General features: G+C 69.2%; 52 protein-coding genes and 2 tRNA genes (1 of these 54 running past the window's edge). 28 read left to right on the top strand and 26 right to left on the bottom strand.

The features are described 5' to 3' along the window. Both JX005_RS10635 and pknB read left to right on the top strand, forming a co-directional pair. On the top strand, nt 1–988 hold a 988-nt coding region (locus JX005_RS10635), incomplete at its 5' end, for a PASTA domain-containing protein (protein WP_281422058.1). A gap of 80 nt (nt 989–1,068) precedes the next feature. Beyond that, nucleotides 1,069–2,763 (top strand): Stk1 family PASTA domain-containing Ser/Thr kinase, encoded by a 1,695-nt coding sequence (pknB, locus tag JX005_RS10630; protein WP_214467447.1) that lies wholly within the window; start codon nt 1,069–1,071, stop codon nt 2,761–2,763. Nucleotides 2,764–2,774: 11 nt separating this feature from the next. Here pknB and JX005_RS10625 read toward each other — a convergent pair whose 3' ends face one another. From JX005_RS10625 to JX005_RS10615, 3 genes are read right to left on the bottom strand one after another with little or no spacing between them, the layout of a single operon-like run. Continuing rightward, the gene (locus tag JX005_RS10625; RefSeq protein ID WP_214467446.1) at nt 2,775–3,404 is read right to left on the bottom strand and encodes an anthranilate synthase component II; all 630 of its coding nucleotides are present in this window, start codon (nt 3,402–3,404) and stop codon (nt 2,775–2,777) included. A gap of 10 nt (nt 3,405–3,414) precedes the next feature. After that, nucleotides 3,415–3,570: a hypothetical protein gene (locus tag JX005_RS10620; protein ID WP_214467445.1), complete on the bottom strand. Its 156-nt coding sequence runs from the start codon at nt 3,568–3,570 to the stop codon at nt 3,415–3,417. After that, nucleotides 3,570–4,346 carry a class E sortase gene (locus tag JX005_RS10615; protein ID WP_307858558.1) on the bottom strand — a complete coding sequence of 259 codons (777 nt, stop codon included), beginning with the start codon at nt 4,344–4,346 and terminating at the stop codon, nt 3,570–3,572. The genes JX005_RS10620 and JX005_RS10615 overlap by 1 nt, the downstream gene beginning before the upstream one ends. A gap of 54 nt (nt 4,347–4,400) precedes the next feature. Between JX005_RS10615 and JX005_RS10610 the strand changes: the two genes are divergently transcribed. Continuing rightward, nucleotides 4,401–4,640, top strand: a complete 240-nt coding sequence (locus JX005_RS10610) for a cell division protein CrgA (protein ID WP_191764991.1) — start codon at nt 4,401–4,403, stop codon at nt 4,638–4,640. Between the two features lie 141 nt (nt 4,641–4,781). Here the strand turns inward: JX005_RS10610 and JX005_RS10605 are convergent, their stop codons facing one another. Beyond that, nucleotides 4,782–5,672 carry a rhomboid family intramembrane serine protease gene (locus JX005_RS10605; RefSeq protein ID WP_214467444.1) on the bottom strand — a complete coding sequence of 297 codons (891 nt, stop codon included), beginning with the start codon at nt 5,670–5,672 and terminating at the stop codon, nt 4,782–4,784. Between the two features lie 14 nt (nt 5,673–5,686). Continuing rightward, the gene (locus JX005_RS10600) at nt 5,687–6,259 is read right to left on the bottom strand and encodes a peptidylprolyl isomerase (RefSeq protein WP_214467443.1); all 573 of its coding nucleotides are present in this window, start codon (nt 6,257–6,259) and stop codon (nt 5,687–5,689) included. A gap of 98 nt (nt 6,260–6,357) precedes the next feature. Between JX005_RS10600 and JX005_RS10595 the strand changes: the two genes are divergently transcribed. Together JX005_RS10595 and JX005_RS10590 are read left to right on the top strand one after the other, a co-directional pair. Continuing rightward, nucleotides 6,358–6,873, top strand: coding sequence for a DNA helicase (locus tag JX005_RS10595; protein ID WP_214467442.1), 516 nt, complete (start codon nt 6,358–6,360; stop codon nt 6,871–6,873). Further along, entirely contained in the window at nt 6,866–7,339 is a 474-nt protein-coding gene (locus JX005_RS10590) for an aminoacyl-tRNA deacylase (RefSeq protein ID WP_214467441.1), read from the top strand. Before JX005_RS10595 ends, JX005_RS10590 begins: the two co-directional genes overlap by 8 nt. A 14-nt stretch (nt 7,340–7,353) precedes the next feature. Here JX005_RS10590 and JX005_RS10585 read toward each other — a convergent pair whose 3' ends face one another. The 11 genes from JX005_RS10585 to dnaA form a co-directional block, all read right to left on the bottom strand. Beyond that, on the bottom strand, nt 7,354–7,776 hold the full coding sequence (locus JX005_RS10585) for an NUDIX hydrolase (RefSeq protein WP_214467440.1): 423 nt from the start codon (nt 7,774–7,776) through the stop codon (nt 7,354–7,356). A 58-nt stretch (nt 7,777–7,834) separates the two neighbouring features. Further along, the gene (locus tag JX005_RS10580) at nt 7,835–8,572 is read right to left on the bottom strand and encodes a Pr6Pr family membrane protein (RefSeq protein WP_214467439.1); all 738 of its coding nucleotides are present in this window, start codon (nt 8,570–8,572) and stop codon (nt 7,835–7,837) included. 241 nt (nt 8,573–8,813) lie between these two features. Then, a tRNA-Ala gene (locus JX005_RS10575) sits at nt 8,814–8,886 on the bottom strand. Between the two features lie 17 nt (nt 8,887–8,903). After that, nucleotides 8,904–8,977, bottom strand: a tRNA-Ile gene (locus JX005_RS10570). A gap of 126 nt (nt 8,978–9,103) precedes the next feature. Further along, nucleotides 9,104–9,508, bottom strand: coding sequence for a DUF3566 domain-containing protein (locus tag JX005_RS10565; protein WP_214467438.1), 405 nt, complete (start codon nt 9,506–9,508; stop codon nt 9,104–9,106). After that, on the bottom strand, nt 9,505–12,063 hold the full coding sequence (gene gyrA, locus JX005_RS10560) for a DNA gyrase subunit A (protein ID WP_214467437.1): 2,559 nt from the start codon (nt 12,061–12,063) through the stop codon (nt 9,505–9,507). The genes JX005_RS10565 and gyrA overlap by 4 nt, the downstream gene beginning before the upstream one ends. 74 nt (nt 12,064–12,137) lie before the next feature. After that, nucleotides 12,138–14,177: a DNA topoisomerase (ATP-hydrolyzing) subunit B gene (gene gyrB / locus JX005_RS10555; RefSeq protein WP_214467436.1), complete on the bottom strand. Its 2,040-nt coding sequence runs from the start codon at nt 14,175–14,177 to the stop codon at nt 12,138–12,140. Nucleotides 14,178–14,299: 122 nt separating this feature from the next. Beyond that, the gene (locus tag JX005_RS10550) at nt 14,300–14,827 is read right to left on the bottom strand and encodes a DciA family protein (RefSeq protein ID WP_214467435.1); all 528 of its coding nucleotides are present in this window, start codon (nt 14,825–14,827) and stop codon (nt 14,300–14,302) included. Next, a complete protein-coding gene (recF, locus tag JX005_RS10545; RefSeq protein WP_214467434.1) occupies nt 14,820–15,977 on the bottom strand; it encodes a DNA replication/repair protein RecF in 1,158 nt (385 codons plus the stop codon). Before recF ends, JX005_RS10550 begins: the two co-directional genes overlap by 8 nt. 221 nt (nt 15,978–16,198) lie before the next feature. Then, a complete protein-coding gene (dnaN, locus tag JX005_RS10540; RefSeq protein ID WP_214467433.1) occupies nt 16,199–17,350 on the bottom strand; it encodes a DNA polymerase III subunit beta in 1,152 nt (383 codons plus the stop codon). A gap of 427 nt (nt 17,351–17,777) precedes the next feature. Continuing rightward, complete coding sequence (gene dnaA / locus JX005_RS10535) at nt 17,778–19,226, bottom strand: chromosomal replication initiator protein DnaA (RefSeq protein ID WP_214467432.1); 1,449 nt, start codon at nt 19,224–19,226, stop codon at nt 17,778–17,780. A 310-nt stretch (nt 19,227–19,536) separates the two neighbouring features. On the opposite strand from dnaA, the gene rpmH reads away from it, so the two are divergent. From rpmH to JX005_RS10490, 9 genes are all read left to right on the top strand, one after another. After that, complete coding sequence (rpmH, locus tag JX005_RS10530) at nt 19,537–19,674, top strand: 50S ribosomal protein L34 (protein ID WP_036304730.1); 138 nt, start codon at nt 19,537–19,539, stop codon at nt 19,672–19,674. Continuing rightward, nucleotides 19,622–20,020, top strand: a complete 399-nt coding sequence (gene rnpA / locus JX005_RS10525) for a ribonuclease P protein component (RefSeq protein WP_372447336.1) — start codon at nt 19,622–19,624, stop codon at nt 20,018–20,020. Before rpmH ends, rnpA begins: the two co-directional genes overlap by 53 nt. After that, on the top strand, nt 20,017–20,373 hold the full coding sequence (gene yidD / locus JX005_RS10520; protein WP_214467430.1) for a membrane protein insertion efficiency factor YidD: 357 nt from the start codon (nt 20,017–20,019) through the stop codon (nt 20,371–20,373). Before rnpA ends, yidD begins: the two co-directional genes overlap by 4 nt. Nucleotides 20,374–20,381: 8 nt before the next feature. Beyond that, a complete protein-coding gene (yidC, locus tag JX005_RS10515) occupies nt 20,382–21,485 on the top strand; it encodes a membrane protein insertase YidC (protein WP_214467429.1) in 1,104 nt (367 codons plus the stop codon). Nucleotides 21,486–21,531: 46 nt separating this feature from the next. Continuing rightward, nucleotides 21,532–22,050, top strand: coding sequence for a Jag family protein (locus tag JX005_RS10510; RefSeq protein WP_214467428.1), 519 nt, complete (start codon nt 21,532–21,534; stop codon nt 22,048–22,050). A 44-nt stretch (nt 22,051–22,094) separates the two neighbouring features. After that, nucleotides 22,095–22,721, top strand: a complete 627-nt coding sequence (gene rsmG / locus JX005_RS10505) for a 16S rRNA (guanine(527)-N(7))-methyltransferase RsmG (protein WP_214467427.1) — start codon at nt 22,095–22,097, stop codon at nt 22,719–22,721. A gap of 684 nt (nt 22,722–23,405) precedes the next feature. After that, entirely contained in the window at nt 23,406–23,723 is a 318-nt protein-coding gene (locus JX005_RS10500; RefSeq protein WP_214467426.1) for a GIY-YIG nuclease family protein, read from the top strand. 617 nt (nt 23,724–24,340) lie between these two features. Next, entirely contained in the window at nt 24,341–25,297 is a 957-nt protein-coding gene (locus JX005_RS10495) for a ParA family protein (protein WP_214467425.1), read from the top strand. Continuing rightward, nucleotides 25,297–26,283 (top strand): ParB/RepB/Spo0J family partition protein, encoded by a 987-nt coding sequence (locus JX005_RS10490; RefSeq protein WP_214467424.1) that lies wholly within the window; start codon nt 25,297–25,299, stop codon nt 26,281–26,283. The genes JX005_RS10495 and JX005_RS10490 overlap by 1 nt, the downstream gene beginning before the upstream one ends. Here JX005_RS10490 and JX005_RS10485 read toward each other — a convergent pair. Beyond that, entirely contained in the window at nt 26,268–27,548 is a 1,281-nt protein-coding gene (locus tag JX005_RS10485) for an RNA polymerase sigma factor (RefSeq protein WP_214467423.1), read from the bottom strand. The two genes, JX005_RS10490 and JX005_RS10485, sit on opposite strands and share 16 nt — an antisense overlap. Nucleotides 27,549–27,607: 59 nt before the next feature. Between JX005_RS10485 and JX005_RS10480 the strand changes: the two genes are divergently transcribed. Further along, nucleotides 27,608–27,955 carry a tryptophan synthase subunit alpha gene (locus JX005_RS10480; RefSeq protein ID WP_214467422.1) on the top strand — a complete coding sequence of 116 codons (348 nt, stop codon included), beginning with the start codon at nt 27,608–27,610 and terminating at the stop codon, nt 27,953–27,955. Nucleotides 27,956–27,980: 25 nt separating this feature from the next. On the opposite strand, the gene JX005_RS10475 is transcribed toward JX005_RS10480, so the two are convergent. From JX005_RS10475 to JX005_RS10455, 5 genes are all read right to left on the bottom strand, one after another. Continuing rightward, nucleotides 27,981–28,397 carry a YciI family protein gene (locus JX005_RS10475; RefSeq protein WP_214467421.1) on the bottom strand — a complete coding sequence of 139 codons (417 nt, stop codon included), beginning with the start codon at nt 28,395–28,397 and terminating at the stop codon, nt 27,981–27,983. A gap of 203 nt (nt 28,398–28,600) precedes the next feature. After that, a complete protein-coding gene (trxA, locus tag JX005_RS10470) occupies nt 28,601–28,924 on the bottom strand; it encodes a thioredoxin (RefSeq protein ID WP_214467420.1) in 324 nt (107 codons plus the stop codon). Between the two features lie 81 nt (nt 28,925–29,005). After that, nucleotides 29,006–30,004: a thioredoxin-disulfide reductase gene (gene trxB / locus JX005_RS10465; protein ID WP_214467419.1), complete on the bottom strand. Its 999-nt coding sequence runs from the start codon at nt 30,002–30,004 to the stop codon at nt 29,006–29,008. A 108-nt stretch (nt 30,005–30,112) separates the two neighbouring features. Next, nucleotides 30,113–31,723, bottom strand: coding sequence for a murein biosynthesis integral membrane protein MurJ (gene murJ, locus JX005_RS10460; protein WP_214467418.1), 1,611 nt, complete (start codon nt 31,721–31,723; stop codon nt 30,113–30,115). Then, entirely contained in the window at nt 31,720–33,903 is a 2,184-nt protein-coding gene (locus JX005_RS10455) for a DUF6049 family protein (protein WP_214467417.1), read from the bottom strand. The genes murJ and JX005_RS10455 overlap by 4 nt, the downstream gene beginning before the upstream one ends. A gap of 119 nt (nt 33,904–34,022) precedes the next feature. Between JX005_RS10455 and JX005_RS10450 the strand changes: the two genes are divergently transcribed. From JX005_RS10450 to JX005_RS10425, 6 genes are all read left to right on the top strand, one after another. Then, on the top strand, nt 34,023–35,552 hold the full coding sequence (locus JX005_RS10450; RefSeq protein ID WP_307858557.1) for a DUF7059 domain-containing protein: 1,530 nt from the start codon (nt 34,023–34,025) through the stop codon (nt 35,550–35,552). A gap of 44 nt (nt 35,553–35,596) precedes the next feature. After that, complete coding sequence (locus JX005_RS10445; RefSeq protein ID WP_214467415.1) at nt 35,597–37,024, top strand: CCA tRNA nucleotidyltransferase; 1,428 nt, start codon at nt 35,597–35,599, stop codon at nt 37,022–37,024. Between the two features lie 190 nt (nt 37,025–37,214). Beyond that, a complete protein-coding gene (locus JX005_RS10440) occupies nt 37,215–38,852 on the top strand; it encodes an ABC transporter substrate-binding protein (RefSeq protein ID WP_214467414.1) in 1,638 nt (545 codons plus the stop codon). A gap of 83 nt (nt 38,853–38,935) precedes the next feature. Beyond that, nucleotides 38,936–40,030 (top strand): ABC transporter permease, encoded by a 1,095-nt coding sequence (locus JX005_RS10435; RefSeq protein ID WP_214467413.1) that lies wholly within the window; start codon nt 38,936–38,938, stop codon nt 40,028–40,030. 1 nt (nt 40,031) lies between these two features. Continuing rightward, on the top strand, nt 40,032–41,027 hold the full coding sequence (locus JX005_RS10430) for an ABC transporter permease (protein WP_214467412.1): 996 nt from the start codon (nt 40,032–40,034) through the stop codon (nt 41,025–41,027). Beyond that, nucleotides 41,027–42,688 (top strand): dipeptide ABC transporter ATP-binding protein, encoded by a 1,662-nt coding sequence (locus JX005_RS10425; RefSeq protein ID WP_214467411.1) that lies wholly within the window; start codon nt 41,027–41,029, stop codon nt 42,686–42,688. The genes JX005_RS10430 and JX005_RS10425 overlap by 1 nt, the downstream gene beginning before the upstream one ends. A 56-nt stretch (nt 42,689–42,744) precedes the next feature. Here JX005_RS10425 and JX005_RS10420 read toward each other — a convergent pair whose 3' ends face one another. Together JX005_RS10420 and JX005_RS10415 are read right to left on the bottom strand one after the other, a co-directional pair. Further along, the gene (locus tag JX005_RS10420) at nt 42,745–43,233 is read right to left on the bottom strand and encodes an FBP domain-containing protein (RefSeq protein ID WP_214467410.1); all 489 of its coding nucleotides are present in this window, start codon (nt 43,231–43,233) and stop codon (nt 42,745–42,747) included. A gap of 229 nt (nt 43,234–43,462) precedes the next feature. Continuing rightward, entirely contained in the window at nt 43,463–44,671 is a 1,209-nt protein-coding gene (locus tag JX005_RS10415) for a hypothetical protein (protein WP_214467409.1), read from the bottom strand. Nucleotides 44,672–44,789: 118 nt separating this feature from the next. Here JX005_RS10415 and JX005_RS10410 point away from each other — a divergent pair, with 118 nt between their 5' ends. The 6 genes from JX005_RS10410 (at nt 44,790) to rplI (ending at nt 49,032) form a co-directional block, all read left to right on the top strand. Further along, nucleotides 44,790–45,983, top strand: coding sequence for an acyl-CoA dehydrogenase family protein (locus JX005_RS10410; RefSeq protein WP_214467408.1), 1,194 nt, complete (start codon nt 44,790–44,792; stop codon nt 45,981–45,983). A gap of 61 nt (nt 45,984–46,044) precedes the next feature. Further along, the gene (locus JX005_RS10405) at nt 46,045–47,226 is read left to right on the top strand and encodes a CaiB/BaiF CoA transferase family protein (protein ID WP_214467407.1); all 1,182 of its coding nucleotides are present in this window, start codon (nt 46,045–46,047) and stop codon (nt 47,224–47,226) included. Nucleotides 47,227–47,355: 129 nt separating this feature from the next. Then, nucleotides 47,356–47,739, top strand: coding sequence for a 30S ribosomal protein S6 (rpsF, locus tag JX005_RS10400; protein WP_214467406.1), 384 nt, complete (start codon nt 47,356–47,358; stop codon nt 47,737–47,739). Nucleotides 47,740–47,744: 5 nt separating this feature from the next. Beyond that, nucleotides 47,745–48,257, top strand: coding sequence for a single-stranded DNA-binding protein (locus JX005_RS10395; protein ID WP_214467405.1), 513 nt, complete (start codon nt 47,745–47,747; stop codon nt 48,255–48,257). A gap of 56 nt (nt 48,258–48,313) precedes the next feature. Further along, a complete protein-coding gene (rpsR, locus tag JX005_RS10390; RefSeq protein WP_179435687.1) occupies nt 48,314–48,568 on the top strand; it encodes a 30S ribosomal protein S18 in 255 nt (84 codons plus the stop codon). A gap of 11 nt (nt 48,569–48,579) precedes the next feature. After that, nucleotides 48,580–49,032, top strand: coding sequence for a 50S ribosomal protein L9 (gene rplI, locus JX005_RS10385; protein ID WP_214467404.1), 453 nt, complete (start codon nt 48,580–48,582; stop codon nt 49,030–49,032). A 272-nt stretch (nt 49,033–49,304) separates the two neighbouring features. On the opposite strand, the gene JX005_RS10380 is transcribed toward rplI, so the two are convergent. Further along, nucleotides 49,305–50,900 (bottom strand): chaplin family protein, encoded by a 1,596-nt coding sequence (locus JX005_RS10380; RefSeq protein WP_214467403.1) that lies wholly within the window; start codon nt 50,898–50,900, stop codon nt 49,305–49,307. A 90-nt stretch (nt 50,901–50,990) separates the two neighbouring features. After that, entirely contained in the window at nt 50,991–52,010 is a 1,020-nt protein-coding gene (locus JX005_RS10375; protein ID WP_307858556.1) for a hypothetical protein, read from the bottom strand. Nucleotides 52,011–52,568: 558 nt separating this feature from the next. Here JX005_RS10375 and dnaB point away from each other — a divergent pair. After that, a protein-coding gene (gene dnaB / locus JX005_RS10370; RefSeq protein ID WP_214467402.1) for a replicative DNA helicase crosses the window boundary here: on the top strand, nt 52,569–52,847 show its 5' end (the start). 1,098 nt of this gene lie beyond the right edge of the window; 279 of the gene's 1,377 nt are visible here — the first part of the coding sequence; it begins with the start codon at nt 52,569–52,571; the stop codon falls past the right edge of the window.

Genomic DNA, 52,847 nt, shown 5'->3' with positions numbered 1-52,847 from the left:
GGCGGCGGCCGCCGTCGCCCGGGCCGCGACGGCGCTTCGTCGAGGGGATGTCGCGGCAGCCGCCGCAGCCGTGCCCGCGATCGCGACCGGAGCTGCCGTCGGCGACGACATGACGCAGGTGCTCACTGCGGGCGGCGCGACCGGTGCGGCCACGATGCTGCTCCCCGCTCCCGACGCCGACGTCGTCGAGGGCGAGGAAGCGCCCGAGAAGAAGAAGCGCAGCCCGTGGACCTGGCCGCTGATCGCCCTGATCGTGCTGCTGCTGCTCGTCCTGGGCGGGACCCTGTGGGCGATCTTCGCGAACCAGGACGACCCCGGACCCGACCCGACCACGCCGTCTCCCGCGGTCACGACGCCGTCGGTGACCCCCACCGTGCCCTCGCCATCGCCGAGCGCAGAGCGCGTCGATGTGAGCGCGCTCCAGCTCATGGGCAAGACGTGCGACGAGGCCCGCGCGCTCGTGGAAGGGGCCGACCTGGTCGCCAACTGCACCGAGGGCAACGCCGCGCCGACCGAGGGCGACCAGGGCCTCATCTACGAGGTCAACCCGACCGGACGCGTCGAGGTCGGCACGACGATCAACCTCACGGCCTACGGCCAGCAGACGCCGATGCCGGCACCGACCGCCCCGGCGTTCGACGCCGAGACGGTCGCTCCGGGCGGCACCATCAACGTGACCTGGCAGCAGTACGCCTGCCCGGCAGGCGAAGGATCGGTGAGCTCGTACAACCTCACGGCGACGAAGGGCACCTTCCCGAACGGTCAGTCCACGTCGTCGTTCGGCCAGGGCGACCGGAGCGCGCAGGTCACGGTTCCGAGCAACCAGTCGGGCAACGTGCTGGTGACCTACACCGTCACCTGCACGGGCGGACCCTCGGGTGAGCGGACGTCGGACGCATCTCCCGAGGCGCGAGCGGCGATCCAGGCCGACGAGAGCGGCGACAACAGCGGCGAGGGCGGCGAAGGCGGCGAGGGCACCACGCCGTGACGTCGAGCGGAGGCGGCGCCGGGAACGGCGTGCCTCTCCCGCTCGACTAGTCTGGCTGTTGATCCACGCAGGGAGTGACTGTGACAGCTGAGCCGCGCGTGCTTTCGGGGCGCTATCGCATCGACGAGCTGATCGGACGCGGCGGAATGGCCAGCGTCTACCGCGGTTACGACGTGACCCTCGGCCGAGCCGTCGCCATCAAGATCCTCGATCGCGAGCTCGCCGGCGACAACGCCTTCCGCACGCGGTTCCGGCTCGAGGCGCAGGCCGCGTCGCGCATGGCCCACCCGACCATCGTGCGCGTTTACGACGCCGGCGAGGACAGCGAGACCCAGCCCGACGGCACGGTCCGCCCGCTGCCGTTCATCATCATGGAGCTCGTCAAGGGCGCGCTGCTCAAGGACATCATCTCGGCCGGCCCGGTGCCCGTCACCGACGCGGTTCGCTACGTCGACGGCATCCTCGAGGCGCTCGAGTACTCGCACCGCGCGGGCGTCGTGCACCGCGACATCAAGCCGGGCAACGTCATGGTCACCGACGCCGGACAGGTCAAGGTCATGGACTTCGGCATCGCGCGCGCGGTGTCGGACAGCTCGTCGACCGTCGCCGAGACGACCGCCATCCTCGGGACGGCCGCCTACTTCTCGCCGGAGCAGGCCAAGGGCGAACCCGTCGACGCGCGCGCCGACCTGTACTCGGCCGGGGTCGTGCTCTACGAGCTCATCGCCGGGCGCCAGCCGTTCCGCGGCGAGTCGCCGGTCGCGGTGGCATACCAGCACGTGAGCGAAGCGCCGCTGCCGCCGTCCGAGGTGAACGAATCGGTGCCGCGGTCGCTCGACGCCGTCGCCCTCCGCGCACTGGCCAAGGATCCGTACCAGCGGTACCAGGACGCCGGGAGCTTCCGCGAGGCCCTCGACGCCACCATCGACGGCCGGTCGCCCAGCAAGCGCCAGCTCGGGGCGCTCACCAGCGAGCTCTACGGACCGAACCCGAAGCAGGCCGCCGAGACAGCGCGCTCTCTCCGGCAGCTCAGCACCGACACGACCATGAAGCGCACGCAGGCGGGGCCGCCCGTCGCGTGGATCTGGGCGGGCGTCGGCGTCCTCGCCGTGCTGCTCATCTCGGTGCTCTTCTGGGTGCTGACCATCGATCCGACCGAGAACGTGCCGGCGAACGCGCGTCTGGTGCCCGACGTGTCCGGCATGACCTACGACCGTGCGAATCAGGAGCTCCTCGACGCGGAGCTGCTCTCCATCCGCGAAGACGAGGAGAACGGGGAGGTCGCCGAGGGGATCGTCATCCGCACCGACCCGGAGTCCGGTGCGTCGGTGAACCCCGGCCAGGAGATCACCGTCTACGTCTCTCTCGGGCAGGAGATGTCGACCGTTCCCACCGTGACCGGACTGGGACGGGATGCCGCGACCGCCGCGCTCACCGACGCCGGGCTGACCCTCGGGTCGGTCACGCAGCGCAACGACGCGGCGCTCGCTGACGGCACGGTGATCTCGGCCGACCCGGCCGAGGGGGCGAGCGTCGCCGAGGGCACCGTCGTGAACCTCGTCGTGGCCTCGGGGAAGATCACGATCAACGACGTCACCGGCTACACCGTCGAGGCGGCGCAGCGCGAGCTCGAGGCGCTCGAGCTCACGGTGACGACCAAGGAGGACCCGTCCTGCACCGCGTCGGCGCCTCCGACGGTGTCCACGCAGTCCCTGGCGCCGGGTGACGTGCCCGTCCACTCCACCATCGAACTCGGCTTCTGCTCGGGCGAGTAGGCGTCGAGCCCTCAGCGCCGCGGACCGAGCGCGGCACCGCGGGACGCGGCATCCGCGAAGCCGACTGTTTCGAGCCAATTGCCCAGCAGCCGGTGTCCGCCCTCGGTGAGCACGCTCTCGGGGTGGAACTGCACGCCCACGATCGGGGCGGTGCGGTGCGCCACGCCCATGATCACGCCGCCCGGAGTGCGACTCGTCACGACGAGTTCGCGGGGGAGGGTGTCGGGCACGATGGCGAGCGAGTGGTACCGCGTGGCGGTGAAGGGGTCGGAGAGCCCTCGGTAGAGCAGGCTGCCGTCGTGGTGCACCGGCGACGTCATGCCGTGCATGAGCTCGGGCGCGTGGTCGACGGTCGCGCCGAACGCCTCGCCGATCGCCTGATGGCCGAGACAGACACCGAGAAGTGGGATGCCGCGCCCCGCCGCCGCCCGCACCACGGCGATCGACGCGCCGGCGTCGGCGGGAGTGCCTGGGCCGGGGGAGACCAGCACCCCGCGATATGGGGCGATCAGCTCGGCCGGGTCGCCGACGGCATCGGCTTCGACGAGGTCGGTCGCGGCACCCAGCTCGTGCAGGTACCCGACGAGCGTGTGCACGAAGCTGTCGTGGTTGTCGACGACGAGGATCGGCGACGCGCTCATCGGCGACCGGTCACTCGACCGTGACTTCCTGCGGGTTCACGAACTGGCTCACCCAGGGGAACGCGTAGAACACGAGGCCGTACAGCACTGCCGCCGCGAGGATCAGCAGGATGAGCACCCGCACCCACCACGGCCCCGGCAGGATCCGCCACAGCGCTCCGTACATCAGGCGACCACCCCCAGCGAGGCCGGCGCTCCGGCGGCGCGCGGCGTGAACGATTCGAAGACACCGTACGCGACGATGCGCTCGGCCAGCGAGTACATCGGACTGCAGCTGGTCATGGTGATGTAGCTGGTGCCGGGCGGGGCGTCGAGCTGCTGCGGAACAGGGAGCAGCACCTCCACCTCGTCGGGCGTCACGTATTCGAGGGTACGGAAGCGGTAGGTGTACCAGCCGTCCTCGGTCTCGACGACGATGGCGTCGCCGACGCGCAGGTCGGCGATGCGGTTGAACGGCTTCCCCCACGTGGTGCGGTGGGCGGCCACGGCGAAGTTCCCGGCTTCGCCCGGCATGCTCGTCCCGGGGTAGTGGCCGATGCCGATCGGGTCGAGCGTCGTGGCGCGCGACACTCCGCCGGCCATGGGGACGGCATAGTCCGCGCCGAAGCGGGGGATGCGCATGACGGCGAACTCCTCGCCGTCGGCGGGTTCGTCGAGGATGATCGGCTCGACCGTCTCATCGGGCGCAGCGGCGCCGGGCTCGTTGGTGCCGGGATAGGCCTGGGCCCACTGCTCCGAGATCTCCTGGCCGGTCGCGTTGCGCTCGGCGCCGTAGATCATGTCGCCGACCCAGAGCTGCCAGACGACGTAGAGGAGGATGATCACCCCGGCGGTGAGGAGCAGCTCGCCGATGACCCCGACCACGGAGGTTCGGCGTCTCGCAGGCACGCGGGAGCGACGGGGTCCAGCATCCCCCAGGCCGCCGGCGACAGCTTCCTCCACAGGTGGATTCTAGCCAGCGCACGCTGAGGGCCGGCTGGCAGTTAGACTTCTGGCATGGCACGACCCGGCAAAGAGGACGATTCGCTCGTCGAACGCGCAGAAGGCGAAGCTGCACCCAACCCGGTGTGGTTCAAGCCCATCATGATCGGCCTCATGCTGGTAGGCCTCGTATGGGTGCTCGTCTTCTATCTGAGCGGCATGCGGTACCCGATCCCCGGCATCGACGCCTGGAACCTCGTGATCGGATTCGGCATCGCCTTCCTGGGCTTCCTCATGACCACCCGCTGGCGCTAGCCGGCCCCACGACCACCCGAAGAGCCCCGGCCCGTCCGGGGCTTTTCGCCGTCCAGAGGTTGTTAACAGGCTTGTTAACAGGTGTGAATTACACGGGTGTGATTCATCCCCATGTGTGGATGAACCTGTGGATAACTCCGGTCAGCGCAGGACGAGCGCGGGAACGAGAACCGGCACGAACAGCAGTGCGACGAGCGCGGCGAACACCGCGACGAGCAGGCCGACCTGCAGCGCCCGCTGCTGCCGCGACCGCGTGCGCGTGAAGATGAACGCCACGAGCAGGCCGGTCAGCAGGCCGCCGACGTGCGCCTGCCACGACACGTTGAACCCGGGAATGAAGCCGATGGCGAGGTTGACCCCGAGGATGATCGCGATTCCGCCGATGTTGGCGCCGATGTGCCGGCCGATCACGAACAGGGCACCGAAGAGTCCGAAGATGGCCCCGGATGCCCCGACCACGGGCGTCAGGAACGACAGCAGCGTGACGGCGACCGATCCGCCGAGCGCGCTCAGGACATAGAGCGTGAGGAACCGCCAGCGCCCGAGGAGCGGCTCGAGGCTGCGCCCGATCATCCACAGCGCCAGCATGTTGAGCCCCACGTGGAAGAAGCTGCCGTGCACGAGCGCCGCGGTCAGCAGCCGCCAGGGTTCGAAGCGGCCGGTGAGCTCGGGATACAGCGCCGGAGCGAAGTAGAGCAGGCTCTGCTGCAGACTCGAACCGATGCCGGGAATCAGCGTCAGCAGGTAAACGAACAGCGTGATCCCGATGATCGAGTAGGTGACGATGGGGCGGGTGTCGCTCACCGTCACCGCGCGCGAACGTGACCACCGACGCTCCGCCTTCCGCTGCGCGGGTGAGGCGGACTTCTGCTGGTCGCGCAGGCACTCCGGGCAGATGACGCCCACAGCGGCGGGCGTCTGGCACTCGGGGCAGATCGTGCGCAGGCACCGCTGGCAGAGCACGAAGCTCTGCCGGTCAGGATGCCGGTAGCAGAAGTTGTCGCTGTTGCGACGGAGATCGTCGGCGGTCACGAAGCGGCGGATGCCTAGACCGCGACGACGTCGACGGACTGCAGCACGACGGGCTCGATGGGGCGGTCGCCCGCAGCCGTCGGAACCTCGCTGATGGTGTCGACGATGCCCTTGGACGCGTCGTCGGCCACCTCGCCGAAGATGGTGTGCTTGCCCTGCAGCCACTCCGGCCCACGCCCGCCCTGACCGGGGACCGTGATGAAGAACTGCGAGCCGTTGGTGCCCTCGGCCTTTCCGGTGATGGCGTTGCGACGCAGACCCGCGTTGGCCATCGCGAGCTTGTAGGGCTCGGTGAAGGTGAGCTCGGGGCTGATCTCGTCGTTGAAGTTGTAGCCCGGACCGCCGACGCCCTGTCCGAGCGGGTCGCCGCCCTGGATCATGAAGCCCGAGATGATGCGGTGGAAGACGACGTCCTTGTAGAGCGGGCCCTCACCTGGCTTGCCGGTGGCGGGGTGCGTCCACGAGCCCGTTCCGTCGGCGAGGCCGATGAAGTTCTGGACCGTGCGAGGAGCGTGGTCACCGAAGAGGTTGACGACGATGTCGCCGTAGTTGGTGTGAAGGGTGGCGACAGCGGTGTGAATCGGCATTGCTACATTCTTCCAGAGTTCTGTGCAACCCCTCCCGCCTCTGCGCAGGTCTGGCAAGATGGGTCGAACCAGATCCAAGGTTCGATCAGGAGGGCATCGTGAGCCTCAGCCGCAAGCGCAAGAAGGAACTCCGCAAGCTCCAGACCCAGGCGACCAGCCTGTGGGAGACGCAGCAGGTCCTGGTCGGTGAGGCCGCATCGGTCGCCCGAGAGGCGGGTCGTCAGCTCGGCCACCTCAATCGTGAGCAGGTCAAGCCCCGCGTCACGGCCGGCTACGAGACCTACGCCGCCCCGTACGTCGAGAAGGGCAAGCGTGTCGTCAACGGCACGATCGTGCCCGCCGCCGGTGCCGTGGTCGGCTCCGCACTCTCGGTGTGGGACGCCGCGAACAACACGCGGTCGCGCCTCGCCGAAGGACGCGGCATCAGCCTTCCCGGAAGCTGGGGCAAGCCCGCTCCCGCGCCGGTGAAGAAGGGGATGGGCGCCGGCGGCGTCATCGCCATCATCCTCGGTGTCGCAGCCGCACTGGGTGTGCTTTACGCGGCCTGGCAGACGCTCCGCGCCGACGACGAGCTGTGGGTGGCGGACGACCCGCTGCGCGCACCGGATGCCTGATCCCCTCGACCGGGTGAAAGACGCGGCCGCCGCTCGCGGGCTCGACATCGAGATCCGCGAGCGGCCCGTCGCGAACAGCCTCGCCGAGGCGGCCGAGATCCTCGGGATCGCGCCTGCCGGCATCGTCAAGACCCTCGTCGTGAAGCGCAGCGACGACACCTACCTGTTCGCGCTGGTCCCCGGCGATCGCGCGATCTCGTGGCCGAAGCTCCGTGCCGTCGTGGGAGTCAACAAACTCCAGCTCCCCGACCCCCAGCGCGCGCTCGAGGCGACGGGGTACGAGCGGGGCACGATCGTCCCGATCGGGAGTGCGCACGACTGGCCCGTGTACGCGGATGAGCAGATGGTCGGCCAGCGGGTGGCGATGGGGGCCGGCGCCCACGGCTACAGCCTGTTCGTCGACGCCGACGATCTCATCGCGGCGTACGGCGCGACGGTGGCCGACATCTCACAGCCCGCCGGGTAGCGGCATCCGCTCAGTCAGATCTTCGCCATCTCGAGGGCGATGTCGACGAGCTTGACGCGCTGGAGCGTCTGCACCTCCGCGAGGGGGAACCACGCCGCGCGGTCGGTGGACCCGTCCTTCTCGTTGCGGAGCTTTCCGCCCACCACATGCGCGCGGTAGACGATGCGCAGGGTGTGCAGCGGCTCGGTCACGCCGGGCGTGAGCCGGCGTCCGGGCGGGATGACGCGGGAGTGGATGCCGAGGAGCTCGTCCACGATCACCTTGTAGCCCGTCTCCTCGCGCACCTCACGGCGAGCCGCTCGCTCGGGATCCTCGCCGGGTTCGAGCCCTCCGCCGGGCATCGTCCACGCGGCGCGGCGGCCCTCGTTCCAGTGGGCCAGGAGCAGGCGCCCGTCGTCGTCCATGACCACGGCGTAGGCCGCGACGCGCAGATCCATGCTTCACCCTAACCGGCGATCCCCGCCCTGCCGAGGGAGGGGATCGCCGGCCGCGAGGTCACACCCGGACTGCGCCGATCGGCGGAGCCGAGGAGGCACGACGCGAGCGGCGCCGGTCGCGATGACGGTCGAGCGCGACGATGCCCGCGCCGATCACGACGAAGGCGATGAAGATGCCGACGATATAGATCAGTGCCGATCCCCACCCGCCGGCACCGTGCGGATCGAGGAAGGGGTAGGGGTACCAGTACGGCGCCGCACCGGACGGGTCGGCGACGAACTCCCCGCGGATCATCGTGTGCATCAGCCAGAGGACCGGATACGCGAGGATCACCGCCAGGCCCCACCACGGCAGGCCGCGCCGCTTGCTCGCGAACAGCAGATCCGCGAGGAAGTACAGCGGCAGCACCACGTGGAGCACCTCGATCGCGAAGGTGTCGAGCATGGCGATGCCCGCCGAGTCCCCGAGGGCAGCTCCGCTCGGGCCGCCCCGGAGCAGCACGTTGTACACCACGCCGAGCAGCAGCATCGGTGCCGTGACGATCCCCATCACGAGCGCGATGCCGAGAGGTTCACGCTCCGCGTCCGGATGCAGCCGCGCCCACGCCGCGGCCGATGCGAGAGCGGCGACGGCCATCATCGTCGAGACGATGGTGAACATGCTGAAGTAGTTCGCGAGGACGACCGCGAGGTCCTGGCCCTGCCGGGTGGCGCGGTCGACGTTGACGATGTAGCCGGCGGCCACGCCGGACAGCGCCACAGCAGCCGCCGCGAGTCTCATCCATGACCAATACATGTGATTCCCCTTCCCAGTCGAACAATCGGTTGCCCCCAAGTTCGTGAGGAAGGTCTATCGCCGGTCGGAGGGCGGGCGCGCGGATGCTGTCGTCGTGGCCGGAGATCCGCGTGCACGTCGAGGATCGAACTTGTATAAGTCCTACACAATGTCCACCGATTGGGGGACGTTCTCGACAAACGCTTTCCGAGGGCGCTGGAGATGGAGAAAGGACCGGCCCTTCGGGCCGGTCCTTGGACTGTGGAGCCTAGGAGATTCGAACTCCTGACATCCTGCTTGCAAAGCAGGCGCTCTACCAACTGAGCTAAGGCCCCGGGGCTGTGTGTTTCGGTGGGGCTACCAGGACTTGAACCTGGGACCTCTTCATTATCAGTGAAGCGCTCTAACCGCCTGAGCTATAGCCCCGTCTGCTGCGACGCTTTCACGTCGATCAACCTCAGAGACTTTACCCGACGTGGGCGGTTTTCACGAATCGGGTCGGGACGCAGAAGCGGGCCCGATCGGTGATCGAGCCCGTTCCGTGAAGCGACGTCAGTTGGAGGTGAAGCCGACGAGCAGGCCGCCGGTCACCTTGACCGCCAGGTTGTAGATGCCGGCCAGGACCGCGCCGAGCACCGTCACCACGACGAGGTTCAGGATCGCCACGATCGCCGAGAAGGCGAGCACCTGAGGCAGGCTGACGAAGTTCGAGAGCAGGATGGTGCCGTCGGTGAAGTTGCCGAAGAACTCGTCCGCTCGCGTGATGAGGCCGGTCGTCTGCACGACGAGGAAGACGAGCACGAACGAGACCACCGTCACGACCGCGATCGCGATGGCGGCAAGGAACGACAGCTTCACAGCCGACCAGAAGTCGATGTACACCAGGCGCAGGCGGACCTGCTTGGCAGAGGTGCGGTGGGTGGACTTCTTGGCGAGCTTGTCGGCTACGGTGCTCATGCGTCAGTACTCTCTTCGGGGATCTCGGGCGAGGCCTCGGGGGATGTGCCGGACTCCTGGTCGGCGGCCTCGGCGTTCTCGGCCAAGCCCCGCTCTCCGTTCCGTGCGATCGCGATGATGCGATCCTCGTCGGCGGCGCGGGCGAACACGACACCCATGGTGTCGCGGCCCTTCGCTGGGACCTCGGCCACGGCAGAGCGTACCACCTTGCCGCTGGCAAGAACCACAAGGACCTCGTCGTCATCCGTGACGATCAGACCGCCCGCCAGATCGCCCCGATCCTCGTTCAGACGAGCCACCTTGATGCCCAGACCGCCGCGGCTCTGGCCCCGGTATTGGTCGACCGCGGTGCGCTTCGCGTAGCCGCCCTCGGTGACGACGAACACGTAGCCGTCGTCCTTCACGAGCGAGGCGGACAGGAGGCTGTCGTCGCCCCGGAAGGACATTCCCTTGACGCCCTCGGTGGAGCGGCCCATCGGCCGCAGGGCCTCGTCGGTCGCGGTGAACCGCAGCGACATGCCGTGCCGGCTGATGAGGAGGATGTCGTCGCCCGAGTCGACGAGGAGCGCACTCACGACCTCGTCGCCTTCGCGGAGCTTGATCGCGATGACCCCGCCCTGGCGGTTGGTGTCGTACTCGGTGAGACGGGTCTTCTTCACCAGACCGCTGCGCGTCGTGAGCACCAGATGCTCGGCGACGCTGTAGTCGCGGATGTCGAGGATCTGAGCGATCTCCTCGTCGGGCTGGAGCGCGAGCAGGTTGGCGACGTGCTGACCCTTCGCATCGCGCCCGGCCTCGGGAACCTCGTAGGCCTTCGAGCGGTAGACGCGACCCTTGGTCGTGAAGAACAGCAGCCAGTGATGGGTCGTGGTGACGAAGAAGTGCTCGACGACGTCATCCGCGCGCAGCTGCGCGCCCTTCACTCCCTTGCCGCCGCGGTGCTGCGAGCGGTAGTTGTCGCTGCGCGTGCGCTTGATGTAGCCGTCGCGCGTGACGGTGAGCACCATCTCCTCTTCGGGGATGAGGTCCTCGATGGACATGTCGCCGTCGTAGCCGTGGAGGATCTGTGTGCGACGGTCGTCGCCGAAGCGCTCGACGACGCCGGTGAGCTCATCGCGGATGATCGTCCGCTGCCGCGCCGGGGTGGCGAGGATGTCGTTGAGGTCGGTGATCTTCGCCTCGAGGTCGGCCGCCTCGTCGATGATCTTCTGACGCTCGAGCGCGGCGAGCCGGCGCAACTGCATCTGCAGGATCGCGTCGGCCTGGAGGTCGTCGATCTCGAGGAGGACCTTGAGGCCCTCGCGGGCTTCGTCCACGGTGGGCGAACGGCGGATGAGCGCGATGACCTCGTCGAGCGCGTCGAGCGCCTTCAGGTAGCCGCGCAGGATGTGCATGCGCTTCTCGGCCTCGCGCAGCCGGTACGTGGTGCGGCGGACGATCACCTCGATCTGGTGGTCGATCCAGTGCGTGATGAATCCGTCGAGCGGCAGCGTGCGGGGAACGCCGTCGACGATCGCGAGCATGTTCGCGCCGAAGTTCTCCTGCAGCTGGGTGTGCTTGTACAGGTTGTTGAGCACGACCTTGGCGACGGCATCCCGCTTCAGCACGATCACCAGACGCTGTCCGGTACGGCCGGACGTCTCGTCGCGGATGTCGGCGATGCCCGTGATCTTGCCCTCGCGCGCGAGGTCGCTGATCTTCACCGCGACGTTGTCGGGGTTCACCTGGTAGGGCAGCTCGGTGATCACGAGGCACGTGCGGCCCTGGATCTCCTCGACGTTGACGACCGCGCGCATCGTGATCGAGCCGCGCCCGGTGCGGTACGCGTCCTTGATGCCCCGGGTGCCGAGGATCTGCGCGTGCGTCGGGAAGTCGGGCCCGGGGATGCGCGCCATGAGCGCCTCGAGCAGCTCCTCGCGCGTGGCATCCGGGTTCTCGAGCGCCCAGAGAGCGCCGGCCGAGACCTCGCGAAGGTTGTGCGGCGGGATGTTCGTCGCCATGCCGACGGCGATGCCGACCGAGCCGTTGACGAGCAGGTTCGGGAAGCGCGCCGGGAGGACCGTGGGCTCCTGCGTCTGGCCGTCGTAGTTGTCTTGGAAGTCGACCGTCTCTTCCTCGATGTCGCGCACCATCTCGAGCGCGAGCGGGGCCATCTTGGTCTCGGTGTACCGCGGCGCGGCGGCGCCCTGGTTGCCGGGAGAGCCGAAGTTGCCCTGACCGAGCGCGAGCGGGTAGCGCAGCGACCACGGCTGGACGAGGCGCACCAGGGCGTCGTAGATCGGGGCGTCACCGTGCGGGTGGTAGTGGCCCATGACCTCGCCGACCACACGCGCGCACTTCGAGAACGACTTGTCGGGACGGAATCCGCCGTCGTACATGCCGTAGATGACGCGGCGGTGCACCGGCTTGAGCCCGTCGCGCACGTCGGGCAGCGCGCGCCCGACGATGACGCTCATGGCGTAGTCGAGGTAACTGCGCTGCATCTCCAGCTGCAGGTCGACCTGGTCGATCTTGCCGTGATCGTGGAAGGGGGCGGGGCGTTCTTCGTCAGCCATTCGCGTGTCTCTCTTCGTGTCGTTTCGTCTCGCTGCGCTCGCTCAACGACCGGGGGGTCGCCGAGACGAAACGTCTAGATGTCGAGGAAGCGCACATCCTTGGCGTTGCGCTGGATGAAGCCGCGGCGGGATTCCACGTCCTCCCCCATCAGGACCGTGAAGATCTCGTCGGCCGCGGCGGCGTCGTCGATCGTCACCTGCTTGAGGGTGCGGGTCTGGGGATCCATCGTCGTCTCCCACAGCTCGTGGTCGTTCATCTCGCCGAGACCCTTGTAGCGCTGGATCGCGTTGTCCTTTGGGATGCGGCGGCCGGCCGCAGCCCCCTCGGCGAGGAGCGCGTCGCGCTCGCGGTCGCTGTAGGCGTACTCGTGCGCGTGGTTCGACCACTTGAGCCGGTACAGCGGCGGCTGCGCGAGGTAGACGAAGCCCGCCTCGATGAGCCCGCGCATGTAGCGGAACAGCAGCGTCAGCAGGAGCGTCGTGATGTGCTGGCCGTCGACGTCGGCATCGGCCATCAGGACGATCTTGTGGTACCTCGCCTTTTCGATGTCGAAGTCCTCGCCGATGCCCGTGCCGAAGGCCTGGATCATCGCCTGGACTTCCTTGTTGCCGAGCGCGCGGTCGAGCCGGGCGCGCTCGACGTTCAGGATCTTGCCGCGCAGAGCGAGGATCGCCTGCGTGTGCGGGTCGCGGCCCTGCACGGCGGAGCCGCCGGCCGAGTCGCCCTCGACGAGGAAGATCTCGCTGATCGAGGGGTCTTTGCTCGTGCAGTCCTTGAGCTTGTCGGGCATCGCCGCCGACTCGAAGACGCTCTTGCGTCGAGCGGTCTCGCGCGCCTTGCGCGCGGCGAGCCGTGCGGTCGCCGCGTCGATCGCCTTGCGGACGACGTTCTTGGCCTGGACCGGGGTGCGGTCGAACCAGTCGCCGAGCTGCTCGCCGACGACGCGCTGCACGAACGCCTTCGCCTCGGTGTTGCCGAGCTTCGTCTTGGTCTGGCCTTCGAACTGCGGCTCGGACAGCTTGACCGAGAGCACCGCGGTGAGACCCTCGCGGATGTCCTCGCCGGTGAGGTTGTCGTCCTTCTCCTTGAGCATGCCCTGGGCGCGCGCGTACTTGTTGACGAGCGTCGTCAGCGCCGCGCGGAAGCCCTCTTCGTGGGTGCCGCCCTCGTGCGTGTTGATCGTGTTCGCGTACGTGAAGACGTTCTCGGTGTAGCTCGTCGTCCACTGCATCGCGAGCTCGAGCGCGATGTTGCGGCCGGTGTCCTCGCTCTCGAAGTCGATGATCTCGTCGTTGACGACCTCGGCGTGGCGCACCTTGTTGAGGTGTTCGACGTAGTCGACGAGTCCGCGCTCGTAGAGGAAGCTGTCGTGGCGCGGCTGCAGTTCGTCGCCTTCGCCTTCCTCCGCGACCTCGACGAGACCCTCGGGGCGCTCGTCACGCAGGGTGATGCGGAGTCCCTTGTTGAGGAACGCCATCTGCTGGAACCGGGTGCGCAGCGTGTCGTAGTCGAAGTCGACGTTCTCGAAGATCGTCGCATCCGGCCAGAAGGTGATCGTGGTGCCGGTCTCCTCACTCGCCTCGCCCTTCTCGAGCGGGGCGAGCGGCTGGCCGCCATCGCGGTACGACTGACGCCAGACGTGACCCTGGCGGCGGACCTCGACCTCGAGCCGCGTCGACAGCGCGTTCACGACGGACGAGCCGACGCCGTGCAGACCGCCCGAGACCGCGTAGCCGCCGCCGCCGAACTTTCCACCGGCGTGCAGCACGGTGAGGACGACCTCGACGGTCGACTTGCCCTCGGTGCGGTGCATGTCGACCGGGATCCCGCGGCCGTTGTCCACGCAGCGGACACCTCCGTCTTCGAGGATCGTCACCTCGATGGAGTCGCAGTAGCCGGCGAGCGCCTCATCCACCGAGTTGTCGACGATCTCCTGCACGAGGTGGTGCAGGCCACGGGCTCCGGTCGAGCCGATGTACATGCCGGGGCGCTTGCGCACGGCCTCGAGGCCCTCGAGCACCTGGATGTCATCAGCCCCGTACTCGTTCCGAACCGTCTCGGCGGGTCGTGCTTCGGGTTCTTCAGGAACGCTGTCGGGGTTCACGGACGTCATAAGTCAGGGCGCTCCAGATCAATCGGCGGGGGCCCTGACAGTCTATCAAGCCAGACCCGCCGCGCGGAGGTTCTGCGCCCCTGTGGCGCGATGAAATCCTTCCGGACGATATCTGACGTGGCTCAGCCGTAGGTATCGCGCGGGCCACGCCCTGGAATCGTTCTGGGACCCCATTTCCAGGAGGGGACGTCCGGCCCTATGAAACGGATTGCATCGACCCCCGCATCCGGGAAGCGGCGGACGATCTCCGACAGGATGTGCGCACGCATGAGCTGAAGCTGCTTGGCCCACGCCGTGGAGTCCGCCTGAACGGTGAGCGTGCCCTCCGAGAACGCGACCGGCCGGGTGTGCCCCGCGGTGTCCTCACCCGCCACGTCCGACCACGCGCGCACGACGTCCTCGCGCGCGAGTTCCTTGTCCCATCCGGCCTCGCGGGTGAGTGCGGAGAGCACGTCGCCGACGCCGCGGGGGTCGCGACCCGGGGTGAACGGGGCGTTCTCGTCGTCGGCCACGCGGCGCCGGCGCTTGCGGAACGACCGCGCCGACGGCTCCAGACCGCGCAGGCGCAGGTAGGTCGCGACGGTCTCGGGAACCGTGCCTCCGGCGGGAGCGGATGCCTCGCCCTCGGCGCGCGCGTCGGGATCAAGCATCCGCTTCCTCCAGGATCGTGCCCGCCTCGACGCGCACGATCCGCGCGCGCAGTGCTGTGGGGACGTCCTCCTCGACGGCGGCGGTCACGACGACCTGCTCGTAGCCGCCGGCGAGCTGCGCCAGCCGCGCACGGCGATCGGCGTCGAGTTCGGCGAAGACGTCGTCGAGGATGAGGACAGGATCGCCGAGCCGCGACTCGGCGCGCAGCAGCTCGGCCGAGGCCAGCCGCAGGGAGAGTGCCACGGACCACGACTCACCGTGCGATGCGTAGCCCTTGACCGGCAGCTCGCGGACTCGAAGCACGAGGTCGTCGCGGTGGGGCCCCACCAGCGTGAGCCCGCGATCCAGCTCGGCGCTGCGGCGTGCGGCCAGAGCCTGGCGGAAGAGGTCCCCGATGCGGGAGCCGGATGCCTCGGCCACGGGCGCGTCCGCCCCTTCCTCCGGATCGCCCCCGGTCACCGACAGCGCCCACGTCGCCTCGGGACGGTGGTCGGCGCCGGCGATGGCCGCATAGGCCGCCGCAAGGGGCTGGGCGAGATCGGCCGCCAGGCCCAGGCGTGCCTCGATGACCTCCGTGCCGAGCGAGACGAGCTTGTCGTCCCACACGTCGAGCGTGGTCAGCGCGTCGCCGCGCACTCCTCGCGCCTTCGCCGACTTGAGGAGAGCGGTGCGCTGCTTCAGGACGCGCTCGTAGTCGGCCAGCACACCCGCCATCCGCGGCGCCCGCTGGATCAGCAGCTGGTCGGCGAACCGACGCCGCGACGACGGATCCCCGCGGACGATCTGCAGGTCTTCCGGGGCGAAGAGCACGACCTGGGCGTAGCGTGGCAGTTCCGCCGGCTTGACCGGCGCGCCGTTGACCCGCGCCTTGTTCGAACCCTGGCGGTTCAGCTGCACCTCGAGCATGACCCGCCGGTCGCCGTGGGACAGACGCGCACGGATGATCGCGGCATCCGCTCCGTCGCGCACCATCGGCGCGTCATTGGAGACCCGGTGCGAGCCGAGCGTGGCAAAGAATCCGATCGCCTCGGCGAGATTGGTCTTGCCCTGACCGTTGCGGCCGACGAAGACGTTCGGACCGGGAGCCAGGGTGACGTCGGCGACCGCGTAGTTGCGGAAGTCGACGAGACTCAGCTGCTCCACGATCACCGGTCAAGCCTAGTGAGCGGGGGCGACGTCCTGGTCGTCGAGGACCGCTGCGCGAGATCGTCCTCCGGCGCGCTTACCCGCGGCGTCGCCTTCGGCGTCGGCGCCCGCCAGTCCCGAGCCCGCGCGCTCTCCGGACGATCCCGCTCCGCTCAGCTCCTCACACCCGGGTCGTTGAGCGAGCGAAGCGAGACGAAACGCGTCGCCCGTCGGGGATGGGTGAATCAGCGCAGGAGCAGGTTGGGCTGCAGCAGGTAGCGGAACGAGTCGGCGCCGGCCTTGTCGACCGACGTCTGCGGCGTGATGAGCACCGGGCTGAGCTTGTTCGCGTTGTCGCTCGACGTGAACGTGATGCGGACGAACTCGCTCTTCACCGCGCTCAGCGACTCGAGGAGATACTGCGGGTTGAGACCGAGCGTCACGTCCTCGCCGACGAGGTTGGCATCGACCGACTCCGTCGCACGCGCCTGCTCCGTGCCCGAGGCATCCATCGACACACTGTCGGTCGTGAACGTGAACCGCAGCGGCGCGGACCGGTCGAGCACGAGCGACACACGGCGCACGGCCTCGGCGAGCTCAGCGGTGTTCACCACGGCGTGGTGCTCGGTCGCCTCGGGGAACAGCCGGCGGACCGGCGGGAAGTTGCCCTTGATGAGCAGCGAGGTGACGGTCTTGTTGCCCGCGGTGAACGCGATGATCTCGCGGTCGCCCGAGCCGGAGAATGCGATCGAGATGTCGCCGCCGTGCGCGAAGGTCTTGCCGACCTCGGTCAGCGTGCGGGCCGGAACCAGCGCCGTCGTCGACTCCTCGGATGCCGTGCCGCCGCCGTCCCACGGGATCTCGCGGAGCGCGACGCGGTAACGGTCGGTCGCGACGAGGCTGAGCCCCGTGCCCGAGACCTCGAGCTGCACGCCCGTGAGGACCGGGGTCACATCGTCGCGCGACGCGGCGAAGGCCACCTGCGCGATCGCAGTCGCGAAGTCCTCCGACGGCACGAGCCCGGAGTCGCCGGTGACCTCGGGGATCGCCGGGTACTCCTGCACCGGCATGGACGAGAGCGTGAAGCGCGCCGACCCGCAGCTGAGCAGGATGCCGCCGTCGTCATCCACTTCGATCTGGATGGGGGCGTTGGGCAGCCGGCTCGCGATCTCGGAGAGCAGACGGCCGTGGACGAGGATCGTGCCCGGCTCATCGACGGTGGCTTCGATGGTCGTGCGAGCGGATGCCTCGTAGTCGAAGGCTGCCAGCGACAGACCCGCGTCGGATGCCTCGATCAGCACGCCCGCGAGAATCGGCTGCGGGTTTCGCTGCGGCAGGAGCTTGACGACGAATGACACGGCTTCGCTGAACACATCGCGATTGACGTGGAACTTCACGGATGCTCCCTCGACTGCGGTTGGGCCTCCAATGCTAGTGGCAGGGCGTGCCGATGCCAGTCCTTCACGGGACGAGCATCCGTCCACCGCTCTTTCCACCGTCAAGGTGATCGAACGGGAGATCTATAAATACTTCTTGTCATGGTGTTAACGGCTGTGGAAACTGTGGACAACTCAGCCGATCCCAGTCGGCAGATGGGAATCACATCTTTGTGAGATGTGGAACGGCTGCGGAGGGCGGAGCGGAGAGGTCGAGCGCGGCGCGAGGTGTTTCGACATTCATCCACAGGCACGTGCCCGTCGCCCACAGCGTTTCCGCAGGGCTGTGGAGTTATCCACAGGTTTTCCACACTGTGAAGAACGCGAATAATGGCCCTGCCTCCGGCGGGTGTCAAGCACTTCTTGCGGCATATGACCGCACGCCGGATCAGCGGCCGTTGCGACCCAGCTGAGCGGTGATCTCGGAGACCTGGTTGTAGATCGACCGGCGCTCTTTCATGAGATCGCTGATCTTCTTGTAGGCGTACATCACGGTCGTGTGATCGCGGTTGCCGAACAGCTGGCCGATCTTCGGGAGGGAGAGGCTGGTGCGCTCACGGCAGAGGTACATGGCGATCTGGCGAGCCGTCGCCACCGACTGGGAGCGGCTCGAACCGTACAGGTCGTCGACGGTGAGCTTGAAGTAGGCGGCCGTGGCCGTGATGATGTCGGTCGGCGAGATGACGTTCGCGTCATCCTGGTCGACGATGTCGCGCAGCACCGTCTGGGCGAGCGACATATCGAGTGTCGAGCGGTTCAGGCTGGCGAATGCCGACACGCGGATGAGTGCGCCCTCGAGCTCGCGGATGTTCGACGACACCACGGTGGCGATGTACTCGAGCACCTCGTCCGGAATATGCAGCCGCTCGCTCTGCGCCTTCTTGCGGAGGATGGCGATGCGGGTCTCGAGGTCGGGCGCCTGCACGTCGGTGATGAGGCCCCATTCGAAGCGGCTGCGCATGCGGTCCTCGAAGCCCGTCAGGTGCTTCGGCGGGACATCGCTGGTGATCACGACCTGCTTGTCGTGGTCGTGCAGCGTGTTGAACGTGTGGAAGAAGGCTTCCTGCGTTTCGGCGCGTCCCTGCAGGAACTGGATGTCGTCGATCAGGAGGATGTCGACATCGCGGTAGCGCGCCTGGAAGGCCGAACCGCGGTTGTTGGCGATCGAGTTGATGAAGTCGTTCGTGAACTCCTCGCTCGACACGTACCGTACGCGGATGCCGGAGTACAGGCTCATCGCGTAGTCGCCGATGGCGTGGAGCAGGTGGGTCTTGCCGAGGCCCGAGTCGCCGTAGATGAACAGCGGGTTGTACGCCTTGGCCGGCGCCTCCGCCACTGCGACCGCGGCGGCATGCGCGAACCGGTTCGACTGCCCGATGACGAAGTTGTCGAAGGTGTACTTCGGGTTGAGTCGCGTGTCGCTGCGGGAGGCGGCGGATGCGGCATCCGGAGCGTCCTCACGCTGCGCGTGCAGAACCGCGGTCGGCGCGGGGGCCGGCTGCGACATCGGCTGCGCCGATGACTGGACGGGGATCGGGGCCGTGAGGTGCGCGTCGACGAGCTCGGGGTTGACCACCACGCGGAACGTGCCGGCGCGCTGGGTGTCGTCCTGGTCGACCTTGGCGAGCGCTTCCATGATCGGAGTGCGCATGCGCTTGGTGAACTGGGCGGCGGTGAGGTCGTTGGGGACGTCGAGGTAGAGGGTTCCGCCCATTACGCCCTGCGGCACGGCGAGACTCAGGAAGCCATGGAGCTGCGGGGTGATCCGCTCGTCCTGGATGAGCTCGTCGAGCACGGCTGACCAGACTGGGACATCTGGAACTTCGTGCGGTGACATGGCCCCCCCGGGTTGTTGATGATTCCACCGGAGGCCGCGTTTCGAGTGCGCCAGGCCTGTGGATAACTGCCGGAGCCACGCTAGTTCGCAGGCGTCTCCGGAGCAAACTCCACTGTAGATCGGGCGGGTGTGTCGTTGCCAGGACCGAAGTGCCCGCCCAGGGATAATGTCCGGTCGGTCGCGCTCGGTTTGAGTTCTCAGTCAGTCCGGCGTACCCTAAATCGGTTGACTTATGCCCTCGCGGCAGTCCCTTTGTACGTAGCGTCTCCGGTCTCATTCTCCCGGTGACACCCGATCCGGAAGCGATCCCATGAGCAAGCGCACCTTCCAGCCCAACAACCGCCGTCGCGCCAAGAAGCACGGCTTCCGTGCCCGCATGCGCACCCGCGCCGGCCGTGCCATCCTCTCGGCTCGTCGCGGCAAGGGCCGCACCGAGCTCTCGGCCTGACCCCCGAGCGGTGCTGGCGAGGCCGAACCGACTCACCCGCGGAGCGGAGTACAAGGCCGTCGTCCGTCGGGGCCGTCGGTGTGCCGGAACGCACACCGTGACCTATGTGAACAGCGCCGTGGCCGATGGCCCGGCGCGGTTCGGTTTCATCGTCAGCCGGCAGGTGGGCGGCGCCGTGGTACGCAACACGGTCCGCCGCAGGCTCAAGGCGTTGTGCGCGGAAGCGCTGCCGTCCGTGCGCGACGGCAGCGACATCGTGATCCGGGCTCTGCCGAGCGCCGCGAACGCCCCGTTCAGCGAGCTGCGCGACGAGGTCGCTCGATGCCTCGCTCGGAGGGCGGCATGAGCGTGCTGCCGGCGTACGCTCTCGGCGACGCCCACTTCGAGGCATCCGACTCACTCCGTGCTGTGCCGCTCCTCCCCCGCAACGCCGCGCTGGCGCTGCTGCACGGCTACCGCGCCACCATCTCGCACACGTACGGCGACGTGTGCAAGTACTACCCGTCGTGCTCGGCGTACGCGGTCGGTGCTGTGCAGCAGTACGGCGCGCTGAAGGGCGTGGCTCTCACCGCGGCCCGACTCGCCCGCTGTCATCCCTGGGCGGTGGGCGGCGTCGATGACGTCCCGCCGCACGCGAACTTCCGGCATGCATTGACCCCTCGCGGGTTCGTGGTGCCTGTCCCCTCTGGAAAGGACTGATCCTCCGCATGGATCTTCTACTGGCCTCCGCCCCCGCACCCGACGCCGGAGGGTTCGATCTGATCGGGACCATCCTGTGGCCCCTGAAGTGGGCCGTCGAGGCTGTCCTTGTCGCGTGGCACTGGTTCTTCACCGCCATCGGCCTTCCGGCGGCCGACGGCATCACGTGGGTGCTGTCCATCGTCGGCCTGGTCATCGTCGTCCGCTCTGCCCTGATCCCGCTCTTCGTCAAGCAGATCAAGAGCCAGCGCAAGATGATGGAAATCGCCCCTGAACTGCGAAAAGTTCAGGAGAAGTACAAGGGCAAGCGCGATCAGCTCTCGCGTGAGGCGATGAGCCGCGAGACGATGGCCCTGTACAAGAAGCACGGCACCACCCCCGTTTCGAGCTGTCTGCCGCTCCTCGTGCAGATGCCGATTTTCTTCGCCCTGTTCAGCGTGCTCAACGACGTCAGCAAGCACGCCAGGCTCGAGGTCGGCGGCGTCGGACTCCTCAACGCCGAGCTCACCGCGGAGTTCTACAACGCGAAGCTGTTCGGCGTCGCGTCGCTCCACGAGACGCTGATCGACGCGGTGAACACCGGCAACACCGCGGCGATCGCGATCCTCGCGACGCTCGTCGTGCTGATGATCGCTTCGCAGTTCTTCACCCAGCTGCAGATCATCTCGAAGAACCTCTCCCCCGAGGCCAAGACCGGCCAGGCCTACCAGATGCAGAAGATCATGCTCTGGGTGCTTCCCTTCGCCTTCGTCTTCTCGGGAGTCTTCTTCCCCCTCGGCGTCGTCATCTACTGGTTCGTCTCGAACCTGTGGACGATGGGTCAGCAGTTCCTCGTCATCCGCGAGATGCCGACCCCCGGGTCGGAGGCTGCCAAGGAGCGCGAGGAGCGCCTCGCACGCAAGGGCAAGGCGCTCGACGCGACGGGCAAGGTCGTCCCGATGGAGAAGTACCTGGCCGAGCAGAAGCGACTGTACGAAGAGGCCGAGCGTGCTCGCGCCGCAGCCCCCAAGCGTCAGCAGCCCGTCAGCAAGCAGCGCGCCAAGAAGCAGGGGCAGAAGCCGAAGCCGACGGGCACCGACTCGTCCGGCGGCGCCGCGGGCGCGGCATCCTGAGCCCGCTCTGTCTTGATCAACGACGACCGACGTATCTGAGGACACCATGACCAGCACGCCCGACTTCGCTCCCACCGAGGTGGCCACCGAGCGCGAGCCCGCGACTGTGGAGCAGCTCGAGCAGGAAGGTGACATCGCCGCTGACTTCCTCGAGGGTCTGCTCGACATCGCCGACATCGACGGAGACCTCGATCTCGACGTCCGCGCCGGACGCGCCTACGTCTCGGTCGAGGCGCCGGAAGGCGGGTCGGTGTCGCTGATCGCCGATCCGGACACGGTGCAGGCGCTGCAGGAGCTCACGCGGATCGCGGTGCAGAACCGCACCGGGCGCTTCTCGCGGTTGATCCTCGACGTCGGCGGGTCGCGCAGCACCCGGCAGGCGCAGCTTGCGACCCTGGTGGACCGCGCGATCGAGCGTCTCGAAGAGGGTGCGTCGCAGGCATCTCTGCCGGCGATGTCGAGCTACGAGCGCAAGCTGGTGCACGACATCGTCTCGGAGCGCGGCTTCGTCTCGGAGTCGTACGGCGAAGGCGCCGAGCGCCACACGGTGATCCGCCGCGCCTGACGCGGTGTTTCACGTGAAACGTTGCGTTGAAGGTTCGGCAGTTGATGAGTGAGATCGAGTCAGAGCCGGCGGTCGCCGAACGGATCTTCGGTGAGCGGATCGAGCTGGCACGCCAGTTCACCGCTGCACTGGGCGAGCATGGCGAAGAGCGAGGGCTGGTCGGTCCCCTCGAGCCGCCTCGACTGTGGAGCCGGCACATTCTGAACAGCGCCGTGATCGCTCCCCTGTTCTCCCCCGGTCGTGTCGGCGACGTCGGCTCGGGCGCGGGGCTCCCGGGTCTCGTGCTGGCCATCGCGCGCCCGGATGTGCAATGGGTGCTGATCGAGCCGATGGAGCGCCGCGTCGCGTGGCTGACCGAGCAGGTCGACGCACTCGGACTGGACAACGTCGAAGTCGTCCGCGCGCGAGCTGAGGACTGGCGGTTCGGGCCCGTGCTCGACTCGGTGACGGCACGAGCCGTGAGCGCACTGCGCACGCTGGTGCCGATCACTGCTCCGCTGGTCCGTGACGGCGGTGAGCTGATCCTCCTGAAGGGCGCAAGCGCCGTGAACGAGATCGAGGCCGCTGAAAAGCAGCTGCGCAAGTTCCGGGTGACGAACGCGCGTGTCGAGGTCGTGGGCGAGGGCCTTCTGCCCGAGCCGTCCCGCGTGGTGCGTGCGACCGTCCGCTGACCGCCGCGTTTCACGTGAAACATCGCTTTGGGCGCAGTAGGCAGCACCCGCTGGTGGAGTAGGGCGAAGCGCGTTATGGGATCCGGCCGGGTGCGCACAGGCCAGTCGCCGTGTACACGTTCCCGCTGATCGAGTAGCGCGAAGCGCGTATCGAGAGCTCCCCGCGCGGTAGCTCTCCGGCGTTTCACGTGAACATCCCCGGCGCGAGCCCACGGTGGTCCGGGGTCTCACGTCACTCACCTCGATAGTCGTATCGGCACCCGCTGATCGAGTAGTGCGAAGCGTGTACCAAGCTCCTTCTCGAGCGCGCGCACTAGGCAAGTCGCCGCACAGGCGTTCCCGCTGATCGAGTAGCGCGAAGCGCGTATCGAGATCCCGTCTACGTGCCGTACCTCCGCTCGATTGCAGGCGTTCCCGCCGATCGAGTAGCGCGAAGCGCGTATCGAGATCCCGCTGGGGGCGCACATGGCCAGTCGCGCGGTGCACACGTTCCCGCTGATCGAGTAGCGCGCAGCGCGTATCGAGATCCCCGCCCCGGAGCGACGTTTCACGTGAAACATCGCTCCCAGCCGTTATGAGCGCAGGCGCGCACCGCTTCCTCCCCGGCTCGCGCAGCATCTGGACACTCCACGGGATCGCCTACGCACGCGGCACGCAACCCGACCCAACAGCAGGCTCTTCCTCATGGCCTATATGTACATCCTTGAGTGCTCCGATCGGTCGCTCTACGTCGGAAGCACCCGCAACCTCGAATACCGACTTGCTCAGCACGGCGAGGGTGAGGGATCCCAATACACGCGCACTCGTCTCCCGGTGAGGCTGCTGTACTTCGAGCAGTTCGACCGCGTGAGCGATGCGTATCGGCGCGAGAAGCAGGTCCAGGGCTGGGGTCGGGCAAAGCGGCTCGCGCTTGTGAAGGAGCAGGCCGAGAAGCTCCCGGGGCTGAGCAAGAAGGACTTCACCGGGGCGGGAGTAGACCGTCTTCGGGCATGTTTCACGTGAAACGTGTTGGGGGTGGGTCTCGATACGGCGCTGGCGCGCCTACTCGACCGGCGGGGTGGTGGCGGGGGCCGCTGATCGAGTAGCCCGCGAAGCGCGCGCATCGAGATCGTCCGCACGGGTGGGTCTCGATACGGCGCTGGCGCGCCTACTCGACCGGCGGGGTGCGGGTGCGGGCACCGCGGTCGATGTTTCACGTGAAACGCGGCCTCCCTGATGGCTGGTCTCGATACGGCGCTGGCGTAGCCCGCGAAGCGCGCGTATCGAAATCGGTGCAGCGACTGGGTCTCGATACGGCGCTGGCGCGCCTACTCGACCGGCGGGGTGCGGGTGCGGGCACCGCGGTCGATGTTTCACGTGAAACGCGGCCGCCCTGATGGATGGTCTCGATACGGCGCTGGCGCGCCTACTCGACCGGCGAGGTTGTGGCGGGAACCGCTGATCGAGTAGCCCGCGAAGCGCGTATCGAGGTCACTCTTGGCTGCCGGTCTCGATACGGCGCTGGGGCGCCTACTCGACCGGTGGGTGCGACGCCGGCCGCGCGCGGGGCGGGGGATGGGGTGGGGGCGGGATAGAGTGGGAGACGTTGTTGATCGCTCGCGAAAGGGAGAGTGTTTCACGTGAAACAGCCCGACGAGGCGGGGGCCGCAGCATCCTTCTCGTTCGACGACACCCCTCTCGCTCGTGAACTCGCCGATCTTTCCGCGCGACGCCGCGCGCTCGAGAGCACCGACGTCCGACTCAGCGGCCGTACCCGCGTCCTGACGGTCTCGAACCAGAAGGGCGGCGTCGGCAAGACGACGACCACGGTGAACATCGCGGCCGCGATGGCCTCCGTGGGCGCCCGGGTCCTGGTCATCGACCTCGACCCGCAGGGAAACGCGTCAACCGCGCTGGGCGTGCCGCACACGGCCGACATCCCCAGCGTCTACGACGTGCTGATCGACGAATTCCCGCTCGCCGACATCGTCCAGGTCAGCCCGGAGTCGCCCAACCTGCTGTGCGCACCGAGCACCATCCACCTCGCCGGGGCCGAGATCGAGCTCGTCTCGCAGGTCGCGCGCGAGCATCGGCTCAAGACCGCGCTGGACGAGTACCTCGCCACGCTCGAGGACCACATCGACTTCGTCATCATCGACTGCCCGCCGTCGCTGGGCCTCCTGACGATCAACGCCTTCACGGCCGCCAGGGAGCTGCTCATCCCGATCCAGTGCGAGTACTACGCACTCGAGGGCCTGAGCCAGCTGCTCGGCACCGTGCGCATGATCCAGAAGCACCTCAATCCGGTCCTGAAGCTCAGCACGATCCTGCTGACCATGTACGACGGCCGTACGCGTCTGGCGCAGCAGGTCGCCGAAGAGGTCCGCGAGCACTTCGCCAAGGAAGTGCTCCACACGGTGATCCCGCGGTCGGTGCGCGTCTCCGAAGCCCCGAGCTTCGGCCAGACCGTCATCGCCTACGATGGGCAGTCGGCCGGCGCGATCGCGTACCGCGAGGCGGCCGTTGAGATCATCCGCCGTGACGGAGAGCCCGTCGCGGAGAAGAACGTCGAATCGCAGATCGAAGGGGGTGCCTGATGGCCAAACGCACAGGCCTCGGACGGGGGATCGGCGCGCTGATCCCGACGACAGAACCGGCAGAGGATCGCCCCGCGGACGTGTTCTTCCCGCGCGCGGTGCCCAGCGACGACGACGCTCCCAGCGCGCAGGCGGGCACGCAGCCCGACGACGCCCCGGCCGACGACCTCGTCCAGGTCCCGGGCGCACGCCTCGCGCACATCGACCCCCACTCGATCGTGCCGAACCCGCGCCAGCCGCGCACGCACTTCGACGTCGAGGACCTCGCCGAACTCGTCCACAGCGTGCGCGAGTTCGGGGTTCTGCAACCGGTCGTCGTCCGCGCCAACGAGGACGGCGAGTACGAGCTCATCATGGGGGAGCGCCGCACCCGCGCGGCACGCGAGGCCGGGCTCACGTCCATCCCCGCGATCATCCGCGAGACGGCCGACGAGCATCTGCTCCGCGACGCGCTTCTCGAGAACCTCCACCGCTCCGAGCTGAACCCGCTCGAAGAGGCCTCGGCGTACCAGCAGCTCCTCGAAGACTTCGGCATCACCCAGGAGGAGCTCGCCAGCCGCATCGGCCGGTCGCGTCCGCAGATCAGCAACACGATCCGCCTCCTCAAGCTCCCGGTTCCGGTGCAGCAGCGCGTCGCCGCCGGCGTGCTGACGGCGGGACATGCACGCGCGATCCTCTCGCTCGACACGCCCGAGGCGATGCAGCGCCTGTCCGACAAGATCGTCAACGAGGATCTCTCGGTGCGCTCCGCGGAAGCTGCCGCGAAGATGACGGATGCCGGATCCCGCCCCTCCGCCAAGCCCACCGCCGGCTCGCGCCGTGCACACCTCGACGAGGTCGCCGAACGCCTCGGCGATCGCCTCAACACACGTGTCCGAATCTCACTGACCGCGCGTAAAGGCCAGGTCAGCATCGATTTCGCGAGCATCCAAGACCTCAACCGCATTCTCGAGGAGCTCGGCGAGACGGGCTACGGCGCGGCCTGACCCACACCGGCGCCGAGCGCCGCGGCCCGGCGTCGGAGGACGGTAGCCTCGGCCTCGTTGCCCGGCAGTGATGCGGCGGCGAGGAACTCCGCGGCCGCGGCATCCGGTCTCCCCATCCGCTCGAGCAGCTCGGCACGCACGGCGTGCAGGGGACGGAAGCCACCCAGCTCCGCGTCCAGCTCGTCGATGATCGGCAGGGCGGACTCGGGTCCCTCGGCCATCGACACCGCGACAGCCCGGTTGAGGCGCACGACGGCCGACGGCGCGAGCCGCTCGAGTGCGTCGTACAGCCGCAGGATCCGCTCCCAGTCGGTCTCGTCGAAGGACGGCGCGATCGCGTGGCACTCGGCGATCGCCGCCTGCAGCCCGTAGTAGCCCAGCCCGCGGGGCGAGGCATCCGCTCGCTCCATCGCCTCGCGACCCCGACCGATCGCGGAACGGTCCCAGCGGTGCCGATCCTGCTCGGCCAGAGTCAGGGGCAGCCCGTCGGCGTCGGTGCGGGCGGCGAACCGCGACGACTGGAACTCCATGAGCGCGATGAGCCCGTCGACCTCCGACTCGCCGGGCGCCAGCGCGTGAAGCTGCCGAGCCAGGCGCACAGCCTCGCGCGCGACGTCGGCCCGCACCGGGCGGTCCCCGGACGCCGCCGCATACCCCTCGGTGAATAGCAGATAGATCACCTGCAGCACGCTGGCCAGTCGTGCTGGACGCTCGGCCCGATCGGGCACCTCGAACGGCACCCCGGCATCGGCGAGCGTGCGCTTCGCCCGCACGATCCGCTGCTGGACGGTCGGCACGGTCATCAGCAGCACACGGGCGATCTGCTCGGTCGTGAGGCCCGCCACCGTGCGCAGGGTGAGCGCCAGGCGTGCCTGCGCGGGAAGCACCGGGTGGCAGGCCACGAACACCAGCCGCAGCACGTCGTCGTCGATGCGATCGGGATCGCCGAGGTCAGGGACCGAGTCGTGTCGCTCGGCGTCCTGCACGTCGACCGCCAGCAGCGGCTCGCGCTGACTAAGGCGCTCGCGGCGCCGCCAACCGTCGATCGCACGCCGCTTGGCGACGGCGAGCAACCAGGCGCCCGGATTGTCCGGGATGCCGCTTCCCGGCCATTTCGCGACGGCTTCGACAAGCGCATCCTGCGCCAGATCCTCGGCCCAGCCGAAGTCACCGGTGTGCCGGGTCAGGGCCGCCACGATCCGGGCGGACTCGGCCCGCCAGACCGCCTCGACCGCCCGGCGGGTGCGTGCGTCGTCCTCGGTCATGATGCCAGCGTAGGCGTGGAACGCGGCCCGAGGTCGGCAGGGCGTCGTACCCTGGATGGGTGCCGAACGCAGATCAGAGCCCGCGCCGCCGAGCGAGTCTCGAGCTGCTGCGTGCCGAGGCATCCGATGAACTTGCGGTCGTGATCGCCGAGCGTCTGCGCGCCGGCGAAGACCCGTGGGACTTCATGGACGACCTGCCGACCGTCGATGAACTGGTCGTCTTCACCCTGCGGGCCGAGACCATCGAGGCGAACGGCGGAAACCGGCCCAACGCCGCGCGGCACTATCGCGTGCTCCGGCAGATCGCGCTCGACTACCCGCCGCTCACCCGCGCCGTGTGGCGTCTGCTCGGCGACGCGAACACGCACCGCCGCTGGGATGCGACGGCGCGTGCAGACGCGTCCTGACGGGCAGTGACGCCAGGCCGGTCGATCAGGCGTTGGCAGCCCGCCACTCCTGCTCCTTCGAGATCCACTCGTTGTCGGGCATGTCGAAGTCGCTCAGCTCGTTCACGCGCCGCACCTCGAGGGCGACACCCGGACCGAGCGGGCATTTGCGGGCCCAGTGCTCGGCCTCCTCGCGGTTCGCGACCTCGAGGATCCAGAAGCCGGTGAAGACCTCGCGCGCCTCGGCATAGGGTCCGTCCGTCACCACCGGCGGCGCGGACGAGAAGTCGACGCGGAATCCCTCGCTCGCGTCCGAGAGTCCCTCGGCCGAGAGGAAGACGCCGGCCTTCTGCAGCTCCTCGTTGTACGCCCCCATGGCGGCGATGACCTGCTCCATGTCGAGCTCTTCGGAAGCCGTGGCTGCGGCCTCGGGCTGCACCTGCATGATCAGCATGTAACGCATGTCTCTGCTCCTTGTCGTTGCGGGCCGCTCGGCCCGGAGAGCCGCTCCGGCCCCGTCATCCTGTACGTCGAACGACGAAGGTCGGGATCGACATCCTCTCGCGAATTTCTCCGGAAATGAATGGATGCCTCAACCGGCATGCAACGAAAAACCCCGCTGACCTGCGGTTCGACGCAGACAGCGGGGTTTCGGCGAGGGGCGGCTCAGGCGATGTACGCCTCGAGGTCCTTCTCGAGAGCGAACTTCGGCTTGGCGCCGATGATCGTGGTCTCGACCTGGCCCTTGTTGAACACCTTCATCGCCGGGATCGACGTGATCTGGTACTTCATGGCGAGGTCGGGGTTCTCGTCGACGTTGAGCTTCAGGATCGTGAGCTTGTCGGGGTGCTCCGACTGGATCTGGTCGAGGATGGGCGAGACCATGCGGCAGGGACCGCACCATTCAGCCCAGAAGTCCACGAGCACGGGTCCTTCGGCCTGGAGCACGTCCTGGTCGAACGTGGCAGACGTCGTCGCCTTGGCGGTCATGTTGTCTCCTTCAGGTGGAAGTCGTTCATGGTGTCGAACGCACCGCGCGCCGGTATTGTTCCGCCGCGAGGTGCGGCGCGGTCAGGCTGCGGTCTGCTCGGGATCGGCCTCGGGGAGGCCCTCGATCTGGTCGCCCACCACGTCGGGCGCGCCGGCCTCGCCGAGCGAGGCGAGGTAGTGCTCCACGTCCAGCGCCGCGACGGTGCCGCTGCCGGCTGCGGTCACGGCCTGCCGGTAGGTGGGGTCGATGACGTCTCCGGCGGCGAACACACCCGAGACCGACGTGCGGGACGACCGGCCGTCGACCCAGATGGTGCCTTCCGGGGTGAGCTCGAGCTTGTCGTGCACGAGGTGCGTGCGAGGGTCGTTGCCGATGGCGACGAACAGCCCGTCGAGCGCGAGGTCGCTGCGCGTGCCGTCGACCGTGTTCTCGAGGACAACGCCGGTGACGGCGTCATCGCCGAGGACGTCGACGACCTCGCTGTTCCAGACGAACTCGATCTTCTCGTTGGCGAACGCGCGCTCCTGCATGATCTTCGAGGCGCGCAGCTCGTCACGGCGGTGGATGACGTACACCTTCGAGGCGAACTTGGTCAGGAAGGTCGCCTCCTCCATCGCGGAGTCGCCACCGCCGACGACGGCGATGACCCGCTCCCGGAAGAAGAAGCCGTCGCACGTCGCGCAGTAGGACACGCCGCGACCCGACAGCCGCTCTTCGCCCTCGATGCCGATCTTGCGGTGCGCGGAGCCGGTCGCGTACACGACCGAGCGCGCCTCGTGCACCGTGCCGCTGCCCAGGGTGACCTTCTTGACGGGGCCGTCCAGCTCGAGGGAGACGACGTCGTCGAACAGCACCTCGGTGCCGAACCGCTCCGCCTGCTCCTGCATACGGGTCATGAGGTCGGGACCCTGGATGCCCTCCGGGAATCCGGGGAAGTTCTCCACATCGGTGGTGGTCATCAGGTCGCCGCCGGCCTCGACCGAACTGGCGATCAGCAGGGGCTCCAGGTTCGCCCGCGCCGCGTAGATCGCTGCCGTATAGCCCGCAGGACCTGAACCGATGATGATGACGTGACGCACTGCGACCCCTTCTGTCGAGGGCACTTCGGCCCCGTACACCTCAACACATGGTAACCGCGCGGCATTCCGCCGCGACGGTCGTCGGCGGCCTGGCGCCGAGCCGGGCGGTCAGCGCCTGCCGGGCAGGACCCGCTTGGCGAGGGCGGTCGCCGCCGACAGCTCCGGTGCGCGCAGGAGGGCGAGGAACGCGACGTAGACGAGGAGCACCACCGCGCCGATCACGGCCGATCCGAGCACGCCGAGGATCTTGTCCGAGACCGTCCATCCGTCCGCGCCGCCCAGCAGCTGGAAGGTGAGCCAGCCGGCGCCGGCGGCGGGCACCGCGGCCAGGGCGAAGCGGCCGAGTGACAGCATCCACGACCCGATCCGCAGCCCGCCGAGGCGCCGTTGCAGCAGCCACGTGGCGACGATGACCTGGCACACGCTCGCGAAGGACTGGCCGAGTGCCACGGCCGCGGCGAGCTGTCCCATGCCGATGACGTCAGCGTCGGCGGCCCACGAGGCGAGCAGCGCCGTCAGCACCACGATGACGCACTGCCCGAGCGTGAAGAAGAACGGCGTGCGGGTGTCGTCGTAGGCGTAGAACGTGCGCTGGATCACGAAGAGCACGGCCAGCGGGATGAGGCTGACGAGGTAGCAGAGCAGCACGCCGGCGGCGCCGACGGCCTCTTCGCGCGAGTTGGTGAAGATGCGCGACATCGGGATCGCCGCGACCGCCAGGGCGGCTGTCGCGGCCACGATGAAGAGACCGAGGGTGCGGATGCTGCGCCCTATGTCCGCGCGGACCTCGTCATCGCGGCCGGCACCGGCGTGCTCGCTCAACTGCGTGAAGTAGGGCGTCCCGATCGACAGCACGATGATCGAGTACGGGAGCATGAAGATCAGCCAGGCGTTGCCGGCGACGAAGAATCCGGGATCGCCCTCGGGGATCTGCGACATCACGCGCGACTGGACGATGCCGGCGAGCTGCCCCGCGACGACCATGAGGAAGGTCCAGCCCGCGAGCCTCCCGATCTGGCCGAGTCCCACGCCGCGCCAGCGGAAGTCGGGACGCACGTGCAGGCCGGTACGGCGCCAGAACAGGAACAGGATGCCGGTCTGGACGACGATTCCCAGGGTCGCCGTCCCCGCCAGGACGGCGATCATCTCGGGCGTCCACTGGGTCGACGTCGCACCGGCGCCGAAGAGCCAGATGAAGACGAGGAAGCCGGCGATCGAGACGACGTTGTTGACGATCGGCGCCCACGTGTAGGGGCCGTAGACCCGGCGAGCGTTCAACGACTCGCCCACGAGCGCGAAGAGGCCGTAGAAGAGGATCTGGGGCAGGCACCAGTACGCGAACGCCGTTGCGAGGGCCTGCTGAGCGGGCTCGTAGTCCGGCGCGTAGAGCGCGACCAGCCACGGCGCCGCGAGGGTCGCGAGTGCGGCCGTGCCCAGCAGCACCACCGTGCCGAGGGTGAACAGCTTGGAAACGAACGCTCTGCCGCCGTCATCGTGGGCGGCGGCCTTGACGATCTGCGGCACGACGACGGCGCTGAGCAGGCCCGTCGAGATGATCGCGTAGATGTTGTTGGGCAGCTGGTTGGCGACGGCGAAGGCGTTTCCGCCGGCTGTCGTGGCGCCGACGGCCCACACGAGAACGATCGTGCGCAGAAGTCCCGTGACCCGGGAGACGATCGTGCCCGCCCCGATCAGCGCGCTGGCCCGTGCGACGCTCACGAGGTCTCCTCCGAGGGAGGCTGTTCAGCCGCGGGCTCCTCGGCCGTGGCATCCGCTCCTCGCCGACGGGCGCGCAGCTTCAGCACCGTGCGGACGACGCCGAGCAGCAGGAGCCCGCCGACGACCACTCCGAGGGCGGCGAGTCCGAAGCTCTCCCATTCGGCACGCACGTTCACCTCGACCGACTCGGGATCGCCGATCGCGACGCTCGCCCGGCTGCGCAGCTGCAGGTCGAGGGTGACCTCGCCGTTGCCGACGCGCGCCTGCACGGGGACCTCCACGCGACTGTTGCTGCCGGCCGGGGCCACCAGCGGATTGGCTCGCTGCACGTTGAGCCGCAGGTTGTCGGGCGTGACGTAGAGCACGAGGTTCACGGGGTAGGGCAGGTCGTTGCGCACCCAGAACCGCAGTCCCACGTTGGAGCCGAAGAGGTTGATGGCGCTCGTCGGCACGAGTCCGACCGAGTCGAGCGTGGTGACGGTCGCGGCACGGTGCTCGTCAATCGCCTCCGTCCAGGCGGCGTCGTCGGCGAGCCAGCCGATCCCGAGCAGCTGGAGGATCTCCGCCCGCTGCGGCCCGGTGATGAGGCTCGTGTCGTCGAGGATCGTCGCGAACCGTGCGAGCTCGCCCTCCTCCTCGAGGAGAGCGGATGCCGCGGCCGCCCGCTCCGGCTCTTCGGGGGCGTCCTCGATCTCGACCTCGCGCACGGCCGAGTTGGCCAGCCCGCCGAGGGTGAACGGGGTGACGTCGGGCGCGGTGGTGGCGGCGCCGATCGTCGCGCCGATGGCCACCCGGGAGCGGTCGAGGTCGCGGCCCAGGCTCACCAGGAGCGGCGCTCCGTCGGTCTCGGCCGCCGCGAAGGCGAGGTAGGCCGTCGCCTCCGCCAGCGCGGCGCCGCGCAACGGGGGCTCCTCGAGGCCGGACGCCGTCGCGAGCGCGTCACTGACGTCGGCGTCGTAGACGAGCACCTCCGCCTCGCCGGCGCGGCCGTGTGCGGGGACGGTCTGGCCTGCGCGACCCGCGGTGGTCGAGTCGGACGAGATCAGCGTCAGGGACGCCTGGTCGTCGATGCGGATCTCGCCGAGCCCTTCCACAACGGCGGGTCCTGCGGTGCCGGCGACGGGCCAGTAGACCGCGGCGCGGGAGCCCGTGCCGATGTCGAGCAGCTCGCCAAGCGTCGGGTAGACCGGGGCCGCGGGGTCGACCACCTCGGTCGGAGTCGGCGTCGGGGTCGGCTCGGGCGTGGGGTCCGCCTCGGGCACGAAGTCCGCCGGATCCATGTAGGCGCGGAGCGAGGTCGGTGCGAGCGGGCGGGCCAGGCCGGACTCGATCTGCGGAACGACGTCCGCGTCGCCGAACTGCAGGGCGAACCGGGAGTTGGGAAGCGCGTCCAGGCGCTCGAGCCATTCGGTGGCGGTGACGGGCGCGGCGGTGCCGAGCACTCGGATGGCCGCGGGGATGGCGGGGTCGACCGCGAGGATCGCCGTCGTTCCCTCGACCCCGTCGAGCTGCGCGGTGAGGGCGCCGCCGGGCTCGGTCAGGGTGCCGAGCTCCTCGGCGCTGAGAAGCCCCGCGCCGAGCGGGCCGACGGTGATGGGCACGAGCACCCCGATGCCCACCTCGTCGCCGTCGGTCGGGGGAACGATGATCGCGCTCGTCGACGTCACGGTCCCCGACGGGGCGGCATAGGTCGCACGCAGCGGGTACACGCCGGGCGCGAGCCCACGGAGGGCGGCGTCCGTCGCCTCGACACGTGCCGCGGCGACCCGCGACGAGCCGGCGGGGACGGATTCCAGCGGCGCGGTGGCGACGGGCTCCGTCGTCACACCCGCTTCCTCCCCGTCGAGCCAGGCGGTGAGCGCGGTGCGGTCGGCCAGCGCCCGGCGCCCGAGCGACAGCGTCGCGGTGGCGGGCGCGGTCGGCGAAAGCGTCTCGTTCTGCAGGGTGAGCGACACGACCAGCGGTTCGCCGGACCGGACGATGCCGTTCGAGATCGGGGTCAGGGTGAACGCGGTCGTGCCGGCCGGGATCGGCGGGGTGGGCGTCGGCGACGGTGTGGGCGTGTCGGCGAACGCACCTCCCGGCGCGAGCACGGCCAGGGCCGTCAGGATCGCCACGACGACCGCGGCGGCGCGCGGGGCGCGGCGACGGGCGGGCCTTCCCGGGGGGATCACGGTCATCCTGTGTGGTTCGCTCCTGTGCGATGTCCGGACCGCACGATCGAGTCAGATTCTACGGTCGCACCCTCCGAGGTTCCGGTACCCGGGCGCCGCGCGGCGACGCACGGTTGAATGGACGCGTGCTTCCCGAACCGGATCCCGCCCTCTGCCGCGAGCTGGCCGACGACCTGCGCGACGCGGGCTACACCGCCGAAGCGCTGCGCGAGGCGTGGGGCGACGCGGCCGACGACGCCATTGCGCGAGGACTGCGCGCCCCGGCCGACCGCGCGCTCGGCGCGCGCGACGACGCCATCGCGGTGCTCGGACGACTCTTCATGCTCGGGATGCCGCAGGCCGAGGCATCCGTCTCCCTCGCCCTTCCTCGCACCGGCGTCGACGGACTCGCGCGGCTCGGACTCGTCGAGGCCGCGGACGGCGACGTCGGGCCCCTGGCCGTGGTGCGCCCGCAGTCCTATGCCGACGCATCGGCGTCGGACGGCGGGAGCCAGTGGTGGATCGCCAGCGACCTCGACGAGGCCGCGCTGGGCGGGCCGCTGCCGGAGGACCACGTGCTCGGCGTCGGCGGGGCGTCGCTGACCCTTGCGGCGCTGCAGCTGCCCACGCCCGCCCGGCGGGGACTCGACATCGGCGCCGGCTGCGGCATCCAGGCGCTGCGGGCCCGTCGCAGCGTCGATCACGTCGTCGCGACCGACATCTCCCCGCGGGCGCTGGCCTTCACACGGCTGAACGCGCTGCTGAACCGCGTCGACGGGATCGAGGTGCGACTCGGCAGCCTGTTCGAGCCCGTCGCCGGCGAGCGTTTCGACCGGGTCGTGTCGAATCCGCCGTTCGTCATCACGCCGCGGGTCGCGGACGTTCCGGCGTACGAGTACCGCGACGGCGGCATGGAGGGCGACGACGTCGTCGGGGCGTTCGTGCGCGGCGTCGGCGATCACCTCGAGCCCGGCGGGATCGCGCAGCTGCTCGGCAACTGGGAGACGCGGGCCGGAGAGCCGGGACTCCAGCGCGTGCGCGCCTGGGTCGAGGCATCCGCTGTGCCGCTCGATGCGTGGGTGGTCGAGCGCGAGAGCCTCGACCCGCTGTCCTACGCGGAGCTCTGGGTGCGCGATGGCGGCACCCTGCCGGGGACCGCCGGATTCTCGCGGCTGATCGACGCCTGGCTCGATGACTTCATCGCGCGCGAGGTCACCGAGGTCGGCTTCGGCTACCTGCTGCTGCGCCGCCCGGCGGCGGGCGAGCCGACTCTGCGGCGCTTCGAGTCGCTCCACCAGGCGCTGCCCGGCGAGGGCCTCGGCGCCCACCTCGCGGAGGCGCTCGCCGCCCACGACCGTCTCGCCGTGCTCGACGACCACGCGCTCGCGGCCTCCGTCCTGGCCGTCGCGCCCGATGTCACCGAAGCCCGCCATCACATTCCCGGCCAGGAGGATCCGACCGTCATCGAACTGCGTCAGGGCGGCGGTTTCGGCCGTGCCCTCGGCGTGGATCCCGGGCTCGCTGCCCTGGTCGGGGCGTGCGACGGCGACTTGCCGGTGGGGGTGCTGATCGACGCGATCGCCGAACTGCTCGAAGCGGATGCCGCGGCCCTGCGCGCGGATCTCCTTCCGAGGGTGCGCGAGCTGACGTTCACCGGGTTCCTGCGCTTCGCGTAGCCCGCCGCGAAACCGGGGGTATCACCGTCGGTAGGCTGAATCCCATGCTCAACATGGCCGAGGGCATCGCGCGCCTCGGCGCGCTCGCCGAGTCTCCCGTCGTCTCGACGCTCGCCGACGCCTTCGCCGCCGCCGGGCACGACCTGGCCATCGTCGGCGGTCCGGTGCGCGACGCGCTGCTCGGACGCACGACCAACGATCTCGACTTCACGACCGACGCGCTCCCCGACCAGATCCTGCGCATCGTCAAGCCGATCAGCACCGCGCAGTGGGACATCGGGCGCGCCTTCGGCACCATCGGCGCCAAGGTCGCCGGCGAGCAGGTCGAGATCACGACGTACCGCGCCGACAGCTACGACGGCGTGACGCGCAAGCCCACCGTGGAGTTCGGCGACACGCTCGAGGGCGACCTCGCGCGCCGCGACTTCACCGTCAACTCGATGGCGCTGCGAGTGCCTGCCCGCACACTGGTCGACCCCACCGGCGGGGTCGAAGACCTCGTCGCGCAGCGCCTGCGCACGCCCGCCGATCCGTCGGTGAGCTTCGGCGACGATCCGCTCCGGATGCTGCGTGCCGCACGCTTCGCGTCGCAGCTCGGCTTCGAGGTCGACCCGGCGACGGCCGACGCGATGGCGGAGCTGCGCGAGACGCTCTCGATCGTCAGCCCCGAGCGGATCCAGAGCGAGCTCGTCCGCCTGCTCCAGACCGATGACCCGGTGCGCGGCATCCGTCTCCTCGTCGAGACGGGGCTCATGGATCAGTTCCTCCCCGAGATCCCTGCCCTGCAGCTCGAGGTCGACGAGCACCACCACCACAAGGACGTCTACGAGCACTCGCTGACGGTGCTGCGTCAGGCCATCGACCTCGAGAAGACCAGGAATCCGGATACCGCACCCGACGTGCCGCTGCGGCTCGCCGCCCTGCTGCACGACATCGGCAAGCCCGCGACCCGGCGGCTCGAGCCTGGCGGCGGCGTCACGTTCTATCACCACGACATCAAGGGCGGGCGGCTCGCGCGCAAGCGGCTGCAGGCGCTGCGGTTCGACACCGACACCATCGGCGTCGTCACGCGGCTCATCGAGCTGCACCTGCGGTTCTTCGGCTATGCCGAGGGCACGTGGACCGACTCCGCCGTGCGGCGGTACGTGCGCGACGCGGGAGCCGAGCTCGAACGTCTGCACATCATCACGCGGGCCGACGTGACGACGCGCAATGTCAAGAAGGCGGGCCGTCTCTCCCGCGCGTACGACGACATCGAGCGGCGCATCGCCGAGCTGTCGGCGCAGGAGGAGCTCGCCTCGATGCGCCCCGAGCTCGACGGAAATCGCATCCAGGAGGTGCTGGGCATCGCGCCCGGGCGCGAAGTGGGCGAGGCGTACCGGTACCTGCTCGACCTGCGCCTCGACGAGGGTGTCGTCGGCCAGGAAGAAGCCGAGCGCCGGCTGCTCGAGTGGTGGGCCGCCCGCGGCTGACTTCGTGCACTTCGGCCCGGCGAAGGGGGCCCTTTCGGGGCATTCTGCGCACTCGGCAGCCCAGTTCGTTGAGTTTCAGTCTCGTTACGAATCATTCACCGGATTGCCCTTTGGCTAGTGCGGGGTGAGGATATCCCGAGGGCCGCGCCACCTGGGTGCGGCCGACCCGTTACACAGCAGAGGTAGCACTATGTCACTGCACCACAGCAAGCGCGGCCGTCTCGGCCTCGCGATCGGGGCCTTCGGAGCCTCGGCAATCCTCCTCGCCGGCTGCGCCAGCACCGGCGGCGGCGGCGACGACGACAACGGCGACGCCTCGGGCGAGCCCATCATCGTCGGCACCACCGACAAGGTCACCACGCTCGACCCCGCTGGTTCGTACGACAACGGGTCGCTCGCCGTCCAGACGCAGGTCTTCCCGTACCTCGTCAACACCGACTACAACAGCAACGAGGTCGTTCCCGACCTCGCGGAGTCGGCCGAGTTCACCTCGCCCACCCAGTACACGGTCACGCTGCCCGAGGGCCTCACCTGGGCCAATGGCAACGAGCTCACGTCGTCCGACGTGAAGTTCTCGTTCGACCGCAACATCGCGATCGCCGATCCGAACGGCGCCTCGAGCCTGCTGTACAACCTCGAGAGCATCGACACCCCCGACGAGACCACTGTGGTCTTCAACCTGAAGACCGCGAACGACCAGGTCTTCCCGTTCATCCTCACGAGCTTCCCCGGCGCCATCGTCGATGACGAGGTCTTCGCCGCGGACGCACTGACGCCCGACGACGAGATCGTCGACGCGAACGCGTTCGGCGGGCCCTACGCGATCACCGCGTGGGACTTCAACAAGACCGTCGAGTTCACCCCGAACGAGAACTACCAGGGTCTGCTCGACGCACCGGTCAACGAGGGCGTCATCCTCTCGTACTTCGCCGAGTCGTCGAACCTCAAGCTCGCCGTCCAGGAGGGCGAGGTCGACGTCGCATACCGCAGCCTGTCCGCCACCGACGTGGACGACCTGAGTGGCAACGACAACGTCCAGGTCATCGACGGCCCCGGCGGCGAGATCCGCTACATCGTGTTCAACTTCAACACGCAGCCGTACGGTGCCACCACGCCCGAGGCCGACGAGGCCAAGGCACTCGCCGTCCGTCAGGCCGTGGCTGACCTGGTCGACCGCGAGGCCATCTCGGAGCAGGTCTACAAGGGCACGTACACCCCGCTCTACTCGTTCGTCCCCGAGGGCTTCGCCGGTGCGACCGAGGCGCTCAAGGGCCTCTACGGCGACGGCGAGGGTGGTCCCGACGTGGACGCCGCCGCGGCACGCCTCGAGGCTGCCGGCGTCGAGACTCCGGTCGCGCTGAGCCTGCAGTACAGCCCCGACCACTACGGCCCCTCGTCGGGTGACGAGTACGCCATGGTGAAGTCTCAGCTCGAGGAGAGCGGCCTGTTCACCGTCGACCTCCAGTCGACCGAGTGGGTGCAGTACTCCGAGGACCGCACGTCGGACGTCTACCCGGCCTACCAGCTCGGCTGGTTCCCGGACTACTCCGACGCCGACAACTACCTCACGCCGTTCTTCCTCACGGAGAACTTCCTGGGCAACCACTTCAGCGACGCCGAGACCGAGGAGCTCATCCTCGGCCAGGCCGTCGAGCCCGACGCAGACACGCGCACGCAGATGATCGAGGACATCCAGGGCCGTGTGGCCGAGCTGCTCTCGACCGTGCCGCTGCTGCAGGGCGCGCAGGTGGCCGTCGCCGGAGCCGACGTCGACGGGGTCATCCTCGACGCGTCGTTCAAGTTCCGCTTCGCGCCGCTCACGAAGTAGCCGATCGACGGTCGATGGGGCGGTCCGCTCGACGGGCCGCCCCATCGCCGCGATCCGCCCGATTCCACAGTTAGGCTCACCCCATGACGACGAGTGACGTCGCCGCGTCCGTCGAAGAACCGCCGCCGTTCCTGGCGAAGCGCCGCCCCAAGTCGGGCGGAACGCTGGGCCGGTTCATCCTGATCCGGTTCCTCCTCATCATCCCGACCGTGTTCATTCTGGTGACGGTCGTGTTCTTCCTGATCCGGCTCACGGGCGATCCCATCACCGCCGCCCTCGGCGGGCGTCTGCCAGCGGACCAGCTGCAGGAGCGCATCCACGAAGCCGGCTTCGACCGGCCGGTCCTGGTGCAGTACCTCGAGTACCTCGGTCAGATCGCCACCGGCAACTTCGGCACCACGATCACCGACAATCAGCTCATCACCCAGGTGCTGGTGAACTACGGCGTCGCGACCTTCGAGCTGGTCGTCTACGCCATGATCGTCGCCTTCGTCATCGGCATCCCGCTGGGCATGGTCGCGGCGGCGATGCGCGACCGCGCCCCGGACGCCGTGCTCCGTGTGAGCGCCATCCTCTTCTACGCGACGCCGGTGTTCTTCGCCGGTCTTGTCGCGAAGCTCATTTTCTCGGTATGGCTGGGCTGGTTCCCCGTGAGCGGGCGCGCGAGCGTTCGCACAGAACTCGCCCTGACGCGCGAAGACGACAGCACGGGCATCTATCTCATCGACGCCATCCGGTCCGGCAATCCCGCCTACGTGCAGGACGTCCTCCAGCACGCCTTCCTGCCGGCGATGGTGCTCGGGCTCGTGACCGCCGGCGTGTTCCTCCGCCTCGTGCGCACGAATGTCATCGCGACCCACAACATGCCGTACGTGGACGCGGCCCGCTCGCGCGGAGTCAGCGAGTTCCGGCTTGTACGCAAGCATGCGTACAAGCCGGCCCTCATCCCGATCGTCACGGTCGTCGGCCTGCAGATCGCGCTCGCGCTCGGCGGTGCCGTTCTGACCGAGACGACGTTCGAGTGGCAAGGACTGGGCTTCCAGCTCGTGAAGTACCTGCTCGCCCGCGACTTCGTCGCCATCCAGGGCATCGTCGCGATGATCGCGATCATCGTCGCGCTGACCAACTTCGTCGTCGACATCGTCGCGGCGTTCCTCGACCCGAGGGTGAGGTACTGACATGGCCAAGCGCCGTCTCTTCGACCGCCTGCCCGTCGTCCACCAGCTGCGCCAGAGCGTCGGCCTCCAGCGCGGCATGCTCGTCGGGGGCCTGGTGCTCTCGGCGATCTTCCTGCTGATCGCGATCCTCGCGCCGTGGATCGCCCCGTACGGCTTCAGTCAGCTGCGCGGGCCCGACGGACTGTTCGGGTCGCAGGTGCCCCCGAACCCGCTCAACCTCCTCGGTACGACCGTCGGCGGCTACGACGTCCTGTCCCGGACGCTGTGGGGCGCCCAGACCGCCCTCATGGTGATCGTCATCGCGATCCTGCTGTCGGTGTTCCTCGGCATCTTCATCGGTCTTGTCTCGGGCTACCTGGGCGGGTGGGTGGACCGCGTGCTGGTGGTCATCGCCGACGCGATCTACGCCTTCCCGTCGCTCCTGCTCGCGATCATCGCGGCGATCGCGATCAGCGGCGGCCAGTCCGGCCTCGTGCCCGGCATCCTGGCGGCCGCCATCTCGATCACCGTCGTGTTCATCCCGCAGTACTTCCGCGTCGTGCGCTCGGAGGTCGTGCGGGTGAAGTCTGAGGCGTTCATCGAATCGGCGAAGGTGATCGGCGCGTCGACGCCGCGCATCATGTTCCGTCATGTGCTGCGCAACGCCACCCGCTCGCTGCCGCTCATCGTCACCCTCAACGCGTCGGAGGCCATCGCCACCCTCGCGGCGCTCGGCTTCCTCGGCTTCGGCATCCAGCCGACCGCGGCGGCGGAGTGGGGTTACGACCTCCAGCAGTCGATCGGCGACGTGTCGGCCGGCATCTGGTGGACGGCGATCCCGCCCGGTGTGGCGATCGTGCTCACCATTCTGGGTGTGACGCTGATCGGCGAGAGCCTCAACGACCTCGCCGACCCGCGACTGCGCGCACGGCGACGCGCCGGAAAAACGCAGACGCCCGCCGACGCGGTCGCCGCGAGCCAGCCGGTGTCGCGCGAGTTCATGGGAGAGGTGGAGTGATGGCGGCATCGACCGATCAGCTCGCCGTCGAGATCGACGATCTCAACGTCTCGTTCGCGACCGACGGCGGTGACGTGCACGCGGTGCGGGGCGTCACCCTCGACGTCCGCCGGGCCGAAGTGCTCGCGATCGTCGGCGAGTCGGGCAGTGGGAAGACAGTGACGGCGCGAACCATCCTGGGGCTGCTGCCCGAGTCGGCGCGCACCGAGGGCACGGTGGTCCTCGACGGCACCGACGTCGTGGGGCTCGACAAGAAGGGTCTTCGCTCGATCCGCGGCACGAAGGCCGCCATGATCTTCCAGGAGCCGTCGACCGCACTGAACCCGGTGTTCACCGTCGGCTGGCAGCTCGCCGAGGGACTCCGCGCCCACGGCAAGTACTCCAAGGCGGAGGCCCGGCAGAAGGCGATCCAGATGCTGGGACGCGTCGGCATCCCCGAGCCGGAGCGCCGCGTCGACGACTACCCGCACCAGTTCTCCGGCGGCCAGAAGCAGCGCGTCGTGATCGCCATGGCGCTCGCGCTCGAGCCGACGGTCATCGTCGCGGACGAGCCGACGACGGCGCTCGACGTCACCGTGCAGGCCGAGATCCTCGAGCTGCTCCGGCGCCTCCGCGACGAGGACGGCACGGCCATCGTGCTGATCACGCACAACATGGGCGTGGTCGCCGACCTCGCCGATCGCGTCGCGGTCATGTACAACGGCGAGATCGTGGAGACGGCGACGGCCACCGACCTGTTCGCCGCGCCCCAGCACGAGTACACGCGCAAGCTCCTCGCCGCCGTCCCCCGCCTCGAGATCGCCGACCGGCAGCTCGCCGTGCCCGCGACACCCGTCGAGCCGGTGGTCGCCGCCGACGAGCTCGTCATCGAGTACGCCGGCCGGTTCGGCCGATCCGCGTTCCGCGCGGTGGATCGCGTCAGCTTCTCGATCGCGCCGGGCGAGGTGCTCGGCCTCGTCGGCGAGAGCGGTTCGGGCAAGACCACGATCGGCCGGGCCATCGCCGGGCTCACGCCCGTAGCCGGCGGCTCGCTGAAGGTGCTCGGCACCGAGATGCTCGGGGTCAAGGAGCGCGAGTTCCGGCGCCGTCGCCACGAGCTCGGCTTCGTCTTCCAGGACCCGGCGACGAGCTTCAACCCGCTCCTCACGATCGCCGACAACGTCGCCGAACCGCTCATCGTCCACGGCGGGATGCGCAATCCCGCCGAGGCGCGGCCCAAGGTCGACGAGCTTCTCGAAGCCGTTCAGCTCCCGAAGGACTTCGGCGACCGGTTCCCGCACGAGCTGTCCGGCGGTCAGCGCCAGCGCGCCTCGCTCGCGCGGGCGATCGCACTCGACCCGAAGCTGCTGATCGCCGATGAGCCCACGAGCGCGCTCGACGTGTCGGTGCAGGCTCGCGTGCTCGAGCTGTTCGCCGAGCTGCAGGAGCGCTTCGGGTTCGCGACGCTGTTCATCACGCACGACCTCGCCGTCGTCGACCTGCTCGCCCACCGGGTGGTCGTGCTGCACAAGGGCGAGGTCGCCGAGGCCGGCCCGACGGCGCAGGTGCTCGGTCAGCCGACCGATCCCTACACCCGGCGGCTGATCGCATCGCTTCCGGTGCCCGACCCGGTGGAGCAGGCCGCGCGCCGCGCCGCGTGGGAGGCCGAGACCGGCGCCTGAGGCGTTTCGTCTCGCTTCGCTCGCTCAACGACCCGGGGGCTGGGTCCCCGGACCGGTCAGGCGCTGTCGCGGATGTCGCGCGCGAAGCCGGCGGCGTGGGCGCGCAAGGAGTCGATGCGACGCTGCCTGGCAGCCTCGACGTCGAAGCCGAGGTACGCGGGAGGCACCGGCCGGCGCACGTTCGCCGAGCATTCGAACCGGTCGCACAGCAGCGTGCCGACGGTGTCGCCGTTGCGGCCGGCCTTGCCGGCGCGCTTCGCGCTGAACATCACGACATCGCTCGGCAGGGTGACGTCTTCACACCATGAGCACTGCGAGCGGGTGCGGGTGCGCTGCTCCGTCTGACGCAACAGGATCCCGACGAGCTCGTCGTCGACGGGCACCACGATGAAGCCGGCGAGCGGCTGCTTCGGGTCGCGCCAGCCGAAGTAGTCCAGCACCGTCCAGTCGACGGCAGCGAGGTCGGGCACGACGAGGGCATTCCGTTCGCGCAGCGAGGCGTTGACGAAGGACGCGCGGATGTCCTTCTCGGTCAGTGCGTGCATGATTCCTTGATTCACGACGGGTCGTCACGGAGCGCGACGACAGGGGAAGGATGCCGCAGGCCGGCGGCCCGCGGTACGGTGACGGCGTCGCGCGTCAGAAGGCGCGACGCGCGCGGCTACCTCCGCTCGGCGCGTGACGCGCCGAGTACCCCCTCACGCCCACCGGGCGTCGTGTTCGTCGAATGCACGCCCGCCAGCCTACGCCCGCCGCAACAGGGAGGGCCGAGCCTCAGCGGAAGAACATCCCGAGCACGCCGGTCTGCGTGATGACCCAGAACAGCACCACCACGCCCACCACGACGAACGACACCCACGGCACGCCGCGCTGCAGCCGGCGTCCCTGGGGCGCGACTCCCGGCGGCGGTCGCAGCGCCTCGAGCGGAGCGACGAAGGGCACAGCCGATGCCGCGTCCCCCGCGCCGACCGACGGGACCGGCGTGGCCGCGGCATCCGTCATCGCCTTCGCCTGCGCCTGCAGCCGGTCGTCGCGCCAGCGCGCCCACTGCGCGAGCTTGTCGAGCAGCGCGCCGACGACGGAGAACAGCCACGCCCAGGTCGCCGGGTCGAGCGTGGAGAAGTCGCGCTTGGCGTAGAGGAACAGCCAGTCGTCGACGATCTCGACGTCGAGCGCCGCGGCGTTGTCGATGAACCGCGCCATGATGTCGGGCGTGAACAGGTACAGCGCATCGGGCTCGTAGCCGCGCGGGCAGGAGAGCGAGAAGTACCGGTCGAAGTCGCCCTCGAGGCTCAGGCGCTGCTCCTTGTCGAAGGTCGCCGGCAGGTTCGATCCGAAGATGCCGTTGTTGCCCTTCGCGTCGAGGACGATGTGCGGCAGCGGCACGTCGAGCTTCACCGCCACGTAGCCCCACGTGTGCGTGGTCTTGTTCTTGCCCGAGCCCGTCGTGTACCGGTAGTTCGCGAACTCGACGAAGCGCGGGCGCTCGCCGCGGACGATGTCGGTCGCGTGGCGCCCGCTGCCCAGGCCGAAGATCATGCCCGGGAGGCCGGGACTGTCGAACCGGGGCTGGTAGGTCATGCCGTTCGCGCGGGCGAAGCGGTCGAGCCGGAACATCTTCACCGCCGCGGTGCGGCCGGCAGTGACGAACCCGATCACCACCAGGGTGATCGCCACGCCGACGACGAGGAACGGGACCACGGTGAAGAGCGCCCCGGTGAAGCCCGCGCCCTCGCCGACGGCCCCCGCGAGCGAGGCGAAGATCGAGACGAACATGGTGAGGAACACCGACCCGAACGCCACGATGAAGACGCCGACGATCACCGCGAACACGGCGGTCGAGCCCGTGAACATGCCCTGGACGCGTCCGGTCTCGCGCAGTTGCTTCGCGAACGCGCGGGCCTGGGCCGGGTCGACGGGCTCCACCAGGGGGCGGGCGTCGAACGGGAACGACGTCGCCGCCGCTGCGCTGGGGAGGGTCATGCATTCACGCTACCGGGGGTGTGCACGGTGGCCGGGGCGTTTCGTCTCGCTCCGCTCGCTCAACGAGCGGCGCAGCCGACCGGCAGAATGGGCGGGACGGATGACTGAGGAGGCGGCTATGGAGCCCAGGAACCCCGATGACCTCGAAGCGCTGCGCGAGGCATCCGACGTCCTCGGACTCGATGCACTGCTAACCGACGACGAGCGCGCGACCCGCGACCGCGTGCGGGCCTTCGTCGACGAAGAGATCCGGCCGCACATCGGCGACTGGTTCGATCGCGCGCACTTCCCGGTCGAGTTGGTGCGCGCGTTCGGCGAGCTGGGGGTGCTCGGCATGACCCTCGAGGGGTACGGATGCCCCGGCCGCAGCGCCGTGGAGTACGGCCTCGCGGCGCTCGAGCTCGAGGCGGGCGACTCGGGGCTGCGCACCTTCGTGTCGGTGCAGGGATCGCTCGCAATGGGCTCGATCCACCGGTGGGGATCCGAGGAGCAGAAGGAGGAATGGCTGCCGCGCATGGCGATCGGCGAGGCGATCGGCGCCTTCGGACTCACCGAGCCGGCGGCCGGATCCGACCCGTCGAGCATGACGACGTTCGCGCGACGTGACGGCGGCGACTGGGTGCTCACGGGCGCGAAGCGCTGGATCGGACTCGCGTCGATCGCGCAGCTCGTCGTGGTCTGGGCGCAGACCGACGACGGCGTCCGCGGGTTCATCGTGCCGACCGACGCCCCGGGATTCCACGCGTCGGTGCTGGAGCCGAAGGGGTCGATGCGGGCGTCGATCCAGACGGAGCTGCACTTCGAGGACGTCCGGCTTCCGGCATCCGCTCTCCTTCCGGGGGCGAGCGGACTGCGCGGTCCGTTCTCGGCGCTGAACGAGGCGCGCTACGGCATCGTCTGGGGTGCGCTCGGCGCGGCCCGCGACAGCTACGAAGCGGCGCTGCGCCACGCCCTGCGCCGGCAGCAGTTCGGGGTGCCGATCGCGTCGTTCCAGCTGACGCAGCAGAAGCTCGTGAACATGGTCGTCGAGCTGCAGAAGGGAGCGCTGCTGGCCCTGCAGATCGGGCGGGCGAAGGATGCCGGAACCCTCACGCCGACGCAGGTCTCGCTGGGCAAGCTCAACAACGTGCGGGAGGCGATCGCGATCGCACGGGAAGCGCGGACGATTCTGGGCGGCGACGGCGTGCTGCTCGAGAACTCGCCCATCCGTCATGCCGCGAACCTCGAGTCCGTGCGGACCTACGAGGGCACCGACGAGGTGCACACGCTGATCCTCGGGCAGCACCTCACGGGCATCGGGGCGTTCCGTTGAGGGCGTTTCGTCTCGCTTCGCTCGCTCAACGACCCGGGTGCGGGCGGGAGAGGACGGGGCGTTGAGCGAGGAGCGAAGCGACGAGACGAAACGCGGACCGCTCGCGGGGCTGCTGGTCGCCGACTTCTCGCGCGTACTCGCCGGGCCGTACTGCACGATGCTGCTCGCGGACCTCGGCGCGACCGTCGTCAAGGTCGAGGGGCCGGCGGGCGACGAGACGCGCCACTGGACACCGCCGGAGCGCGACGGCGAGGCGACGTACTTCCTGTCGGTGAACCGCGGCAAGCGGTCGATCACCCTCGACTTCGACGAGTCTGCCGACCTCGCCGTCGCGCGAGAGCTCGCGCGACGGGCCGACGTCGTCATCGAGAACTTCCGGCCGGGCGGCCTCGCCCGGTTCGGCCTCGACTACGACGCCGTGCGCGCGACCAACCCGGCGGTCGTCTACGCCTCCATCACCGGGTTCGGGCCCGACTCGAATCTGCCCGGCTACGACGTGCTGGCCCAGGCGCTGTCGGGCATCATGAGCGTCACGGGTGAGGCGGACGCATCGCCGGCCAAGGCCGGCGTCGCGATCGTCGACGTCGTGACCGGACTCCACGCGGGCATGGGCGTGCTCGCCGCCCTCCGCCACCGCGACGTCACCGGCGAGGGTCAGCGCGTCGAGGTGAACCTGCTCTCGTCGGCGCTGTCGGCGCTCGTCAATCAGTCGGGCGCGTACGCCCTGGCGGGCGTCGTGCCGCAGCGGCTCGGCAACGACCACCCGAGCATCTTCCCCTACGGCCCGTTCCCGACCGCCGACGGCGACCTCGTCCTCGCGGTCGGCAACGACCGCCAGTTCGCGCGGCTCTGCGAGGTGCTCGGCGTGCCGGACGTTGCGGCCGACCCCCGATTCGTTCGTGCACCCGACCGCAGCGTCGCCCGGGATGTCCTCCGCCCCCTCCTCGACCGGGCCCTTGCAACTCGACCCGCGGCCGAGTGGGACGCGATGCTCGGGGAAGCCGGCGTGCCGTGCGCGCGCGTCCTCGCCATGGACGGCGCGTTCGCCCGGGCGCGCGAGCTGGGCCTCGATCCGATCGTGCACGCCGGAGGGTCGCAGACGCCGGGGGTGCGGCATCCGATCTCCCTCTCGTCGACGCCTGCGAAGTACCCCCTGGCCCCGCCGTCGCGCGATGCCGACCGGGCGTGGGTCCTCGACCTTCTCCGCGGTGAGCGGGACGATCCGGGCGGATTGGGCGGCTGACCAGGCTTCCGGTACGATAGGACGGTTGTCCGCACGCGCCCCTGTGCGCGAACGCCGGATGACGTGCACCACACCCTCCTGCTGCCGGGAAATGCCCGACAGCCGTTCAAGTCCGAAGGAGGTGGGTTAGTGACGCACCAGTACGAACTCATGGTCATTCTGAACCCTGAGATCGATGAGCGCCAGGTCGCCCCGAACCTCGATAAGTTCCTCAAGGTCATCACCAACGATGGTGGCTCGATTGAGAACATCGACATCTGGGGTCGCCGCCGTCTCGCCTATGAGATCCAGAAGAAGACCGAGGGCATCTACGCCGTCGTCAACTTCACCGCTACGAGCGAGACCACTCAGGAGCTCGACCGTCAGCTGAATCTCAACGAGCAGATCATGCGCACCAAGGTCCTCCGTGCCGAAGAGGCGATCGCCATGATCGCGTCCGAGAAGCAGCGCGCCGACGAGAAGGCTGCCCGCAAGGCCGCCCGTCCCGCGAAGCCCGTCAAGCAGGACGCGTAACGACGATGGCCGGCGAGACGATCATCACCGTCGTGGGCAACCTCACGGCTGATCCCGAGCTGCGCTACACGCAGAACGGTCTCCCCGTCGCGAACTTCACCATCGCGTCGACGCCGCGCAACTTCGACCGCCAGGCGAACGAGTGGAAGGACGGCGAAGCGCTGTTCCTCCGCGCGAGCGTGTGGCGCGAGTTCGCCGAGCACGTTGCGGGCTCGCTGACCAAGGGCATGCGGGTCATCGCGACCGGCCGCCTGAAGCAGCGCAGCTACGAGACGCGCGAGGGCGAGAAGCGCACCGCGATCGAGCTCGAGGTCGACGAGATCGGCCCCTCGCTCCGCTACGCGACCGCTCAGGTCACGCGCGCGGCGGGCGGCGGCGGTCAGTCGCGCGGCGGTCAGGCGCAGGTCGCCGACGAGCCGTGGTCGACCCCCGGTTCGGCGAACGCCACTGCCGGCAACGCCGGTGGCGGCGACGCGTGGGCCGCCCCGGGCGCCTACGGCGACGACACCCCGTTTTGACGATATCCGGGTGCCGAGGCATCCGTTGACTCACATCACTCAGTAAGGAAACACCCATGGCTGGAAAGTCAAGCGGCGATCGCCGCAAGCCGCGGAAGGGCGCGAAGAACGCCGCACCGGCGAAGCCCACTCGTGTCGGCGTCATCGACTACAAGGACGTCGCCACCCTCCGCAAGTTCATCTCGGAGCGCGGCAAGATCCGCGCCCGTCGTATCACCGGTGTCTCGGTGCAGGAGCAGCGTCTGATCGCCAAGGCGATCAAGAACGCGCGCGAAATGGCGCTCCTGCCCTACGCCGGCGCTGGCCGCTAAGGAGCACCGGAATGGCAAAGCTGATTCTCACGAACGAGGTCGCCGGGCTCGGTAGCGCCGGTGACGTGGTCGAGGTCAAGAACGGGTTCGCCCGCAACTACCTCATCCCCCAGGGCTTCGCTGTGGCGTGGACCCGCGGTGGCGAGAAGCAGGTCGCGTCGATTCGCGCTGCTCGCGAGTCGCGCGCGATCCACGTCCACGAAGAGGCCGTCGCACTCAAGGACGCCCTCGAGTCGAACAAGGTCAAGCTGACCGTCAAGGCCGGAGCCGAAGGCCGTCTGTTCGGCTCGGTGAAGACCGAGGCCGTCGCCGACGCCGTCAAGGCCGCCGGCCTCGGCGAGCTCGACAAGCGCAAGATCCACATCACCTCGCCGATCAAGTCGGTGGGCGAGCACGAGGCGACGGTCCGTCTGCGTGACGACCTCACCGCCGTGATCACCCTGCAGGTGGTCGCCGCCAAATAAGGCAGCGAAAGAGAGAACGGATGCCGCGGACCTTCGGGTCCGCGGCATCCGCCTTTTGTTCCCCCAAGAGACGGATGCCGCGCGCCCCCCGCCGCGGCACCCGCCCCGTCTCAGCGCCGTCCGATGACGGGGTGACCGGGTCCAGGCAGGTCGGCCTCCCCGTCATCGAAGGGCGAGGTGTGCGGGAGCGGGAGGGCCGGTGGGGAACGGCCCTCCCGCCACGCCCGCGTGCTCCGCGTCAGAGGCCCCCTAGGCAGCCTCCGACATGCGGGTCACGCCGAGCGCCGCCGAGACACGAGCGCCGACGCGCCCGCTGCGAGCAGCACCATTGCCAGCAGCAGCACGGGGAGCGCGCTCATCCCTCCAGTCTCGGCGAGTGCGACGGCGGTCGCGCCGGCCGGCGAGCCGGTCACGATCGCGTTGCCGCCGTCAGCCGAGGAGCCCGGTCCGCCGGGGCCGGCCGGGCCGGACGGGTTCGACGGGTCCGTCGGGTCCGTGGGATCGGTCGGGTCCGTGGGATCGGTCGGGTCCGTCGGGTCCGTGGGATCCGTCGGGTCCGTGGGATCGGTCGGGTCCGTGGGATCGGTCGGGTCGGTCGGGTCCGTCGGGTCGGTCGGGTCCGTCGGGTCGGTCGGGTCCGTCGGGTCGGTCGGGTCGACGGGCACGGCCGGGACGACGGTCGTGCTGTCGCCGATGACCGAGATGGCGTTGCCGCCGAGCGTGATCGGGACGGCGATCGGAGCGAGGATCTGCGTCCCGCCGAGGATCGAGTCCAGACCCGAGGTCAGCGCCGTGCCGCCCGTGCCGGCCGGAGCAGTGACGCTGCTTCCGGCCGACGTGCTGTCGCCGATGACCGAGATCGCGTTGCCGCCGGCGGTGACCGGTGCGGTGATGGGTGCGAGCACCTGGGTGCCGCCGAGGATGCTGTCGGCTCCGTCGGTCTGTCCGGCGGTGGTGCCCGTGCTGCCGGTTCCGCCGGTGGTGCCGGTGGTGGAGCCGGTGCTCGTGCTGTCGCCGATGACCGAGATCGCGTTGCCGCCGGCGGCGACCGGGGCGGTGATGGGTGCGAGCACCTGGGTGCCGCCCAGGACCGCGTCGCCGCCGTCCGTCCAGCCTGCGGTCGCCGTGCCTGCGCCGCCGGTGGAACCCGAGCCGGGCGCCGACGTGGCGCCCGTGCTCGTGCTGTCGCCGATGACGGAGATGGCGTTGCCGCCGACCGTCACCGGGATGGCGACGGGAGCGACGACCTGCGAGCCGCCGGCGATCGAGTTCTCGCCGCCGGTGGTCGCGTCGGTGGCTGATCCGCTGCCGCTGGTGCCGGCTGTGGTGGAGGCGTCCTGGCTATCGCTGTCGCCCACGACCGAGACGGCGTTGCCGCTCACCGTGATCGGGACGTTCACCGACACGATGCCCTGCGTCCCCGAGAGCAGCCCGCTGTCGCCCGAGGTGGTCGCCGGGGTGGCGGGGCTGGAGGAGGCTGCCGGCTGAGCGGGAGCCGCGGTCGCGGCATCCGATGACGAAGTGTCACCGACGACCGAGATCGCGTTTCCCGAGACGGTGACCGGCACGGTCACGGTGACGAGCGCCTGAGTGCCCGACGCCACGCCGTCCTCGCCGCTCGTCGAAGCCGGTGCGGAAGCCGGTGCCGGGGTCGACGTGGCCGCGCTCTGGCTCGTGGAGTCGCCGATGACCGACAGCGAGGTGCCGCTGATCGTCACCGGGAGCTTGACGTCGAGGAGGGCCTGGGTGCCCGAGAGCAGCCCGTCCTCCCCTGTCGTGTCGGCCGCGTGTGCGACCGTTGCGCCGAGCAGCGTGATGCCGCCGGCGAGAAGCGTGCCCAGAAGGGCGCGCTTGATGAATGTACCCATGATTGTTTCCCCTTTGGATTGACTGATGTCTCAGCACGCGAGGGTGCGCGCTGGTGCTCGTCCGCCTCGAGAAGAGGCGGTCTGAGCGGATCAGTCAGGGGAGACGTCGGTGGATCCTGCAGGCGCTGGTGGCGCGTGCTCGTCCTCCGGTCCTGCACGACGCACCCAGGCACGGAGAGCGGCGAGCGGACCGAGGGCGACGAGCGCCCAAGCGCCGGGACCCGCACCACCGGATCCCGAGGAAGAAGCGTTCGGCGGGCAGAGTGCTCCCGCCGGAGTGAGGTGGCCGCGCGCGTCGGACGACGCGGTGGACGGCGAGACGGTGTCGGAAGGCGCGGAGCCGGGCTCGTACGCAGCCTCGAAGAACGGGAGAGCGGATGCCGCGCCCCAGCCGCCGTCGACCGTCATGATCTGGTCGGCGGAAAGGCCGGGAAGCGTGGTGACCGAGACGTCGGTGGTGCTGGGCGCGGGCGATCCGTCGGTCGATCCCGAGCCGGGGAGGACGGGGGTTCCGGGCGAAACCGGGGGCAGCTCGGGAGTGCCGGTGGAGGGCTCGCCGCCTGTCGACGGCTGGCCGATGGCCTCGCCGGTGTCGGTGACGGCGCCCGTCACGCCGTCGACCGTGTCGTCGACCGTCTCGGCGAGGTCGCCCACCGCGTCGTCGAGCCCCGTGCCGCTGACGATGCCGCCGACGACCGGAACCTGCGTGACGACCTCGACCACGGGCTTCGTGATCGTGCTGACGGCGTCGTTCGAGACGACCTGGACCACGGGCTCGGCGACCGTGTTGACGACCGTGCCGACCGTCTTGACGACCTCACGCACGGGCTGCTGAACCGGAGCCGGCGCGACGTCGACAACCGTGTTCACGACCTCCGTAACGGTGGACGTGGTCTTGGTGACGGTCGAGGTGACCGAGGCGGCCGTCCGGTCGACCGCGGAAGTGACGGCACCCAGCAGGCCTTTGCCGTCGTCATAGCCCTCGGCCGCGTGCGCGGACCCGTATCCGAGTCCGAGGAGCAGCGAGAGGACGATCCAGGCGAACGCGGTTGCGGCCCCGATCAGGGCCAGCCGCCAGATCCTCGGCAGCTGCGAGGTTGCGATCTCCACGTTCACCTCCCACGACGAACAACGCCACGCATTCCGAACGGAATGCGCTTGAGGGTGCCTGGAATCCACAGGCTAGCGCCCTCCTCTCCCGCTGTCCAGGGTCTATTGAGCGATCCCCAGGCGAGGGATGCTCATCCACAAGCTTCGGAATTGTGCACAGGGGGCCGTCGAGCGGCCAACCTTCAAGCGCGACTTCAACCACATCCCCCTCCACAACCTGTGGACCAGGGAACCCCTGATCAGCAGCCCTATCTCTGGCCGACTTCGGGGAGAGATGCCGAGTTCTCCACAGGCATTGCCCACAGGTCTACCGGCGTTTCTCGCATACTCTCCACAGAGTTATCCACAGGCTGTGTTGCGGGTGTCCGAGCCCCTGCCTACCGTGGTCTTCGGCACTCCGGGGGAAGACACGGCGCGTCTGAGATGACGATGTCCGGGTCAGTACCGGCTCCCCGCCGCACTCGCTCTGCGACAGCCGTCCTCCGTTTTGCGGCGCCAGCGCACCCGACGCGGCGAGCCGCCCTGAGGGAATCACAACACGTGGAGGATCCTGCATCTATGTCGATCGCCGACATCTCCGAAGAGCGCATGGGCGGCCCCCGTGAGTTCGAGCGGACTCCCCCGCACGATCTCCTCGCCGAGCAGAGCGCGCTCGGAGGCATGCTCCTGTCGAAGGATGCCGTCGCCGACGTCATCGAGACGCTCCGAGGTGTCGACTTCTACATCCCGAAGCACGAGCTGATCTTCGAGGCGATCCTCACGCTGTACTCGCACGGCGAGCCGACAGACGTCGTCGCCGTCACCGACGAGCTGATCAAGACGGGCGAGCTGCAGCGC

The sequence above is a fragment of the Microbacterium flavescens genome (genome assembly GCF_018588945.1).
Classification (GTDB): Bacteria; Actinomycetota; Actinomycetes; order Actinomycetales; family Microbacteriaceae; genus Microbacterium; species Microbacterium flavescens.
The sequence above is the reverse complement of the archived record's forward strand: the minus strand, read 5'-3'. Positions and strand labels throughout refer to the sequence as shown.

Bases quoted from the DNA above. Each gene is read 5' to 3' on its own strand.
- gyrA (WP_214467437.1), bottom strand. From the start codon at position 12,063: ATGGCTGACGAAGAACGCCCCGCCCCCTTCCACGATCACGGCAAGATC.
- gyrB (WP_214467436.1), bottom strand. From the start codon at position 14,177: ATGACGTCCGTGAACCCCGACAGCGTTCCTGAAGAACCCGAAGCACGA.
- JX005_RS10500 (WP_214467426.1), top strand. From the start codon at position 23,406: ATGGCCTATATGTACATCCTTGAGTGCTCCGATCGGTCGCTCTACGTC.
- JX005_RS10475 (WP_214467421.1), bottom strand. From the start codon at position 28,397: ATGCGTTACATGCTGATCATGCAGGTGCAGCCCGAGGCCGCAGCCACG.
- JX005_RS10435 (WP_214467413.1), top strand. From the start codon at position 38,936: ATGACGACGAGTGACGTCGCCGCGTCCGTCGAAGAACCGCCGCCGTTC.
- JX005_RS10420 (WP_214467410.1), bottom strand. From the start codon at position 43,233: ATGCACGCACTGACCGAGAAGGACATCCGCGCGTCCTTCGTCAACGCC.
- rpsR (WP_179435687.1), top strand. From the start codon at position 48,314: ATGGCTGGAAAGTCAAGCGGCGATCGCCGCAAGCCGCGGAAGGGCGCG.
- JX005_RS10620 (WP_214467445.1), bottom strand. From the start codon at position 3,570: ATGTACGGAGCGCTGTGGCGGATCCTGCCGGGGCCGTGGTGGGTGCGG.
- yidC (WP_214467429.1), top strand. From the start codon at position 20,382: ATGGATCTTCTACTGGCCTCCGCCCCCGCACCCGACGCCGGAGGGTTC.
- JX005_RS10440 (WP_214467414.1), top strand. From the start codon at position 37,215: ATGTCACTGCACCACAGCAAGCGCGGCCGTCTCGGCCTCGCGATCGGG.
- JX005_RS10445 (WP_214467415.1), top strand. From the start codon at position 35,597: ATGCTCAACATGGCCGAGGGCATCGCGCGCCTCGGCGCGCTCGCCGAG.
- JX005_RS10580 (WP_214467439.1), bottom strand. From the start codon at position 8,572: ATGTATTGGTCATGGATGAGACTCGCGGCGGCTGCTGTGGCGCTGTCC.
- JX005_RS10610 (WP_191764991.1), top strand. From the start codon at position 4,401: ATGGCACGACCCGGCAAAGAGGACGATTCGCTCGTCGAACGCGCAGAA.
- JX005_RS10490 (WP_214467424.1), top strand. From the start codon at position 25,297: ATGGCCAAACGCACAGGCCTCGGACGGGGGATCGGCGCGCTGATCCCG.
- JX005_RS10485 (WP_214467423.1), bottom strand. From the start codon at position 27,548: ATGACCGAGGACGACGCACGCACCCGCCGGGCGGTCGAGGCGGTCTGG.
- trxA (WP_214467420.1), bottom strand. From the start codon at position 28,924: ATGACCGCCAAGGCGACGACGTCTGCCACGTTCGACCAGGACGTGCTC.
- JX005_RS10565 (WP_214467438.1), bottom strand. From the start codon at position 9,508: ATGAGCACCGTAGCCGACAAGCTCGCCAAGAAGTCCACCCACCGCACC.
- JX005_RS10425 (WP_214467411.1), top strand. From the start codon at position 41,027: ATGGCGGCATCGACCGATCAGCTCGCCGTCGAGATCGACGATCTCAAC.
- JX005_RS10455 (WP_214467417.1), bottom strand. From the start codon at position 33,903: ATGACCGTGATCCCCCCGGGAAGGCCCGCCCGTCGCCGCGCCCCGCGC.
- JX005_RS10410 (WP_214467408.1), top strand. From the start codon at position 44,790: ATGGAGCCCAGGAACCCCGATGACCTCGAAGCGCTGCGCGAGGCATCC.
- dnaA (WP_214467432.1), bottom strand. From the start codon at position 19,226: ATGTCACCGCACGAAGTTCCAGATGTCCCAGTCTGGTCAGCCGTGCTC.
- JX005_RS10430 (WP_214467412.1), top strand. From the start codon at position 40,032: ATGGCCAAGCGCCGTCTCTTCGACCGCCTGCCCGTCGTCCACCAGCTG.
- JX005_RS10625 (WP_214467446.1), bottom strand. From the start codon at position 3,404: ATGAGCGCGTCGCCGATCCTCGTCGTCGACAACCACGACAGCTTCGTG.
- JX005_RS10380 (WP_214467403.1), bottom strand. From the start codon at position 50,900: ATGGGTACATTCATCAAGCGCGCCCTTCTGGGCACGCTTCTCGCCGGC.
- rsmG (WP_214467427.1), top strand. From the start codon at position 22,095: ATGAGTGAGATCGAGTCAGAGCCGGCGGTCGCCGAACGGATCTTCGGT.
- JX005_RS10585 (WP_214467440.1), bottom strand. From the start codon at position 7,776: ATGGATCTGCGCGTCGCGGCCTACGCCGTGGTCATGGACGACGACGGG.
- JX005_RS10415 (WP_214467409.1), bottom strand. From the start codon at position 44,671: ATGACCCTCCCCAGCGCAGCGGCGGCGACGTCGTTCCCGTTCGACGCC.
- JX005_RS10510 (WP_214467428.1), top strand. From the start codon at position 21,532: ATGACCAGCACGCCCGACTTCGCTCCCACCGAGGTGGCCACCGAGCGC.
- yidD (WP_214467430.1), top strand. From the start codon at position 20,017: ATGAGCGTGCTGCCGGCGTACGCTCTCGGCGACGCCCACTTCGAGGCA.
- JX005_RS10395 (WP_214467405.1), top strand. From the start codon at position 47,745: ATGGCCGGCGAGACGATCATCACCGTCGTGGGCAACCTCACGGCTGAT.
- rplI (WP_214467404.1), top strand. From the start codon at position 48,580: ATGGCAAAGCTGATTCTCACGAACGAGGTCGCCGGGCTCGGTAGCGCC.
- JX005_RS10550 (WP_214467435.1), bottom strand. From the start codon at position 14,827: ATGCTTGATCCCGACGCGCGCGCCGAGGGCGAGGCATCCGCTCCCGCC.
- JX005_RS10600 (WP_214467443.1), bottom strand. From the start codon at position 6,259: ATGCCGATTCACACCGCTGTCGCCACCCTTCACACCAACTACGGCGAC.
- rpmH (WP_036304730.1), top strand. From the start codon at position 19,537: ATGAGCAAGCGCACCTTCCAGCCCAACAACCGCCGTCGCGCCAAGAAG.
- JX005_RS10590 (WP_214467441.1), top strand. From the start codon at position 6,866: ATGCCTGATCCCCTCGACCGGGTGAAAGACGCGGCCGCCGCTCGCGGG.